The 55544-nt window shown below is 46.5% G+C and carries 63 protein-coding genes and 1 other RNA gene (2 of these 64 running past the window's edge); 26 read left to right on the forward strand and 38 right to left on the reverse strand.

Features of this window, described 5'->3' with window-relative positions:
• From C2747_RS06220 to dnaX, 8 genes are all read right to left on the reverse strand, one after another.
• On the reverse strand, positions 1–1040 hold the 5' portion of the coding sequence (locus C2747_RS06220) for a TolC family protein (protein ID WP_251374707.1). Its footprint begins 487 nt before the window's first position; only the first 1040 of its 1527 coding nucleotides appear in the window; the start codon lies at positions 1038–1040; its stop codon lies beyond the left edge, outside the window.
• Positions 1041–1214: 174 nt separating this feature from the next.
• A complete protein-coding gene (locus C2747_RS06225) occupies positions 1215–2633 on the reverse strand; it encodes a carbohydrate porin (RefSeq protein WP_215330759.1) in 1419 nt (472 codons plus the stop codon).
• A 177-nt stretch (positions 2634–2810) separates the two neighbouring features.
• Positions 2811–3008, reverse strand: a complete 198-nt coding sequence (locus C2747_RS06230; protein WP_285896667.1) for a TA system antitoxin ParD family protein — start codon at positions 3006–3008, stop codon at positions 2811–2813.
• A gap of 59 nt (positions 3009–3067) precedes the next feature.
• Positions 3068–3277, reverse strand: coding sequence for a type II toxin-antitoxin system RelE family toxin (locus C2747_RS06235; protein ID WP_215330761.1), 210 nt, complete (start codon positions 3275–3277; stop codon positions 3068–3070).
• A complete protein-coding gene (relB, locus tag C2747_RS06240; protein WP_215330762.1) occupies positions 3261–3485 on the reverse strand; it encodes a type II toxin-antitoxin system RelB family antitoxin in 225 nt (74 codons plus the stop codon). Before relB ends, C2747_RS06235 begins: the two co-directional genes overlap by 17 nt.
• 204 nt (positions 3486–3689) lie before the next feature.
• Entirely contained in the window at positions 3690–4304 is a 615-nt protein-coding gene (recR, locus tag C2747_RS06245) for a recombination mediator RecR (RefSeq protein ID WP_215330763.1), read from the reverse strand.
• A gap of 13 nt (positions 4305–4317) precedes the next feature.
• Entirely contained in the window at positions 4318–4641 is a 324-nt protein-coding gene (locus tag C2747_RS06250) for a YbaB/EbfC family nucleoid-associated protein (protein ID WP_046330302.1), read from the reverse strand.
• Between the two features lie 27 nt (positions 4642–4668).
• Entirely contained in the window at positions 4669–6312 is a 1644-nt protein-coding gene (dnaX, locus tag C2747_RS06255; protein ID WP_215330764.1) for a DNA polymerase III subunit gamma/tau, read from the reverse strand.
• Positions 6313–6344: 32 nt separating this feature from the next.
• On the opposite strand from dnaX, the gene ffs reads away from it, so the two are divergent.
• Positions 6345–6442, forward strand: an RNA gene (gene ffs, locus C2747_RS06260) — signal recognition particle sRNA small type.
• A 330-nt stretch (positions 6443–6772) separates the two neighbouring features.
• Entirely contained in the window at positions 6773–7429 is a 657-nt protein-coding gene (locus tag C2747_RS06265; protein ID WP_215330765.1) for a 3'-5' exonuclease, read from the forward strand.
• Positions 7430–7439: 10 nt separating this feature from the next.
• Here C2747_RS06265 and C2747_RS06270 read toward each other — a convergent pair whose 3' ends face one another.
• The 4 genes from C2747_RS06270 to C2747_RS06280 form a co-directional block, all read right to left on the reverse strand.
• A complete protein-coding gene (locus C2747_RS06270) occupies positions 7440–7976 on the reverse strand; it encodes a TIGR00645 family protein (protein WP_215330766.1) in 537 nt (178 codons plus the stop codon).
• Positions 7977–8129: 153 nt separating this feature from the next.
• On the reverse strand, positions 8130–8261 hold the full coding sequence (locus C2747_RS10605) for a hypothetical protein (RefSeq protein ID WP_285896668.1): 132 nt from the start codon (positions 8259–8261) through the stop codon (positions 8130–8132).
• Positions 8262–8317: 56 nt separating this feature from the next.
• A complete protein-coding gene (locus C2747_RS06275) occupies positions 8318–9619 on the reverse strand; it encodes a Y-family DNA polymerase (protein WP_215330767.1) in 1302 nt (433 codons plus the stop codon).
• A complete protein-coding gene (locus tag C2747_RS06280; RefSeq protein ID WP_215330768.1) occupies positions 9616–10104 on the reverse strand; it encodes a LexA family protein in 489 nt (162 codons plus the stop codon). The genes C2747_RS06275 and C2747_RS06280 overlap by 4 nt, the downstream gene beginning before the upstream one ends.
• A gap of 195 nt (positions 10105–10299) precedes the next feature.
• On the opposite strand from C2747_RS06280, the gene C2747_RS06285 reads away from it, so the two are divergent.
• Positions 10300–11367: a tartrate dehydrogenase gene (locus C2747_RS06285; protein ID WP_215330769.1), complete on the forward strand. Its 1068-nt coding sequence runs from the start codon at positions 10300–10302 to the stop codon at positions 11365–11367.
• Positions 11364–12314: a tripartite tricarboxylate transporter substrate binding protein gene (locus C2747_RS06290; RefSeq protein WP_215330770.1), complete on the forward strand. Its 951-nt coding sequence runs from the start codon at positions 11364–11366 to the stop codon at positions 12312–12314. The genes C2747_RS06285 and C2747_RS06290 overlap by 4 nt, the downstream gene beginning before the upstream one ends.
• Before the next feature lie 95 nt (positions 12315–12409).
• Here the strand turns inward: C2747_RS06290 and C2747_RS06295 are convergent, their stop codons facing one another.
• On the reverse strand, positions 12410–13231 hold the full coding sequence (locus tag C2747_RS06295; protein WP_215330771.1) for a tetratricopeptide repeat protein: 822 nt from the start codon (positions 13229–13231) through the stop codon (positions 12410–12412).
• A gap of 102 nt (positions 13232–13333) precedes the next feature.
• Between C2747_RS06295 and C2747_RS06300 the strand changes: the two genes are divergently transcribed.
• Positions 13334–13564, forward strand: a complete 231-nt coding sequence (locus tag C2747_RS06300; protein WP_215330772.1) for a hypothetical protein — start codon at positions 13334–13336, stop codon at positions 13562–13564.
• Here C2747_RS06300 and C2747_RS06305 read toward each other — a convergent pair.
• Together C2747_RS06305 and C2747_RS06310 are read right to left on the reverse strand one after the other, a co-directional pair.
• The gene (locus C2747_RS06305; protein WP_251374708.1) at positions 13526–17032 is read right to left on the reverse strand and encodes a UvrD-helicase domain-containing protein; all 3507 of its coding nucleotides are present in this window, start codon (positions 17030–17032) and stop codon (positions 13526–13528) included. The genes C2747_RS06300 and C2747_RS06305 overlap by 39 nt on opposite strands.
• On the reverse strand, positions 17029–20013 hold the full coding sequence (locus C2747_RS06310; protein ID WP_215330773.1) for a PD-(D/E)XK nuclease family protein: 2985 nt from the start codon (positions 20011–20013) through the stop codon (positions 17029–17031). The genes C2747_RS06305 and C2747_RS06310 overlap by 4 nt, the downstream gene beginning before the upstream one ends.
• Before the next feature lie 118 nt (positions 20014–20131).
• Between C2747_RS06310 and trxA the strand changes: the two genes are divergently transcribed.
• The 5 genes from trxA (at position 20132) to C2747_RS06335 (ending at position 25650) form a co-directional block, all read left to right on the forward strand.
• On the forward strand, positions 20132–20458 hold the full coding sequence (gene trxA, locus C2747_RS06315) for a thioredoxin TrxA (RefSeq protein WP_215330774.1): 327 nt from the start codon (positions 20132–20134) through the stop codon (positions 20456–20458).
• A 211-nt stretch (positions 20459–20669) separates the two neighbouring features.
• Positions 20670–21932 (forward strand): transcription termination factor Rho, encoded by a 1263-nt coding sequence (rho, locus tag C2747_RS06320; RefSeq protein ID WP_046330324.1) that lies wholly within the window; start codon positions 20670–20672, stop codon positions 21930–21932.
• 146 nt (positions 21933–22078) lie between these two features.
• A complete protein-coding gene (locus C2747_RS06325) occupies positions 22079–22423 on the forward strand; it encodes a type B 50S ribosomal protein L31 (protein WP_215307558.1) in 345 nt (114 codons plus the stop codon).
• A gap of 104 nt (positions 22424–22527) precedes the next feature.
• The gene (locus tag C2747_RS06330; protein ID WP_215330775.1) at positions 22528–24255 is read left to right on the forward strand and encodes an ArnT family glycosyltransferase; all 1728 of its coding nucleotides are present in this window, start codon (positions 22528–22530) and stop codon (positions 24253–24255) included.
• A gap of 3 nt (positions 24256–24258) precedes the next feature.
• On the forward strand, positions 24259–25650 hold the full coding sequence (locus C2747_RS06335; protein WP_215330776.1) for an MATE family efflux transporter: 1392 nt from the start codon (positions 24259–24261) through the stop codon (positions 25648–25650).
• Positions 25651–25665: 15 nt separating this feature from the next.
• Here the strand turns inward: C2747_RS06335 and C2747_RS06340 are convergent, their stop codons facing one another.
• From C2747_RS06340 to C2747_RS06360, 5 genes are all read right to left on the reverse strand, one after another.
• A complete protein-coding gene (locus tag C2747_RS06340) occupies positions 25666–26154 on the reverse strand; it encodes a glycine zipper family protein (RefSeq protein ID WP_215330777.1) in 489 nt (162 codons plus the stop codon).
• Between the two features lie 35 nt (positions 26155–26189).
• Positions 26190–26681 (reverse strand): hypothetical protein, encoded by a 492-nt coding sequence (locus tag C2747_RS06345; RefSeq protein WP_215330778.1) that lies wholly within the window; start codon positions 26679–26681, stop codon positions 26190–26192.
• A 112-nt stretch (positions 26682–26793) separates the two neighbouring features.
• Positions 26794–27822, reverse strand: coding sequence for a Bug family tripartite tricarboxylate transporter substrate binding protein (locus C2747_RS06350; RefSeq protein WP_215330779.1), 1029 nt, complete (start codon positions 27820–27822; stop codon positions 26794–26796).
• Positions 27782–28345, reverse strand: a complete 564-nt coding sequence (locus C2747_RS06355; RefSeq protein ID WP_215330780.1) for a disulfide bond formation protein B — start codon at positions 28343–28345, stop codon at positions 27782–27784. The genes C2747_RS06350 and C2747_RS06355 overlap by 41 nt, the downstream gene beginning before the upstream one ends.
• Positions 28346–28350: 5 nt before the next feature.
• Positions 28351–28509 carry a DUF5993 family protein gene (locus C2747_RS06360; RefSeq protein ID WP_170216999.1) on the reverse strand — a complete coding sequence of 53 codons (159 nt, stop codon included), beginning with the start codon at positions 28507–28509 and terminating at the stop codon, positions 28351–28353.
• Between the two features lie 74 nt (positions 28510–28583).
• Here C2747_RS06360 and C2747_RS06365 point away from each other — a divergent pair, with 74 nt between their 5' ends.
• Positions 28584–29357: an enoyl-CoA hydratase/isomerase family protein gene (locus tag C2747_RS06365; RefSeq protein ID WP_215330781.1), complete on the forward strand. Its 774-nt coding sequence runs from the start codon at positions 28584–28586 to the stop codon at positions 29355–29357.
• Positions 29358–29388: 31 nt separating this feature from the next.
• On the opposite strand, the gene C2747_RS06370 is transcribed toward C2747_RS06365, so the two are convergent.
• The 7 genes from C2747_RS06370 to C2747_RS06400 all read right to left on the reverse strand — a co-directional run bounded on the left by C2747_RS06370 (position 29389) and on the right by C2747_RS06400 (position 35681).
• Positions 29389–30435: an alpha/beta fold hydrolase gene (locus C2747_RS06370; protein ID WP_251374709.1), complete on the reverse strand. Its 1047-nt coding sequence runs from the start codon at positions 30433–30435 to the stop codon at positions 29389–29391.
• 35 nt (positions 30436–30470) lie between these two features.
• Positions 30471–31163, reverse strand: coding sequence for a fumarylacetoacetate hydrolase family protein (locus tag C2747_RS06375; RefSeq protein WP_215330782.1), 693 nt, complete (start codon positions 31161–31163; stop codon positions 30471–30473).
• Between the two features lie 75 nt (positions 31164–31238).
• A complete protein-coding gene (locus C2747_RS06380; protein ID WP_215330783.1) occupies positions 31239–31508 on the reverse strand; it encodes a SemiSWEET transporter in 270 nt (89 codons plus the stop codon).
• A gap of 21 nt (positions 31509–31529) precedes the next feature.
• The gene (locus C2747_RS06385) at positions 31530–32309 is read right to left on the reverse strand and encodes a hypothetical protein (protein ID WP_215330784.1); all 780 of its coding nucleotides are present in this window, start codon (positions 32307–32309) and stop codon (positions 31530–31532) included.
• A gap of 27 nt (positions 32310–32336) precedes the next feature.
• Positions 32337–34250 carry a ferrous iron transporter B gene (feoB, locus tag C2747_RS06390; protein WP_215330785.1) on the reverse strand — a complete coding sequence of 638 codons (1914 nt, stop codon included), beginning with the start codon at positions 34248–34250 and terminating at the stop codon, positions 32337–32339.
• Positions 34251–34252: 2 nt separating this feature from the next.
• On the reverse strand, positions 34253–34492 hold the full coding sequence (locus tag C2747_RS06395; protein ID WP_215330786.1) for a FeoA family protein: 240 nt from the start codon (positions 34490–34492) through the stop codon (positions 34253–34255).
• A gap of 163 nt (positions 34493–34655) precedes the next feature.
• Entirely contained in the window at positions 34656–35681 is a 1026-nt protein-coding gene (locus C2747_RS06400) for a substrate-binding domain-containing protein (RefSeq protein WP_215330787.1), read from the reverse strand.
• Positions 35682–35756: 75 nt separating this feature from the next.
• On the opposite strand from C2747_RS06400, the gene C2747_RS06405 reads away from it, so the two are divergent.
• Entirely contained in the window at positions 35757–36581 is an 825-nt protein-coding gene (locus tag C2747_RS06405; RefSeq protein WP_215330788.1) for an ABC transporter substrate-binding protein, read from the forward strand.
• A 99-nt stretch (positions 36582–36680) separates the two neighbouring features.
• On the opposite strand, the gene C2747_RS06410 is transcribed toward C2747_RS06405, so the two are convergent.
• On the reverse strand, positions 36681–37262 hold the full coding sequence (locus tag C2747_RS06410; protein ID WP_251374710.1) for a hypothetical protein: 582 nt from the start codon (positions 37260–37262) through the stop codon (positions 36681–36683).
• A gap of 142 nt (positions 37263–37404) precedes the next feature.
• On the opposite strand from C2747_RS06410, the gene C2747_RS06415 reads away from it, so the two are divergent.
• The 4 genes from C2747_RS06415 to C2747_RS06430 all read left to right on the forward strand — a co-directional run bounded on the left by C2747_RS06415 (position 37405) and on the right by C2747_RS06430 (position 40278).
• Positions 37405–37851: a GNAT family N-acetyltransferase gene (locus C2747_RS06415; RefSeq protein WP_251374711.1), complete on the forward strand. Its 447-nt coding sequence runs from the start codon at positions 37405–37407 to the stop codon at positions 37849–37851.
• A 16-nt stretch (positions 37852–37867) separates the two neighbouring features.
• Positions 37868–38287, forward strand: a complete 420-nt coding sequence (locus C2747_RS06420) for a YbgC/FadM family acyl-CoA thioesterase (protein WP_215330789.1) — start codon at positions 37868–37870, stop codon at positions 38285–38287.
• Between the two features lie 21 nt (positions 38288–38308).
• Entirely contained in the window at positions 38309–38890 is a 582-nt protein-coding gene (locus tag C2747_RS06425; RefSeq protein ID WP_215330790.1) for a cysteine dioxygenase family protein, read from the forward strand.
• A 104-nt stretch (positions 38891–38994) separates the two neighbouring features.
• Positions 38995–40278, forward strand: coding sequence for a DEAD/DEAH box helicase (locus C2747_RS06430; protein ID WP_215330791.1), 1284 nt, complete (start codon positions 38995–38997; stop codon positions 40276–40278).
• Positions 40279–40317: 39 nt separating this feature from the next.
• Here C2747_RS06430 and mmsB read toward each other — a convergent pair whose 3' ends face one another.
• Entirely contained in the window at positions 40318–41199 is an 882-nt protein-coding gene (gene mmsB / locus C2747_RS06435) for a 3-hydroxyisobutyrate dehydrogenase (protein ID WP_215330792.1), read from the reverse strand.
• Positions 41200–41283: 84 nt separating this feature from the next.
• Between mmsB and C2747_RS06440 the strand changes: the two genes are divergently transcribed.
• On the forward strand, positions 41284–41577 hold the full coding sequence (locus C2747_RS06440; RefSeq protein WP_215330793.1) for a DUF1330 domain-containing protein: 294 nt from the start codon (positions 41284–41286) through the stop codon (positions 41575–41577).
• Positions 41578–41634: 57 nt separating this feature from the next.
• On the opposite strand, the gene C2747_RS06445 is transcribed toward C2747_RS06440, so the two are convergent.
• Positions 41635–41823: a hypothetical protein gene (locus C2747_RS06445; protein WP_015421310.1), complete on the reverse strand. Its 189-nt coding sequence runs from the start codon at positions 41821–41823 to the stop codon at positions 41635–41637.
• Between the two features lie 337 nt (positions 41824–42160).
• Here C2747_RS06445 and C2747_RS06450 point away from each other — a divergent pair, with 337 nt between their 5' ends.
• From C2747_RS06450 to C2747_RS06460, 3 genes are read left to right on the forward strand one after another with little or no spacing between them, the layout of a single operon-like run.
• Positions 42161–43756: a rhodanese homology domain-containing protein gene (locus C2747_RS06450; RefSeq protein ID WP_215333109.1), complete on the forward strand. Its 1596-nt coding sequence runs from the start codon at positions 42161–42163 to the stop codon at positions 43754–43756.
• Positions 43753–44058: a hypothetical protein gene (locus C2747_RS06455; protein WP_215330794.1), complete on the forward strand. Its 306-nt coding sequence runs from the start codon at positions 43753–43755 to the stop codon at positions 44056–44058. Before C2747_RS06450 ends, C2747_RS06455 begins: the two co-directional genes overlap by 4 nt.
• Entirely contained in the window at positions 44048–44284 is a 237-nt protein-coding gene (locus C2747_RS06460; protein ID WP_215330795.1) for a TIGR02450 family Trp-rich protein, read from the forward strand. The genes C2747_RS06455 and C2747_RS06460 overlap by 11 nt, the downstream gene beginning before the upstream one ends.
• 46 nt (positions 44285–44330) lie before the next feature.
• Here C2747_RS06460 and C2747_RS06465 read toward each other — a convergent pair whose 3' ends face one another.
• Positions 44331–44858 (reverse strand): hypothetical protein, encoded by a 528-nt coding sequence (locus tag C2747_RS06465; RefSeq protein WP_215330796.1) that lies wholly within the window; start codon positions 44856–44858, stop codon positions 44331–44333.
• A 116-nt stretch (positions 44859–44974) separates the two neighbouring features.
• Here C2747_RS06465 and C2747_RS06470 point away from each other — a divergent pair, with 116 nt between their 5' ends.
• Positions 44975–45364, forward strand: a complete 390-nt coding sequence (locus C2747_RS06470; protein ID WP_215330797.1) for a group II truncated hemoglobin — start codon at positions 44975–44977, stop codon at positions 45362–45364.
• Here C2747_RS06470 and C2747_RS06475 read toward each other — a convergent pair.
• The 4 genes from C2747_RS06475 to C2747_RS06490 are packed head-to-tail and all read right to left on the reverse strand — an operon-like array spanning position 45361 to position 49014.
• Positions 45361–46338: a Bug family tripartite tricarboxylate transporter substrate binding protein gene (locus tag C2747_RS06475; RefSeq protein WP_215330798.1), complete on the reverse strand. Its 978-nt coding sequence runs from the start codon at positions 46336–46338 to the stop codon at positions 45361–45363. The two genes, C2747_RS06470 and C2747_RS06475, sit on opposite strands and share 4 nt — an antisense overlap.
• Positions 46339–46369: 31 nt before the next feature.
• Positions 46370–47587, reverse strand: a complete 1218-nt coding sequence (locus C2747_RS06480; protein ID WP_215330799.1) for a BaiN/RdsA family NAD(P)/FAD-dependent oxidoreductase — start codon at positions 47585–47587, stop codon at positions 46370–46372.
• 14 nt (positions 47588–47601) lie between these two features.
• Positions 47602–48117 (reverse strand): hypothetical protein, encoded by a 516-nt coding sequence (locus C2747_RS06485; protein ID WP_215330800.1) that lies wholly within the window; start codon positions 48115–48117, stop codon positions 47602–47604.
• Between the two features lie 39 nt (positions 48118–48156).
• Positions 48157–49014: an LOG family protein gene (locus tag C2747_RS06490; protein WP_215330801.1), complete on the reverse strand. Its 858-nt coding sequence runs from the start codon at positions 49012–49014 to the stop codon at positions 48157–48159.
• 197 nt (positions 49015–49211) lie between these two features.
• Here C2747_RS06490 and C2747_RS06495 point away from each other — a divergent pair, with 197 nt between their 5' ends.
• The 4 genes from C2747_RS06495 (at position 49212) to C2747_RS06510 (ending at position 52245) form a co-directional block, all read left to right on the forward strand.
• A complete protein-coding gene (locus C2747_RS06495) occupies positions 49212–49439 on the forward strand; it encodes a hypothetical protein (RefSeq protein ID WP_215330802.1) in 228 nt (75 codons plus the stop codon).
• A gap of 168 nt (positions 49440–49607) precedes the next feature.
• Positions 49608–50327, forward strand: a complete 720-nt coding sequence (locus tag C2747_RS06500) for an ABC transporter substrate-binding protein (RefSeq protein ID WP_251374712.1) — start codon at positions 49608–49610, stop codon at positions 50325–50327.
• Between the two features lie 49 nt (positions 50328–50376).
• Positions 50377–51258 carry an NAD(P)H-hydrate dehydratase gene (locus C2747_RS06505; RefSeq protein WP_215330804.1) on the forward strand — a complete coding sequence of 294 codons (882 nt, stop codon included), beginning with the start codon at positions 50377–50379 and terminating at the stop codon, positions 51256–51258.
• 6 nt (positions 51259–51264) lie between these two features.
• Positions 51265–52245: a DMT family transporter gene (locus C2747_RS06510; protein ID WP_215330805.1), complete on the forward strand. Its 981-nt coding sequence runs from the start codon at positions 51265–51267 to the stop codon at positions 52243–52245.
• 8 nt (positions 52246–52253) lie between these two features.
• Here C2747_RS06510 and C2747_RS06515 read toward each other — a convergent pair whose 3' ends face one another.
• The 3 genes from C2747_RS06515 to C2747_RS06525 all read right to left on the reverse strand — a co-directional run bounded on the left by C2747_RS06515 (position 52254) and on the right by C2747_RS06525 (position 54842).
• Complete coding sequence (locus C2747_RS06515; protein ID WP_251374713.1) at positions 52254–52553, reverse strand: protein tyrosine phosphatase; 300 nt, start codon at positions 52551–52553, stop codon at positions 52254–52256.
• Positions 52554–52680: 127 nt separating this feature from the next.
• Entirely contained in the window at positions 52681–53829 is a 1149-nt protein-coding gene (locus tag C2747_RS06520; protein ID WP_215330806.1) for an aminotransferase class V-fold PLP-dependent enzyme, read from the reverse strand.
• 104 nt (positions 53830–53933) lie between these two features.
• Entirely contained in the window at positions 53934–54842 is a 909-nt protein-coding gene (locus C2747_RS06525) for a DMT family transporter (RefSeq protein ID WP_215330807.1), read from the reverse strand.
• Between the two features lie 147 nt (positions 54843–54989).
• Here C2747_RS06525 and C2747_RS06530 point away from each other — a divergent pair, with 147 nt between their 5' ends.
• A protein-coding gene (locus tag C2747_RS06530) for an alpha-hydroxy acid oxidase (protein ID WP_215330808.1) crosses the window boundary here: on the forward strand, positions 54990–55544 show its 5' end (the start). 591 nt of this gene lie beyond the right edge of the window; 555 of the gene's 1146 nt are visible here — the first part of the coding sequence; it begins with the start codon at positions 54990–54992; the stop codon falls past the right edge of the window.

Raw genomic sequence — 55544 nt, forward strand, 5'->3', positions numbered from 1 at the left:
ACACCCTTACGAGCAGCATCTAATTGCAGAGCAGAACTCTTCAATGATGGATGACTGGTTTCAGCATAGTCTTCCAACTCAATCAAAGTGGGCATACTATTAATGGCACGGCGCACATCGCCGCGTAACACGAGCTTCTCTCTAGAGTGACGGCCAACCAAAGTATTGATATTGTTGAGCGCTACTTGTAGTTGACGTTCAACATTAAATTGATCTGCTTGCGCCGCGCTTTGCGATACCTGTGCGTTAAGGTATTCAACATAAGCAGCAGCATTATTAGAGTAACGCGCTTTTGCTACGTTCTTAATCATCTCCAAGCGCATGACAGATTCTTTTAAGACTTGCAATTGCTTTTGCGATGCTAATGCGCCGTAATACAGAGTTGATAGTTGAGCGCCTAGCTGTAAATAGGTAGCTTCACTTTGTGCAAGCAGAGCCTCAGCATTGGTATTAGCAATATCTGATGCCAAGCTCTTTTTGCCTGGGAACTGAAATGGCTGGGCAATAGAAATGGCGTTGTTGCTACTAATCCCATTGGGGTTCTGTGGCGTTGGTGTATTTGCCCCACCCAATGCAAATGGAGAGTTTACTGGCATGCCTGACCACACTAAACCGACCTGTGGATTGGCTGGCGCATTAATCTGCGGGACAGTCGCTTTCGCAGATAAGTAGGACTCACGCAGTGATGACAGTTGCGGGTTATTTAATTTCAACTCACTCCACAGCTGACGCAAATCCATCTCCGTTGGGCCGGATGGCGCACCCTTGGTATAAATCTTGGGGGAATTGCTCTTCGTTACCGGCGCAAACAGCGATGCGGCATTAGCAGCATTAGCAGTCTCATTACTAACAACTGGTGGCGCAGTTAATGCATCTTTAGATTCATTCGTTTGGACTGTGACGCTAGCCGGGATGGGGGCGTTGGTCTGGGCAAATACAGGAGTTACAAATAATAAGGAGGCGACTGCACAAGCAACCCGGTTTATGGGAGTTGTTCTGGTGTCAGCAAATTCGCTCGTTTCTGTCTGGCCGTGAATCAAATCGGCTACCTCTAAATCTGTACTAATGCTGTTTTTGAAGCCCTAAAGACAGGTTTGACTGTACTTATCAGGAATTAATCGATTATAGGTGAGAAACTCCAAAAGTCGAATTATTGGAGTTTTCTAACATATTGATTCTAAAGACAATAATGAATCTGGGGTGCCTTGATATGCTTAAAACTCAGCATGCACCCTGAACGACACGATTTTTACCGGTCCGCGGGCGGAGTTGTAAGCCGGATTAATGATGTGCTGGAAGTTCAAACCCGCTAGAACGTTCTTAATGACAGTGGCGTTGTAATAGACCTCACCAATCCGTTCAGGCGAATAGGAAATCGTCTGACTTGGGCTTGCATAGTCACCAATGAAATAAGAAACGCCCCCTGCTTTTAGATAGCCGCGGCGATAGCTTGATAAACCATTTTGCATGGCAGAGATGCCAATACTGTCATGCGGCCGCTTCCAACTTGTGCCATTCATACCCATGCCCACAGATATCGAATTGTCTGCCTCAGTGAAAGACATGGTCTCTGTATGACCATCTGATGTAAAGGCTCGACCATAGATACCAAGATCCTTTGTCAAAGCTTGCTCGCCATGCAAACCAATACCGGTTTTAATCTGCATATTGTTGCGAACGTTATTAATTGCTTGAGTGCCTTGGCGAGTATTTGGATCTTGATCAATGTAATTAGTAGCATCCGAGAATCGCGCCAATATCATTTTGTTGCGATAGGCCAGTACGCTCACCTTACCTGGTAGATCAGCAATATTATGTTGGCGCTCTACTTCTACTTGATCGCCATAAGTATTAAAGATTTGCCAATTGAGATCACGACCATTAGGTGATTTAGGGGCAAGCATACGTGAGGCGCGCATGACCCAGTTATCGAGATACCACTCACCCGCCAAGCCCCAGCTGTAGCCTCTGGCATCGGCTGTATAGTCATAAGCTAGATAGGTCATATTGCCCCAGTTCATGAACTGAACACGGGGGTCTTTGGCATAACGACTGTCATCAAAGATATCGAGCGTGGAGAACTGACCACCAGTCAGAACTACACGATTACTGCTAACAGTTTGGGTAATTTGATTGGCTTCATTCTCAAGAACAACTTGATCGCCCTCTTGATTAATCGTGTGGCGCGCAAAGGCACGAGCAGAATAAAACTTAGCTTGTGCGCCATTGGCTTTAGTTGCCTCACCGTTTGAAAAACCACCCAAACCATTTAAACCAGAGAAAGGAACTCCGGAAATTACCTCCGGATTGAAATAGACATCGGTGTTTGGCGCAACTCGCGCACCAAAGAATAAAGTACCGGACCAGGTGTAGCTCATCGCCTTATCGCTGGATAGGCTTCGCATACCGGAGTACGATGATGTGAAGTTGTTGTAACGCTGATTAATATACGTAGTTTGACCGTGCATGTTTACCGGCAAACCAAATAATTCCCCTTCAGTAGGAAGATCATTTATTGGTGCAGCAAATGTAGCGATTTGGTCTGAACCAGATCCCGCCTTCTGGGCGAGCGCAGTCGTGCTACCAAAGGCAGCAAGCAAACTCAACAGGAGAAGATAGGATTTGTGGGTCATTCACAATTTCACATACTTAGCGTCAATGACCAATGAATGACTAAAAATAAAAATGGTCAGATCTACCAGGGTAAAAACAAGACAACTCGGTTAGGCACGGCGTGAGATTGAAGCTCAACAGGGGTGCAGACCAAATTATCCCCAAAAAGGGCTAATTTACCTAGAATTTATGTCGAATTAGTGACCGTTGAGCTTTGAAGATTGTGTATTGAGGATATCAAGCAACATCTGGCCATTGAGTTTGGGATGGTCAGCAGCAGATTTTCCCAAACGAACCCAATGCTCAATTTGTTGAGATGGCGATCTTCCAGTGGCCCGACTAACTTCACTGGCTTGCATTACTAGACCCTCAGACAACCTAATCACTTTGAACATCACTTGTATATGTGCTTTCGATCACCAATACTCACGCCGTGAATACTGATCTCTTTATCCTAAATAAAAGCAATAATTCGATAATCGCCGACCCGATACCGCCAGTAGTCACCATACTCGCTACCTTTTAAAGCTTCGCCAAGAATTCTTGGGTCAGCCTGAACGGCAAGCCTCTCTCTGCAAAACTTAAAAATTCTTTTAGCTACTTTAGGATCAAATTTTCTTAATTGTTTTTCTGCTAATGGGGCAAACTCAATCAGCCAAACCAAGATTTCGCTCCACTTGGTCCAATGGGATAGCTTTTACTTTGCCACTTTTTAATGCTCTCATACTCTTATCAGCTAGATATAAGTCTTCCATATCCTCCACATAAGCCAGAATCGCTTCACGAGCATAAAAGGTTTTAGTTCGGCCAGTTGCCTTGGCTAAATTATCAAGTCTCAATTCAATTTCCTTGGGTAATCGTATTGCTAGCATATGACCTCCTTGTAATTGCTATACAAGTATAGCAATTATGACGAATTTCTAGGGGGCACAGCAATGACAGTTATTTATTTAAAAAAATTGGGCAAGAAAGATACCAAAGTAATTAAGCATCTCTCAAGCAAGATTGTTATTTTATTCGGGTAGCGCACGACATTCAACGCTATTAATAAAAGGGGTTTTGGGAGGCCACCCTACTTAGCGGCGATCCATCAGCGCTCTAGCCAAGGTGCCCGCATCTACATATTCCAGTTCACCACCTACCGGAATGCCTCTGGCAATTCTGGTGACTTTGATACCTTTGGATTTGAGTACTTCACCAATGTAGTGGGCTGTAGCCTCACCTTCACTGGTGAAATTCGTTGCTAGAACCACTTCTCTGACAGGCACTCCAGTGTCAGGAGCTTCAATGCGATTAAGCAATCGATCGAAATGGATTTCATTCGGGCCCATGCCATCGAGTGGTGAGATGCGCCCCATTAATACAAAGTAATTGCCTTTGAAGCTCAAGGTCTGCTCGACCATGACTTGGTCGGCGGGTGTTTCCACGATGCACAGTAAGGATGGATCACGACGATCATCAATACAAGTTACACAGATTTGGGTTTCGGAGAAGGTATTGCAACGAGCGCAGTGTCCTACAGTCTCTACTGCTTCACCCAATGACTGTGCAAGTACTGCAGCGCCATTACGATCATGCTGTAGTAGATAGAAAGCCATACGTTGCGCTGACTTTGGCCCTACTCCAGGCAATACGCGCAATGCCTCGATCAATCGACCAAGGGCATCTTGCGGAGCTTCTTGACGTGCCATTACGAATTAGCAATCAAAATGGTAATTTAAATCCAGGGGGCATTGGCATACCAGCAGTTGCACCAGACATCACCTGCGAACTAGCAGCCTCTACTTGTTTGAATGCTTCTGTATAGGCGGTAACTAATAAGTCTTCGAGCATTTCACGATCATCCATTGCGCCTGGATCAATCTGTACGCGTTTCATTTCGTGCTTGCCAGAGATGGTGACTTTAACTAAACCACCAGCAGCTTGGCCGGTGACTTCTAGCGCAGCCAATTGCTCTTGCGCTACCTTCATCTTCTCTTGCATCTGCTGGGCTTGTTTCATCAAACCAGCAAGGCCACCTTTCATCATCGCTTTATTTCCTTATGATTAATTCAATTACAGAGGTTTAACAGAGCCACCAACTACTTTGGCTCCAAACTCTTTTTCTAGCTGCTGAATAAATGGATCTTGAGCAATCATCTGCTCAGCGTTTTGTCTTTTCTCTTGATGAATCTGGGCATCGACTTTAGCGACTGTCTTGCCTTCCACTTCGCCCTTCTCTATTACAACTTTGATCGGTTTGCCAAAGTGCGCAGTGAGTGCATCCGCAAGGCGACCAACAGAAGCTTCTGAAGCGAGCTGGGGCATCGGAGTCACAACAGTGGCGCGCACGCCTGCTGGTGAATCTTCCCAATCTTGCAACTCTGTCTGAAACGCTAACTGCTGAACCATACCCTTAACAGGCAACTGACGCATTAAGGTGTGCCAGTCTGGGCGATCTGCGCTGGAGGCTATTGCAGCAGGCTTGGCTGCTGGCGCTGCAACTAGAGGTGCAGGCCTGACTGGAGCAGCTGTTTGATTAGCTGGTGCGGAAGGTCTTGGTGCTGATGCTACCGAAGCTACTGGCGGTGTTGAGTTCCCTGCTCTGCTGGGAGTTTCATTGCCGGGACGAAAGGCCAACATCCGCAGGAGCGTCATAGCAAAGCCAGTTTGCTCATCAGGCGCTAGTGATAAGTCAGGACGGCTGGTAATGCTGATTTGGTAGAAGAGCTGTGCTTCTTCTTTTGTCAGTGCGCTAGCTAAGCGTCGGATTTCTGCCGCTTCAGGCCAGTCTTCTAAAACAGATTCAGGAACGATTTGTGCAGCAGCAATCTTCTGAATAAGGCTAGATAAATCTGCCAGCGCTAATGAGAAAGACATGCTGCGCTCACCCATCTCGTTAGCAATGGCCAATAGTGTTGCGCCATCTTTTGCAATGAGTGCATCTAAAATTTTGATGAGGTAGGCATCATCCAAGGTGCCTAGCATGCCACGCACTGCTTCTTCAGATACTTTGCCAGCGGCATAGGCGATGGCTTGGTCAGTGAGCGATAAAGCATCGCGCATGGAGCCTTGTGCTGCTTTTGCTAAAACTCGCAGTGCATTGGTTTCGCAGTCGACTTTTTCTGAGGCAAGTACTTTTTCTAGATGCTCCACGATGAGCGGTACTGGCATTTGCTTGAGATTGAACTGCAAGCAACGGGACAAAATAGTGACTGGGATCTTTTGCGGATCCGTAGTTGCAAGTATGAACTTCACATGTTCAGGCGGTTCTTCGAGCGTTTTGAGCATGGCATTAAAGGCATGATTGGTGAGCATGTGCACCTCGTCAATCATATAGACCTTGTAACGCGCATTACTTGGAGCGTAGGCTGCCTTCTCTAATAGAGCGGCAATATCGTCTACCCCGCGATTACTTGCAGCATCCATCTCAATATAGTCTACAAAGCGACCAGCATCGATTTCTAGGCAAGCTGGGCATTTCCCACAGGGTTCTGAGGTCATGCGGCCTTGGCCATCTTCCCCTGTGCAATTGAGGGCTTTGGCCATAATTCGGGCAATGGTGGTCTTTCCGACCCCGCGAGTGCCTGTAAAGAGCCAAGCGTGGTGTAGTCGACCCTGGTCTAAAGCATGGGTTAATGCCTTAACCACATGGTCTTGTCCTACCAATTGGGAGAAAGTTTTAGGGCGCCACGAACGGGCTAAAGCCAATGCTGTCATGTATTACATTCTAACAAGCTAAAATGGAATTGGACGGGCCTCCCCGCATGGCGGTTTGGATAACCTGGTCAGGTCGGGAACGAAGCAGCCAAACCCAATTCTGTCAGTGCCGGGGGTCGGGCTCGTCCACCTCTCCCAAGGCTAGATTTAGCCCAATTACAGGATCTTTAAGATCCTGAAGATTCCCCAAATCATCCAAACAATCAGCAAAACTAGGACAACCCGGGAATCCATCACCAATCTGAATAATCGTTGTTGCCTATGCCTGCATTCAATAGCTAAGTGCATTCAAATCTCTCCCGGTAGTAAGAAGGATTCAGCGTAGAGGTTTGAGAATGCAAAGAACAGGTATTGAGGATGATTCGGGCGTAGGAATATCTGAATCAGTGCTCGCCGATTCCTCGATAGCGACACTTCAAGGCACAATAGCCACCTAACCAAACGTTACTTAAAGAAGCCCATGCCCCAAGCCATTATTTTTGATGTAGAAGCAACCGATAAGAACGATGCCGTCATTATTGAGGCAGCCTCTTTAGATGTCACCTCGATCAATCCTCTGGCCGTTGGCAATCCTTGGGTGCAGCGTTACAACCCTGGTAAACCGATTAGTTTGGGTGCTTTAGCTACTCACCACATCATGGACGAAGAGTTGGTGAATTGCCCTGCCAGCACTTCGTTTAGATTGCCTGCTGGCACTAAGTACATTATTGGTCATAGTGTGGATTTTGACTGGGAGGCTATTGGTAAGCCAGAGGTCAAGCGTATTTGCACGCTTGCTCTTTCTCGCAACCTTTGGCCTAATTTGGATAGCCACACTCAAAGTGCCCTGCTGTATTACTTTGAACGCGCTACTGCTCGTGAGCAGTTACGCGATGCACACAGTGCCTTGGCGGATGTGTGGATCTGCTCCAAGATTCTTGGGCAGATTATTGAAAAACTTCACCCTACTTCTCTAGATGCCTTATGGGAAATGTCTGAGAAAGCCCGCGTTCCAACAATCATGCCTTTTGGTAAACACAAAGGCGAACTGATTAGCCAAGTTTCATCTGACTACAAGCAATGGATGCTGCGTCAGGACAATGTCTCCGAGTACCTTCGCAAGGCCTTGCAAGGCTAATTTTTTAGTGCTACTTATGAGCTGAGGTCACGAGCTTTTCTGTATAGGCTATCGCTACGGCTGACAACACAAAGGTGATGTGGATTAAGGTTTGCCACATGAGGGTCTTTTCATCATAGGATGCTGCGTTGATGAAAGTCTTCAGCAGATGTATTGATGAGATGCCGATGATGGCGGTTGCTAGTTTTACCTTGAGTACGCCTGCATTGACATGAGATAACCACTCGGGTTGATCTGGATGATTTTCTAGCTCTAGACGGGAGACAAAGGTTTCCCATCCACCAACAATGACCATGACCAATAGGTTGGAGATCATCACTACGTCGATTAATCCCAGCACTACCAACATGAGGGCAGTTTCAGTCATGGACTTATCTGCCATCATGCTAATGAGATGCACCAGCTCTAACCAGAACTGCCAAACATAAACACCTTGAGCAACAATCAGGCCGATATAGAGCGGCGCCTGCAACCAGCGGGACATAAATATCCAGCGTGGCAGTGGACGTAATTTTTTATCTATAAACGTTTGCTTGTCATCGATCATTTATGGATTTTATCCATATTTATGACATTTTTATAATTTCATTACACCTATCTTGCGTAGGGTAATTCTGATGACTTTCGCCTTTACTAGGGAATAAGGAATCCGTGATTTCCTTATTCCCCTTCTAGGTAGCTGCTGCTTTTTCTTTTCTTCTTACTGGTACTTACGACCAAATACTTGAGTATTGCTACGCTCATAGCGCTTTGTGTTTTTTAATACTGCGCAATAAGACAAAACCACGATTACTGCGAATGAGATGCCGTTGAAGTTATTTAATAGTTCCATTTGTTTCTCCTTGTTTACTTTTTGCTTGATTTTTACTTGATTGGTTGATTAATTATTTATCGTGCTACGGGTAATTCATCCCACTGCGTGGTGTAGTTCGGTGATCTATTGCTTGATCTCATCTTCCAGTCTTGCTTGGTTCCGGATGCTGCGGTTTTGATGGCGGCATTACCAAAGCGACTATTGATCGAGTCCATGGCTTTCATGAGGCCAGCAGATTTGCCTTTAACTTCCATGTCATCAAATAGCGATTGCTGCATCGTGGGTTTATCAGCTAATAGATTCAGAATGACGCCCGCTTTCTTGTACTTAAAGCCTGCCTTGTAGATTTGCTTTAGCCCTTTTAATGCGGCGCTTGTGAGCGTTAAGGTGTTGTCGCTTGGATCACTCAGTACTACTGTGATGCTTTGATGGTGTTGTGGCTCAAACGGTTTATGGGGGTTGGTTTGCACAAAGATCGTGAGCGCGCCCGTAACGGACTTTTGGCTTCTGAGCTTCTCGGCGCCTCTTGCAGCATGGGTAGCGACAGACTCAGCCAACTCTTCCATTGAAGTGACTGGCTTACCAAAACTTCGTGAGGAAATAATCTGCTGTTTGGCTGGTGCCACTTCTTCGAGTTGCAAGCAAGATACGCCGCGCAACTCATAACAAATACGCTCAATCACAACGCCAAATTGTTGGCGCATCGCTTGTGGTGACACTTGCACTAAATCAAAGATGCTGTTGATCTTGAGTTCTTTGAGTTTCTTGGCAGTCTTACCACCAATGCCCCAGACCTCACCTACTGCTGTCTCTGCCATCCACTGATAGAGCATTGCTTTTGGCATGGAGCTAATATCACAGACGCCAGCAAACTGAGGATTCTTTTTAGCTAAGTGATTAGCCAGCTTAGCGAGTGTCTTGCTAGCACCAATACCTACGCATACAGGCAAGCCGGTAGTGTCTTTAACATCTTGCTTGATGATCTGACCTAAGCTCGTAGGGTCAGCATATTGCTTGAGTACTGTCTCGATTTGCAGGAAGCTCTCATCAATGCTGTAGACCTCTAAATTGGGTGTGAACTTTCTTAAGACTTCCACTACCCTGCCACTCATATCGCCATACAAGGTGTAGTTAGATGAATAGGCTTGAATACCATGCTGCTTAGCCAGGTCCTTCATCTGAAACCAGGGTGTGCCCATCTTCACGCCCAGCGCTTTGACTTCAGCACTACGCGCTACCGCACAGCCATCGTTATTCGATAGCACTACCATCGGCACATCTTCTAGCTTAGGAGCAAATACGCGCTCGCAAGAGACGTAGAAGTTGTTCACATCCACGAGTGCGAAGAGTTGATTGGTTTGGCCGGTTTGGTTCATGCGGACCTGCCGTTTCTGCTGCTAGCGTGGCTGTACTTGCGCACCACCCCAACCACTACGCCCCAAATTTGGAGCTGGCTGCTCTCGTTAAAGGTAATAGGTTCGTAATTGGGGTTTTCGGGCTGAAGCTCAGTTTTGCCGCGCAATTGATAGAGGCGCTTGATGGTGTACTCGTCATCCACTACGGCAACCACGATGTCTTTATGTTTTGGCTTGAGGGCTTTATCGACCACCACCTTGTCGCCGTCACAAATACCCGCGCCCATCATCGAATCGCCCTTGACGGTGAACATGAAGGTGGCTGGTTTGTTTTGAACGAGGTAGCTATTGAGATCGAGACCCTCCTCGGCATAATCAGCTGCCGGGCTCGGAAATCCTGCTGAAATACGGTGACTTAAGAGGGTGAACTCATAGGCAGAATGAACCGCCAAGACTTGCGGGGCCTGGCTTAGGGTTGCTGTCTGGGGAGTCATCTGAGTTGTCATAGGTATTAATATACTGTATATCCATACAGTATATGTAAAAACCTTAAAAATGACGCTCTTTTTGTTGTTTTGCTGCTGATCGCCCTTTTTTCTAGTCATAAACCCCAAGTTCTTTAGCCGGGGAAGCGCCACATAATGGCTCTGAGAGTGCATGTAAAAGCTCATGCACTAATAAAAAATAGTAGTGGGAGACGAATGAAGACTTACAAAATAGCCTCGATTCCGGGTGATGGCATCGGCAAAGAAGTAATCCCTGAATGCGAGAAAGTATTAAACGCTTTAAGTAAAAAACATCCTCAAGCAGCCTTTGCCTTTGAGCACTTTGATTGGGGTGGCGACTACTACCGCAAGCACGGCATCATGATGCCCAATGATGGTCTAGAGCCCCTGCGCTCTAAAGATGCTATCTTATTTGGTTCGGCTGGTGACCCTGATATTCCGGATCACATTACGCTGTGGGGTTTGCGTCTCAAGATTTGCCAAGGCTTTGATCAATACGCCAATGTGCGCCCCACTCGCATTCTTCCAGGTATCGAGACCCCTTTGCGTCATTGCAAGCCAGAACAATTGGACTGGGTGATTGTGCGGGAGAACTCAGAAGGTGAATATTCTGGGGTAGGCGGCAGAGCCCACCAAGGCCACCCAATTGAAGTGGCGTCCGATATGAGCATCATGACGCGCGTTGGCGTAGAGCGTGTACAGCGCTTTGCCTTTAAGCTCGCGCAGTCTCGACCCCGTAAACACCTCACCGTCATTACTAAGTCAAATGCCCAGCGACACGGCATGGTGATGTGGGATGAAATCGCTAAGCTAGTAGCCAAAGATTTTCCAGATGTGACTTGGGATAAAGAGCTGGTCGATGCTGCTACTGCTCGCATGGTCAATCGTCCTGAATCACTCGATACGATTGTGGCTACTAATTTGCACGCAGATGTCTTAAGTGACTTGGCGGCAGCTCTTGCCGGTAGCTTGGGTATTGCCCCTACCGCCAATCTTGATCCAGAAAGGCGATATCCATCGATGTTTGAACCGATTCATGGTTCAGCATTTGACATTATGGGTCAGGGCTTGGCAAATCCCATTGGTACATTTTGGTCCGCAGTCATGATGCTCGACTTCTTAGGAGAAAAGGAGCTTGGCAAAAAACTCATGCAAGCCATTGAAACCGTCACGGCTAACCCTCAATTACATACCCGGGATTTAGGAGGTTCTGCAATGATGAGTGATGTTACTAATGCAGTAATTCAGGAGATCTCAAAATGAATGTATTTTCACTAATAAAGTTTGCTGCACTCTCTTTAAGCTTTATCTCAGTGGTTAGTGCACAGCCATTCCCTGACAAAACTATCCAATACATCATCCCCTTTCCACCAGCTGGAGAATCGGATTTAGTAGCGCGCTATCAAGCGGATATCTCTGCCAAAAAGTTCAAGCAACCGATGGTGGTCCTGAATCGCGCAGGTGCCGGTGGTGCACTTGTCTGGAGCGCTCTCAATACCTACCCCGCTGATGGCACTACCGTAGTCGGCGTCAATATTCCCCATACGATCTTGCAGCCATTACAAGAAGGTATTCAGTACAAAACTGAGGACATCAGCGCAATCTACTACTACCACTTCACTCCAGATGCCCTCATGGTCTCTGCTGATAGCCCCTACAAAACCTATCAAGAGTTTATTGCCGCCGCTAAAAAAGAACCTGGCAAGATCAATCTTGCTGGCTCTGCACAATACTCTGCAAACCACATGGCAGTGGAGCGCTTAAATAAATTAGCAGGCGTAAAAATTAATTACGTTCCTTTTAAAGGTACGGGAGATTTAATTACTGCTTTAATTGGAATGCACGTGGATGGCGCTATGGGTTATCTACCCTTAGCGATTCAGCAAAAATCTAAGGTGCGTACGCTCGCAGTTGCTACTGAAAAACGGAACCCCGCCCTACCAGATGTGCCCACGTTTAAAGAATTGGGGCTGAACTGGGTGGATGGCGCTTACCGCGGCGTTGCAGTGCCTAAGGCTACGCCACTAGTATTGCAGCAAAAAATGTCTGATTATTTTGCACAGCTCAATGCCGATCCTGAAACGAAGAAGAAACTAGAAGATTCAGGCTTTGTGATTGTGGATGTCCCACTCTCAAAAATGCCTGCGTTTATGAAAGAGAAAATCCCTCAGGCAATGGAAGATGCAAAGAATGCTGGGATGATTAAGTAATTACTGAATCAGTTGATAAAGCAATACATTAATTTATCTTCATAAAAACAAAAGCTACCATGTCGGTAGCTTTTGTTTTGCGGGCAGAGTGAAAATTAAACGTCACTCATAAAGTCGCCACCACCACTGTCATCCCATGAACTAGCGCCACTATCATCCCAAGAGCTGGCATCATTCACACCAAAGTTTGGATCTAAAGATGCTGGGCCGCCCACTTGATTTAGATTGGGGTTAATACCGGCATTGGAATGGCCATTATCGTGACCACCCATGAGGTTGCTTGCTAGTGCTTGGCCAGCGTACATACCAGCACCTAATGCAGCACCAGTCGCAAGACTACCCATCAAGCCACTACCCATGCCGCCTGCAGCTGGGGCTCCAGGGTACCCAGGGCCACCAGGATAGCCAGCAGGGCCGCCTGGAGTACCAGGGTATCCAGCGCTTGGTGCGTTGTAGACCTGAACTGCTTCTGCCTTACGACGCTTCATCACAAGCACGATGCCGATGACCAGAATGGCAATTAAACCCCAAAAGAGTGGGTTACTGAAAATGGATGTCTGAGTGGCAGCAGGTGCAACTTGAGCGTTGGCTAATTGCACTTGGAGTTTTTGTACAGACTCCGCTTGCGCAAATGGCAAACCAGGGGCTAAGTTTTGCGCCGTGATGAAATGATTGCGCGCAACTTCTACCTTACCTTCTTTGGCATAAAGCTCGGCTGCCACATAGTGCGCCTTTGCACTATTAGGATGATTTTGCAGAACCTCTTTCATCATGGCATCGGCTTTAGCCATCTGCCCAGATTGCGCAGCCTTGTATACCTCTGGCAAAGTTGCCTCGGCAAACACAGTATTGCTAGTTAACAGTAGCGCTGCTGCGCATACGCCAACGAATAAATTGATTACCTTACGAATGTTCATCAAGACTCCTTGTAGGATGTTTCATGTGAATTTCATTATCCCTAGTTTGGGGATTTTTGCTATTCCCTACTTATATAGGGTCTTTAGGGTGGATTTCAAGGGGTGAAGCTTGGAATTGGCTATCCTAAGCGCACGAAAAAGCTAATTAAACCCACTGCGGAAGAAGATGCCGCGATCATAAAAGCAGCGATGGCAGATCCAGACTGCATTCCATTTACCGATGAAGAGTGGGAAGCAGTTAAACATACTGTAGTTCGCGGTCGAAACAAGCCCTTAGATCAAAAAGCCAGCAAATTAAGTAATTTCTCGAATCTCACCCTTGGCGGAGATTAAAAAGGCTTTGGCAGGCTTATCTGGACGTATTCTGGCCAGCTCTTGTTTGTAGTTGTTCAGCTGTGAGCGGTATTTATTGTGAGCTTCACTACCCACCTCGGGGATCGTGAGCTTGTAATCGAGGATGGCCAAGTGGCCATCAAACTCTACTAAGCGATCTAGGCGGAAGCTCTTGCCATCCAAGCTCACAACATCAATCTCATTCCAGGCTTGCACCCACTGATTTGACGTGAGGTATTGCTCAAGCTCCTGAGTGTTGAGAACAGTGCTTGCTTGGTCTAGCGCTTTGCTTGCTGATTCATTACTAATGCCAAGCCAGCGAGCGATTTGTTCTGTGCTCATGACTTCTGGTTCTGTTGCTCCAGTTTGCAGGGTGAGATGCTCTAGCAGTTGATGAAAGTGCACGCCCTCTTCCAATATTTTGGAGTTATCTGGTGTGTTGCTATCGTCTTGGAATATTTCCAAGGTCAAGCCACTCTCGATATCTTTAAGCTGCTGCTCATGACTCACCCTAGCCGCAACCCAGGAAACCTCAAAGTCATCCATCATGAAATTCTTTGGATTGCCTGGTTTCTGACTTGTTTGCGTTGGGCTTGTATTTTTTAATGGTGCGGGTTGATCTTCAAGAATGCTTAGTTGGCCTAGCATCGCTCTGCCATACCAAGACTTCTCATCTAAGCCTGAAGGATTCTTTGCGGTGGGCGCCTTTGCTACACCACTAATGCATAGCCCCTGCTTTGCTCTGGTCATTGCCACGTAGAGCAGATTCCAGTTCTCGTTCTTACCAATGAGTAGCTCGCGTTCGCGCACTTCGCTGCGAGGATTGGTTAAGGTGGCCGAGGTATACATCGACAAATGGCTTGGGCTCTCACTCTCGGGCGGCCAATCCAATAAGACACCACGATGATCCGCCTTACCTTCAGTATGGTTTGCGTCCAGCATGATCACAAACGGTGATTCCAAGCCTTTTGCCCCATGAATCGTCATCATGCGAACGCGTTTGTTTTTGTCTTCCTCAGATAACTCGCTCTCTTCATCGAGCTCTACCAAATCAGGCTCAGCATCCACATCACCTTCATCTGGAGTTTCATCATCATCGCCACGACGAATGGTGTTGATCTCTTCAATAAAGCGGCCCAGACTTGGATAGCGGCCGCCATCTTGATTGAGTGCCAGCTCTAGGAAGGCATCGAGGTTGGCCAAAACTTGCGCACGGGCAATTTCTTGAGAAACGCTTGCGTATTTAATCCGCAAATCACTCTCTTGATAGATGCGGTCCAGCAAGTCGTGCACTGGCAGACGCTCACCCAGCATGCGCCAATGCTCCAAATACCGCGCTGCCTGCATCAAGCTGGCATCTGGGCTGTCTTGCAAAGCATCCCACCAAGATCGATATTGATTAGATGCCAGCGCCTTAGCGAGGGTTTGCATTTGGCTTTCAGTAAATGCAAAGATCGGACTTCTCAATACCTGGGCCAGCGGCAAATCATGGCGCGGCGTGACTAGAACAGTTAGGAGTGCAATCAGGTCATCAATCTCTAAGGTATTGAGCAAACCACCGAGTCTGGAACTCTCGAACGCTAAACCTGCCTCACGTAGAGCACGCTCGAATTGCGGGAGGTACTTGCGGCGCTTCACCAATAATAAGAAATCACTCTCTCTTGCCTTGCGCCAAACCTCTTGACCGTTAACGCGATCAAGCACAGGACGCGTCTGAATCAGATGCTGTATCAATGCACTAACTTGCTGCCCCTCAACATAGCGCTGAGTCACATCAGCGGTTTGCCGCGCATCCACAATGGCTTGCTCAAAAGCATTGCCTGCTCTTTGCTCTAGCTCTTCGGCTTCGTGTTTCACGAGAGGCAATAAATAGGCTTCACCCTCGTTTGAATATGGCGCTTCTGCAGTATTTCCTACGGGCGCTTTCCATAAAGTGTTTTGCGCAGTAAACGGATATGACTCCGGCAATTGTTCAGTGCCGAAGATCTGATTTACTGCATCGTTGATTTTTGGTGCATTACGACGGGTAGTGTTTTGGTTTAATGAGGCTGCCTGCATCTCTTTTACTAAGAAAGCCTGCGCATCATTAAATAATCTCGGGTCGGCGCGGCGGAATCGGTAAATCGATTGTTTGGGATCGCCTACGATAAAAATAGAGGGCTTCGATTCATCCTGACCATAACCCTCTAACCATGCCCGCAGAATTTGCCACTGCAAGGGGTTGGTGTCCTGAAACTCATCCACCAAGATATGCCTGTACTTCGCATCTAGTCTCGACTGCAAGTAGGCTGCATTAGCAGAGTCCGCCATTAGCTGACTGACGCCGATCTCCAAGTCATCAAAGTCACGCACACGCATGGACTCTTTGGTCATGTTGACGTGATCCATCATTGCGGCGCTCATTGCAAACCAGGCTTCATTGAGCGCGAAGGCCTCTTGCTCTTTTTTCCAAGCAACAAATTCTAAGAACGCTGTTGCCCAAGCTTGTTTATAAGTCACATGCTCTTGCTCGCGATCTAGCTCACCCTCTTTTTTAAGGTATTTCTTAAGATCGCCGGCAGCTTTGTCATTCGAAGTGCGATTGGTGTCGTCTTGAGTCAAAAATATGGGCTGCAATATCGACGCCATCTCCATCACATCACCACCCTTGGCCTTGAGGTCGATTGCCATCTGAATGCTGGGTGCGTAAGCCATTTCTGTAGCGCTGCTATTAGTAAAGCAGCGATGTAAAAACTCTAAGTCTGCTTTGGCATTGATGTCATTCCAAACTCCATTGAGCGGATTATCAATTTTCAGTCTTGATAAATCCGTTTTGAGTTTTTCAATCGGGGTAGTGCCATGGGCTTTGCATGCTTGCGAGAAGAAGGTCCAAGCGCCTCTTTGCTTAAAAAGGCTGTAATTACTCATCAGGAACTTTTGGGTCTCACTTGCACCAAGCGCCTTTAATAGGGTGTCGTAATGCACTTGAATGCCTTCAGGCAAATTACCCCACCAGTCATCCAGGCACTCATCTTGCAAACGCTTTGCATCTTCTCGCAAACTAAAGCCAGGCTGAATACCGGTTGAGATTGGCGCCGCACCTAAGAGCCTGCCAAACCAACCATGGAAAGTATCAATCACAATGCCTTGCGGGCTTGACAGTACTTTGGCATACAAAGACTTGGCGGTAGGTAGTAGCGCCTTCGCCTCATCGGTAGTCAGACCCCGATCAGTTAAATGCTGGAATAGCTGCTCATCACTCGATTGTGAAAACTCCTCCAATAAACGATAGAGACGATCACGCATCTCTTGTGCGGCTTTTCTGGTGAACGTGAGTGCGAGGATTTCTTGAGGCTTTGCTCCAGCTAATAAGAGGCGCGCCATGCGGGTGACCAATAACCAAGTCTTGCCACTACCTGCGCAGGCGGATACGATTACAGAGCGATTGGGATCGCAAGCAATGTCAACTGGGAATGTAGAGTTACTCACCACATCCCCTTTCTGCAAATACCCCGAGCTTCGCAATACTGACAAACGCTATCGGGTGCAAACGCCTTGAGGGGTTTGCCGGACCAAAGCGATTGCACATCTTCAGTCATTTGCTCAGAAAATACTTGCATCAGGTCTGGCATTTCTGTGATGACTACTGAACGCTCCGCTTCATCGCCATCCTTTTTCACATCAGCCTTTAAAGCAACCCACTCAGCAGCATTGACTGCGCGCCCAGGGATCTTGTTGCTCTCATTAGAGGCTCTGGCATAGATTAATAACTGTGGGTCATCTAGCACCACTTCAGAGCGCTGCTCGACTCTAGTGAGGCTCTGATTCTTATAGTCAATGACTGATGCGGCTTGAGGATCTTGGATGCTGACATCAAAGCGATCTGCGTAACCCTCAATCCGGATATGGCGCTCATTGCCATCTACATCCGTAAACGGCAGATCAAAGCCAACCTTCACTTCGGCGTCGTGGAACTGCCAACCTTGAGCCTCACGATCTAACTGCCACTGAATAAAACTAGGGATTTGTTTTTGCCAATCCCTTAAGACACCCAAGACTCTGGCATCCCCTTCAATTAAACGCTTAAATACCTGTTCGGAGATCAGTGTGAGCTGATCTTGCATCCAAGCGCGGCGCAGCTCTGGTTCTGCAGTGATTGGTGTGGTGGATTTTTGCGCCTCGCTTTTCATGGCGTGATAGAAATTACGCAAAATCTTGTGGAGAGTTTGCCCAGCAAGAGAAGCATCAAAGCCCTCTTCAAAACCTTTGAGTCTGCGCAGGCCCAGTAGGCTACGTACATAGTATCGATAAGGACAGTCACGCAAGGCTTTGTAAGCACTTGGACTCATCGAGACTGGCATTGGCAAATCTGAATCTAGTTTTGCGATCGCCATTTTGGATGGTGTTGCTACGCCATTACGAGGGGCAAATAAGGCGCCGGCATTTTGTGCCTGCCAAGTCGGTAAATCCATTTGGAGGCGCTGGATCCAAGCCGATGGTCTTAATGGCTCCCCACTCTTACTTTTGCTTTGCCAAAGGAGATCAACACTTTGGAAAGAGATGAGTAATTGAGATAAATCTCGTGCCTGCTGAATAAACTGTGCCTCGATACTCGATCCACCCAAGAGACGATTCAAGGCATCAGAGAAAAATAATGGTGGCTCTGAAAATGCAGGGAGCTGCTGTTCATCACAGCCCACCATCACAACAGATTCAAATTCTCTGAAACGAGTGGAGCTGAGTGGCAGGATGCTCAGGGTAGCTGCAGCACTAACGCCCTTCTCCTCATAAGAAGACTCTTCAATGACGGTCTTTAATAAACTCAGCCATTCATTTAAGCGCATCGCAATTTGCTGATGCTCTTCATCAAAATCGAATGTTTCCAAAAGCTCTAGCAATTGTTTGCCAGCAGAATCTGTTTCCAAGCCTTGGGTCATACCCATTAGGGTTAGATCATCTATCAGATATTGATGGGCTAGAGCGCAATTGATTTTGATTCCACGCCAGCGATTGAGTCGGCCACGTATGGACTGCAGGAGCTCTAGTAAAAGCGGATTAGGCGCAGCTGAACCGTGGGAGACCGATCCCTCGATCGCCATGTGGAAAGTTTCCCAACCGGATTTAGCTTGGCTAGCAATCAAAATATCCTCAAACTGCGCAACTAATCCCTTTAAAGATTCTGCATCACGAGTAGCGTTGGAGTTAAGGCACTTTCCCAGATCTAAGAATGGATTTTGCAAGAACTCCAATAGGTCGGCGGCGCTAGGCCCTTCAGGTGGAGCACGTAACAACTCTAGCCAACTATTGAGCGCTGCTGCTGCTCTGGTAGTAGACAACTTCCAACCAGTTTCATCTTGGATCTTGAGGGATGGTCCAAGGCGTGCCAGTAATGCGCGCGCCCTTCTGGCAACAAGACGATCTTGCGCTACTAAGGCGATATTCGTTTTACCGTTGATTAACTGTTGCTCAATGGTTTTGGCTGTTGCCCACGCTAACTCTTCGAATCGCTTCGCGGCAATCAGATGCCAATGCCCTGGATACGCATTGTCGATATTTGTTTTGATGGTTTGTAGCTTTTGCTCTTCAGGAGTGGCGGGATCTAAGGCCTCTGCCCAGAGCGCAATCGACTCCCAATTCATAGTTACTTCAACCGCTGGGGCATATTGCGCATAGTCCGCTAAATATCCCTGAATGAGCTGCTTATCAATCGGAGTTGGATCTGCCGTCTCTACCCAAATTAAGGGTCTGACATTTGCTGGTGCAATTTTCTGGACAGCCTCGAGATGGGCGGCCATAGCAAATTGCTTTCTAAACGCTGGGTCGCTTGAGCTAGTGACATACCTCCAAAATGTCAGTAGTACTTGCGCTTCTTGATCAACTACTTTTTTGGCCAGGGCTGGGTATGCTTGACCAATGGCGCGATCCAATATTGGCTCTAGAATTTCGATCCAAGATTGCGTATTTTGGGTAATCGCCTGCTCTTGATTGGTAATCAGATTGCGTAGCTCTTGCTGAAGGCTAGGTGCTATTGAGTTAGATAAGGTATCGCAAGCTGCAATAATGGCCTGCGCCAATCCCCATGACCCTGCTTCAGTTTCTGCCTTAAACCATGCTTGCAGCTCTTTGTGCTTACGAAGCGTGGCGTATACAGACAACCAGCGCTCTAAATCGGTTTGCTTTTTAGGAAATTTCCATGCTCTCGGCGCTGCCTCTAGCCAGTCGTTAAAACTCATCACTTGAGGCAAGAAGGCAATATGGCTTGGTAGATCCTTGGGGCGATACTTCTCTAAAGCGGTTCTCATCCCCATTAATGGGCCTGCCGTGCTCAGCACCACTAAGGGGCGTTGTTTGGTTTGCACTGCACAATTCCAAATACCCTCAGCGAGTGATTTCAGAGCACTAGCATTGGGTGCTATTGCCCAAGCATGTGGCTGCTTTTGCTCAGATAGGGTTGGGAACGGGTGCGGCATTGAGGGTGGTTCTATGGCTTCTTTTGAGAATTTAGGCAGAAAGTGTGGCTTATTGCTAATATAAGCGTTGTAGTGCAATAACTATATAAAACTAAATAAGACTAATTAAGGAATTTTCATGAGTGCCGGCATCAAGTATGTAACTGACGCTTCTTTCGAGGAAGACGTTCTCAAGTCCGATAAACCTGTTCTCTTGGACTTCTGGGCTGAGTGGTGCGGTCCTTGCAAGATGATCGGCCCTATTTTGGAAGAGCTGGCTGGCGAATATGGTGACAAGATCCAAATCGCTAAGATGAACGTGGATGAGAACCAAGGCGTTCCTGCCCAGTTCAATATTCGCGGCATCCCTACATTGATCCTCTTTAAGAATGGCACCGTTACTGCTCAAAAAGTAGGCGCTTTGGCCAAATCTCAGTTGACCGCGTTTATTGATAGTCATCTGTAAATAGTCCCAGATCACAGGTTCACTGGGTGAGCCTGTGGTTTTAGTTGTTTTTAGTGTAGTATCTGTTTCATTAGTAGTTCAACGCACTTCAAGTGCACCTCTTTTCCTAGCAAACTCCCCCAAACATTTTGCTTTTCAATTCTGTCTGATGTCCATCTAGACAGCGATACCCCAAAACACATTTACACCCTTATTTACACCAGAGAACCACATGCAATTATCTGAACTCAAAGTACTCCACGTATCCGCCCTGCTTGAAATGGCAGCCAGCCTGGAGATTGAAAATACCCAACGTATGCGCAAACAAGAGTTGATGTTTGCCATTCTCAAGAAGCGCGCCAAGGAAGGTGAATCTGTTTTCGGTGACGGTACTTTGGAAGTGTTGCCTGATGGCTTTGGTTTCTTGCGCTCCCCAGATGCCTCTTATATGGCTTCTCCGGATGACATCTATATCTCCCCTGCGCAGATCCGCCGCTTTAACCTGCACACTGGTGACAGCGTTGAAGGCGAGGTTCGTACCCCTAAGGATGGTGAGCGCTACTTTGCCCTAGTCAAAGTAGACAAGATCAACGGTTTGGCTCCTGAGGCCCTGAAGAACCGCATCATGTTCGAAAACTTAACGCCTCTGCATCCCAATCGCGTGATTCAATTAGAGCGTGATATCAAGGCTGAAGAGAATTTAACAGGCCGCATCATCGATATGATCTCCCCGATTGGCTATGGCCAGCGTGGCTTGATCGTGTCTTCACCTAAATCCGGTAAGACTGTGATGATGCAGCACATTGCTCATGCGATCTCCGCAAACAATCCCGATGCAATCTTGATCGTATTGTTAGTTGATGAGCGTCCTGAGGAAGTTACTGAAATGCAGCGCTCTGTTCGTGGAGAAGTGGTTGCCTCAACATTTGATGAGCCAGCCGTGCGTCACGTTCAAGTTGCCGAGATGGTGATTGAAAAGGCTAAGCGTTTAGTTGAGATGAAAAAAGATGTGATCATCTTGCTTGACTCAATTACCCGTCTGGCTCGCGCTTACAACACTGTTATTCCCTCATCTGGAAAAGTACTCTCTGGTGGTGTGGATGCTAACGCATTGCAACGTCCAAAGCGCTTCTTCGGGGCGGCGCGTAACGTGGAAGAAGGTGGTTCCCTCACCATCATTGCCACTGCCTTGATTGAAACGGGTAGCCGTATGGACGACCTTATCTACGAGGAGTTCAAAGGTACCGGCAATATGGAAGTGCACCTTGAGCGTCGTTTGGCTGAGCGTCGTGTTTACCCATCAATTAACCTCAACAAGTCTGGCACCCGTCGTGAAGAGTTGCTAGTTAAAGCTGAAAACCTCCAGAAAATCTGGGTATTGCGTAAATTATTGGCTGATATGGACGATATTGAGGCGATGAACTTTATTGTTGATAAGCTCAAATCCACCAAAAATAACGGTGAATTCTTCGATTTAATGCGTAAGGGTGGTTAATTTAGGCTCTCTGAGTCGGTAAAAGTGCGCTTTGTTGTTGATTTCATGGCATAATTTCGCTTTTACCGCTTTAATAATTTGCATTTAACTTGGGTAAGTATTTAGGTCTTTGGACCAAAACGGCTGCCCGCTAATAGGACTCAATAATGAAACCTGGCATTCACCCCGAATATCGTGAAATCGTCTTTGTAGACGTTTCTAACAACTTCAGCTTCAAGACTCGCTCCACTATGTCTACTAAAGAGACAATCAAGTGGGAAGATGGCAAAGAATATCCTTTGTCCAAGATCGAGACTTCATCTGAATCACACCCCTTCTACACTGGTACCCAGAAGATTATGGATACTGCCGGTCGTGTTGAGAAATTCCGTCAGAAGTTCGGCACTAAAGCTGTTGCTAAGGCAACTGGTGATGGCGCTGCAAAAACAGCTGAGAAAAAAGCTGCTGCTGCAGAAGCTAAAGCTGCTGAAAAGCCAGCTAAGAAGAAGTAATAGGCTTACTCCACAAAGGGGCTGGGGTTTGGATATTCACTATTCACCCTCCCCTGCGAGATAATTAAGGCAGCGTTTGCTGCCTTTTTTATTGCTAGTTTTTTATGGTTAAACTCACCGCCGCCGCCACCACCTCCATTCCACGCATCATTATTTTTGCGTTGACTTTGGTCTATGGTTTTGCCGGCCTCTTTCTGCGTGACCCCTGGAAGAACGAAGATGCCATCGGATTTGGTGGCATGTGGGCTTTGCAACACGGCAAAGCACTGGATTGGATTGTTCCGCACCTTGCGGGGCGTGATGTCTCTCTTGGCGCACCCTTTCCCTACTGGCTAGGTGCCACCCTAATGGATCTATTTGGCCCATTGATTGGGATGGCCAATGCGGCACGCCTCTATGCGGCAGTTTGCTTCTTTGCTGCTGCTCTAGCCATTTGGTATGCGACTTATCTATTGGGACGTCGCCCAGAAGTTCAGCCGATGGTGCTGGCAGTTGGTGGTCAACCGGGTCGCAAAAACTATGGCATGACTTTGGCTGATGGCGCTCTATTGATTTTCTTAGCTTGCGTTGGACTTGCGCAACGTGCGCATGAGACAACGCCGATGATGGCGCAACTCATGGGAATTAGCATTGTTCTGTACGGCACCGTCCGTGGTTTAGATAAACCTTGGCAAGGTGGCTTTTGGACTGGTCTTGGTATCGCGATCGTTGCCCTCTCAAGCAATCTCACGCTGAGCCTCATCATCGTGAGCTCCACCATCATTGCGGTCATTGCGAGCAATGCAAAGTTACGCTTTCGCTGGACCTTAACTAGTACTGTTTTGGGTCTGATTGGCTTTGCGATTTGGCCTGCGCTTTGGTATTTAGGCAATCTCAGTCCTGAGTGGCGTCATATCGCCGAAGAAGGCTGGCGCAATATGCCAGAGATGCGCGCAACGCCTTCTATTGAATCCCTAGGATTTCTCAGTATCAACTTCTGGGCTTACGCTTGGCCAGTTTGGCCATTAGCCATCATCTCCCTCGCGCACTGGGGTCGGGTGAAAGAAGCAGGTCAATGGCGCGCTCCTCATCTATGCATTCCGCTAAGTTTATTTATTGGCTGCTTGATTTATGTTCTGTTCCGCTTAGAAGCAAACGAACATGACCTCATCATTTTGATTCCGAGTTTGTCGGTCATTGCTGCATTTAGCTTGCCGATTCTTAAACGTGGCCTGATAAGTTTTATTGATTGGTTTGCGATGTTTAGCTTCACCATGATTGCTTTGGCCATTTGGATTATTTGGCTCGCAAAAGTGACCGGCTTCCCAGAATCCACCGCCGCAAATATAGCGCGACTTTTACCAGGCTTTCAGGCACAGTTTGATTACATTGGTTTTCTTATTGCTCTTCTCATTACCGGCATCTGGTTAGCAATTGTGCGCTGGAGAACTTCTCGCGCCCCTAAAGAAATCTGGCGCTGTCTCATCATCTCCGCCTCTGGTACTACTTTGATGTGGGTTCTCCTGATGACCTTGTGGTTACCAACGATTAATTACGCCAAGACCTATCGTTATGTTTCTGATCGTCTGGAAAGCATTATTGCCAATACGCCGGGATGCATTGACACCACCAATCTAGGTCCAGCTCAACTAGCTTCATTTAGCTATTTCACAAAACTGCCTTTGCGTGATGATTCCAGCTGCAATCTGATGTTGACTCACAGTTCTCTAGAGGCTAAAGCTTATGCCAGCCTCAATAAAAAGAAAATTGAATTACTATGGGAAGATCGCCGTGCGTCTGACCGTGATGAGCGCCTGCGCCTGTATCAAATTACTTCTGCAGGTAATGAATAAAACGTGTTGCACTTTAAATTATCGCATTTGCGCGAGGATATCCCCTCCCTTCTAAAACTCGCTGGCCCACTACTGATTGGTCAGCTAGCAGTGATTACCTTTGGTGTTTTAGATACTGCTATGACTGCGCGCTATTCTGCCAATGACTTAGCTGCTTTGGCGATGGCTTCAGCTATCTTTATCAGCATCTACGTTGGCCTGACTGGCGTGATCTCTGCCCTCGCCCCAATTGCTGGACAACTCTTTGGCGCTAAGCGTTTTGGTGAGATTGGTGAAGAGGTACGTCAAGCCACCTGGCTCGCTCTTGGCCTCACCTTATTGGGTACTACAATCTTGCTCAATGCAGATCACTTTCTGAAAATCTCTCAGGTAACCCCAGACATTGAGGGCAAAGCTAGGCTCTATCTGAACATCCTGGCAATTGGTTTGCCTGCCAGCATGGCAATGCGCGTACTGATGGCACTTCACAATGCTGTTTCAAGACCAACCGTCATTACCGTAGTGCAACTGATTGGTTTGGGCTTAAAGTTACCACTCAATCTCTTATTTATTTATGGCGGCTTTGGTATTGAAGGTATGGGTGGTCCAGGTTGCGCAGTAGCCACTGTCATCATCAACTGGTTTTGGCTCATCATCACTCTGAGCTTTGTACTGTTTGATAGCTTCTATAAGCCATTCAAAATCTTTGTACGCTTTAGTTGGCCTGACTGGCATCGTATTTGGACTCTTCTAAAATTGGGCGCACCCATTGGCTTTAGCTATTTAATTGAGGTGACCTCCTTCACCTTTATGTCGCTCTTTATTGCGCGCCTTGGCACGACTGCTTTAGCTGGTCATCAAATTGTGGCCAATATGGGAACGGTGATTTATATGGTGCCTTTGTCCCTGTCGATCGCCACCATGACCTTAGTATCCCAATCGATTGGTGCAAATAAACAAGAACGTGCAGAAGAAATTGGCTGGTCGTCGGTTTTCTTCACAACGACCTTGTGTGTTTTTATTGGTGTGATGGTGTGGATTTTTAGAGTGCAATTGCTAGATCTTTACGACCCACCGGAAGAGGTGAAGGCATTCTCGATTCCGCTCTTTTTGTTTATTGCTTTTTACCAACTCTTTGATGCTCTGCAAGTGACTGCGGCTTTTATTCTACGTGCCTATCGTATTGCCTTTTGGCCTATGCTGATTTATGCAGGCTCACTTTGGGGTGTAGGCTTAGGCGGTGGATATTTAATGGGCTTTAATGTATTTGGCAATACTCCGGAGTTTTTACGGGGCGCTAGTGGCTTTTGGGCTGGTAATAGTATGAGCTTAGGATTAGCTGCGCTCTTATTGCTCTACCTCTTTAGAAGAACGGCGGCACGCTTTGAGAAAACGCATCCGCCGGTTGAGGTTTAATTACAGTAAATTGTTTTACTGAATGGGTTTAAATCCACTGCTTGGAGGTTTGTAGTTAGTACCACCTCCCTGCGATGGATAACTTGGCACCTGATTACCTTTGGAGTACATGCACTGCTGATAAGCGATGTTGTATTGCGCCTGTGCCTGATTTTGTTTGCCTGAAGAATTCATGGCACCCATAGCTGCACCACCGAGCAAGCCGATGCCAGCACCAGTGCCAATGTTCTGACTACTGCCACCCTGAATCACGGCACCCGCTGCCGCGCCGATAGCAGCGCCAATCGCAGCACTAGTTGCACCTTCTTTTAAGGCAGCATTGCTAGTATCTTTAATCGCATTTGCGGCAAACTCACGACACTGCTGATCGTCCTGCTGAAACACGTCAAAAGGTTTGCCTTCACGCGGCATGATCGCGATGGTTGGGCCAGTGGGCGCAGAGACACAAGCAGCTAAAGAGGCTAAAGAGCTAATGATGACCAAAGTCAGTACAGCACGCTTCATATTTATTTCCTAAATTGAGTCAATTAGTTAATTGGTTAATTTTGTCTGTACTGCCTGGTAGATGCGTTGCCAGATGGCGGCATCGCAGGCTGAGTCTGCCAACCTGACGCACAACTTTGCACGTATGGGAAATATTGCTCACTCGCCTCACAGTAATACCAAACTGGCGCTTGAGGCTGGGAAGCTAAAACCATAGGCTGCTGAGGAGCCGCATAGCTCACTACTGGAGGCGCTGCATAAACTACGGGTGGCGCATAGTAAGCACCAGCATAAGGGTAACCATAGCCAGGGCCGTAATATCCGCCACGCCAGCCTGGACCCCATCCGCCACCATAACCAGGTCCATATGCTGCTGGACGCCAACCGCCACCATGGCCACCGCCATAACCACCACCAACAGAGACCGCCCAACCGACATTACCTGCCTGAGCCGGTAGTGGTGCAAGCGCTAATAATCCCGCTGCCGTGAGGAGCGCTAGCATCATCTTCGAGATGCTAAATGGGTGTTGCAGTTGAGCTGTTTTCATAGTGGACCCTTTGAATTGCTTGCCTTCTACTATCTTTAACGCTTCATCCAAATCTAGGCTGACAGGAATTGGGCTTTTATTAAGATATTTATTACTTTGTCGTATTGAGCTACTACTCTAATTTTGCGCCTGATTTGTAAATAACCCTACCCCATTTATTAGTCTCGGACTGAATCAGCTTATTGAGCTCTTGGGGACCTCCTGGCGCTGGTTCCAAACCACTAGCGCGAAGCTTATTTTTAACTTCGGTCTGATTGAGGGTTTGGCGAGTCAAGGTATTTAAACGCTTTTGCAGGGCTGGGGGTAGATTTGCGGGAGCCATGAGTGAGAACCACGATGTAGCCTCAAATCCCGGTAAACCTTGCTCTGCCATGGTCGGAATCTCTGGAGCTGCTGGTGAGCGTTTTAGGGTAGTTACCGCTAAAGCCTGAACCTCTCCTGCCTTAATTAAAGGCAGAGATGAAGACAGATTGTCAAACAGCATAGAAATACGTCCACTGAGGAGATCGGGTAAGGATTGAGCTCGACCTTTGTAGGGAATGTGACGAATCTGCACGCCAGTCACTTCTTTAAAGAGTTCACCAGACATATGCAATGAAGTGCCGACACCAGAGGAGCCAAAAGTAAGCTCATTCGGTTTAGCTTTGGCAAGCTCAATGAGTTCATGAAGATTGTTGACGCCCAACTTCTTATTCACTACCAACACATTGGGTGTGCTCGCCAAAAAACTGATGGGCGTGAAATCATTGATCGGATGAAAAGACAGCTTGTCGTAAAGGGCGTTGTTGATCGCATGGATGCCCACCGTGCCGATCAGGAGTGTGTAGCCATCTGGCTCACTCTTTGCAACGAGGTCAGCACCAATATTACCGCCATAACCAGGTCGATTTTCCACGAGCACTGGTACACCTAGACTTTTCTGCCAACTCTCAGCCAGTACCCGCGCCAAAATGTCGGGCGCCCCGCCGGGAGTAAAGGTCACTACAATTTTGATAGCTTGTTTTGGCCAAGCAGTATCGGTTTTGATTGTTTGGGATTTGGCAGGGCTAGTAAGGCCTAAGCAAAGCAGCAGAGCTGCAAGATACTTCACGTAAGCCGACTTAAAAACCAAAACGCGTGCGTAACCAAATCCATCCCTCATATTTAAGGGGATCATCAACGCAAGGGCCAATGCCGCATTCCAACAGAGTGGAAGCTAAGTTAGCAAAGACTAAAACAATAAATAGAATGATTAATGTATTGGCAAACAGCGAACGCGAGCGCACGTCTCGGTTAGGTAACATTAATAGAATCGCGAGTCCCGCAATGAGGCCAAGATAAGCCACAAAGGCCCAGGTGTAGAAGTGCAACTCTAGAAAGGTTGCGCCAAATCCTTTATCTCCTGGCAACACATGCAAGAGCACTTGACGCAATGAAACCGTCATGCCCACCAAGCCACCGATGATGCCCCAGCCATAGTGAGCAGAATGTGCTCCACAACGAATATTCAGCACTAGTACAAAACCGATAATCACAAAACCCATACGCTGCATAAGACAGAGTGGGCATGGCAACTCACCGAAATACAGTTGGTCGACAAAGGCATAAGACAACATGCCAATAATCGCAGCTAAAGCCAGCTGATTACCAAGACCTGCCAAAGAAGAAAAAGATTGCTTACTCATTTTCTTTAGAAGTTGAGATTGAGATGATTGTTGGCATGAATACGAAACCAGAACATCAAAATGCCGACGGTAATAGCAAGTACAAATAGGCCTGCCAGACGTTTCTCAAACCACACAAGGACAAGACCGATAAAGGCTGTCAGGAAAGGTAGAAACATATACATGAATGAATTCTATCTCAGGTCGACCCAGACTCAAAAACAAACGCCTCAAAGGGTCTTTTGTATAGAATGGGCTTATGAAATCCACCCCACCTTGTATTGACCTAGAGCTGGATGGGTCTATTGCCCGTATCACCTTCAATAATCCTGCTGTACGCAATGCCTTGACGTGGCCCATGTATGAAGAACTCCAGCGAATTTGTGATGCGATAACCAATACGCCACAGATCAGGGTAGCTATTTTTAGAGGTGTCGGTGATAAAGCCTTTGTATCGGGCAGCGATATACAGCAATTTGTAGATCTCAAAAAAGATGAGGCCTATGAAGTTGCGGTAGATGCTATTTTTCAGTCTCTTCAGCATTTACCTATTCCGACTATTGCACTCATCGAGGGATTGGCGGTGGGTAGTGGGCTACTGATTGCCACTGCATGTGATTTCAGAATATCGACCGATGATGCGCGCTTTGGTATTCCAATCGCAAAGACATTGGGTAACTGCCTATCGCCCGGCAATCTATCTTGGATTGCTTATCACTTAGGCGTACCAATGGTTAAACGCATGTTACTAAGTGCAGAGCTGATTAAAGCGCCCGAGTTACTCAACTCAAGCTACCTCTATCAAACCACCACCCCTGATGCCATTACAGATCTCACTGAAGTCTTGGCTAGTAAATTAGTAGCACTCGCACCCATTACACAAAAGGCGAGCAAAGTCACTTTGGCGCGCTTGATGGAGAGCAACTTACCGGATTGCACTGAACTTATGCGGGAGACTTACAACAGCGTCGACTTCAAAGAAGGAGTCAATGCCTTCCTTGAAGGACGCCCGCCTCAGTGGCTTGGTAAGTAAGGATCAGTCACCCTATCGATGACCGCCTGATTTAGGATTTTGTGTTTAAGAAATCCACTACTGTCTGAACAAAAATATCCGGCGTTTCAATGTGGGGGATATGTCCGACATTGTCCAAAGGCACTAACTTAGCATTCGGAATCGCCTGCGCCGCTTTGCGACCTAGCTCAGGATAATTACCCAAAGACTTGACTGCTTCAGGCGGAGCAAAGCGTCGACCAAATACGGTTCTGTCTTTCTGGCCAATGACTAACAATACCGGCATCTTCAATTGAGGCAAGTCACCGACTACTGGCTTTTCAGCAATCATCTGATAAGTTAACACTGAGGTCTTTGCATAGGCTGGGTAGTCAGGCCCTTTTTGAATCCGGACATATACCTCTACAAACTGCTCAAAGCTCGGCTGCCATACTGGAAAATAAGACTGCAAGAAACGGCGATAACTGGTTTCTGTTTGTGCCATTTCTAACTTGAGTAGATTGTCATTTGTTTGTGGCGGAATGTCTTTACTGTAGTCCTCAAGACCCAATGGGTTTTCTAGGACTAGTTTCTGGACAGTTTTGGGATAAAGGCGCGCATACCGAATACCCACCATGCCACCCATCGAATTGGCGATCACTGAGGTCTTAGTTATACCAAGCGATTTCAACAGGGCTTGTGTGTTCTGGGCAAGATCATCGGAGTGATATGCAACATCTGGCTTGGAAGATTTACCAAAGCCAATCTGATCCGGAGCAATGACTCGATAGCCTGCCGCAGTCAATCCTTTGATCGTAGGCGCCCAATAATCGCTTGAGAAATTCTTCCCATGAAATAAAACCACTACACCCTTCTGCGCACCAACTGCAGACACATCCATATAAACCATGGTGGCAGGTTGACCCTGAAGGGAGGTTTTAAATTCTTTAGTGGGATAGGGATAAGGCCAAGCACTGAGGCGCAAATCTAAGGAGCTTGCGTTGGCATAGCGACTAGGTGGTGGAGCCTCCGCTTTAGGCTGATCAACCGATGTACAGCCCGAGAGGAAGACTCCGCTCACACACATCACCAAAGCGATTGCCAGTGTCTTTATTTTCATCTCCATCCCTTTGTCTCTTGTAGCTATTAAGCTATTTAAACGATCTTGATTTTCAGAGGGCTTAAACCTTCAACTGATCCCTCAAGTACATCACCTTTTTTCACAGGGCCCACGCCTGCAGGTGTGCCGGACATAATCAAATCGCCTGGCTCCAGCGTAAATAAAGTAGAGAGATACGCGATGGTGTCGGGAATATTCCAAATCAATTGGTTCAAGTCACCCTCTTGGCGCACTTCACCATTCACCAAGAGCTTGACTGTGCCTTTGGTAGGATGACCAAACTGAGTTGCAGGTGTCAGCGCCGCACAGGGAGCGGATTGATTAAATGCTTTACCGGTGTCCCAAGGGCGACCCATTTTTTTGGCTTCGCCTTGTAAGTCACGGCGAGTCATATCCAAACCAACTCCGTAACCATAAACATGTTCTAGTGCTGTATCCGCAGAAATGTTAGCACCGCCCTTACCAATTGCGACAACCATCTCAATCTCATGATGAACATCATTTGATAGGTTTGGATATTGCATATCTTTGCCATCGGTAACGATCGAGTTAGCTGGCTTCATAAAAAAGAATGGCGGCTCACGATCAGGATCATGGCCCATCTCACGAGCATGATCAGCATAGTTACGCCCAACGCAATAGATGCGATTTACAGCAAAACGGCGGGTATCGCCCACTACAGGTAGTGATGGAACGATGGGTGGATCAATAACGTATGTAGTGCTCATGAATGACCTTTGTGATGAATATCTAATTTTTAATAACTCTGATTTGAATAAATTATGACATTACTTACATCAATGTCATTGCTGCCCCTTACTGCGGAGCTTGAGCACCAGAATGCTCAGGGCCAAGGCAAAGGTCAAGGCATTGGCCAGAATCAAAGGCCACTTCTCAATAATGAGTCCATAGATAAGCCACAAACCTACCCCAGCAGTAAACAAGCTATACATCCCTACCGAGATCCCAGAGAGATCTCGGGTGCGCCAAGATTGAATAGCCTGAGGCAGAAAGGCAATCGTGGTTAAAAATGCAGCGCAGTAGCCGATGAATTCAGACGAGAAAATATTCATACAGGATTGAGAAATGGCAATTTATGGCAAAGGAATTGAAAAGATGGCCTTTAATGTCAGCGAGTCTGTGCTGTTTGAAAACCCCTTTCCTACCCCCGCCTGAAAGGCAATTGGCTTGCCGTCGTAATACATCATCAAAAAACCCATCTGTTCAGTATTTTGATATTTAATAGGTTGATTGATCTGATTCAGGTTTGAGTAGTACTCAACACCCAACGCAAGGTCTTGACTAACCTCTCTAGAAATACGGGTTGCAGTAGAAAAATACGGCGCCTGATGAACGTAGGGCTGAGAGAGTGGCATGCCAAAGATAGGATTGAATGAAATCAGCCACTCATCAAAATGCTTGCCGACAATAAAACGAGCCTCACTGTTGTATCTCGACTGATCAAACTGGGGCTGTACATTGGAGATCTCAACATTAACACCAGCAAACAGAGCATCTCCATGCTCTTCTTGATAAGGCAACCATTTCATGCGAAGTTTAGTAGCCGCATATTGGAATTTACTATCGTAGTTCACATACGAGATATATAAGCCGGCTTCTAAATTATTGCCTAGGCCATAAGCAAACTCTGGAGTAACACGCACTCCGTTATTACTCATGACTTCACCAGGATAAGATGATGTTTGAATACCTCGAGGCGTACTGTTTACGTGAAGCTCTAGGCTGGACTCCCCTTTTGCATTAATTGCATCGTCATACACCTGAATCTCATCTTGTAACGCTGCATGAGAAAGTAAGGGCAGAAGACTTGATACAGCAAGAAGGGTAAATAATCGCAAAGATCGGATAAGCATAGGTATTGGGCTGGAATATCTAAGGCATCAAGCGAGACTAAAGTAGCTTGCGACTTTATACGTAATGAATGCTGCTAAATAGGCTAAACCAAAGAGATAGCTTAGCATAATGACTGGAATCTTCCAGCCGCCTGTCTCTCTCTTGACAGCAGCGATTGTTGAAAGGCATTGTGGAGCAAAAACAAACCAAGCCAAAAGAGACAGGGCGGTAGCTAAACTCCAACCCTTAGAGATGAGGGGTGCTAAGGCATCTGCAGCGTCAACCCCAGAGCTTGATAGCGCATATACGGTGGCCAAGGAGCTCACTACCACCTCACGTGCAGCCATCCCTGGGACTAAAGCAATACTGATCTGCCAATTAAAACCAATTGGCTCGAATACCACCGCCAAAGCCTGCCCCATCATTCCAGCAATGCTGTATTGAATAGGTGAGCCTGTCGCATTTTCTGGTGGCAGAGGAAAGCTTGAGAGTGCCCAGAGGCAGATGGTCATCATCATAATAATTCCACCAACGCGACGTAAGAAAATCTCTGCGCGCTGCCATAAGCCAATTAATAAATTACTTAGGCGTGGCAAGTGATAACTTGGCAACTCCATCATCAATGCGTTGAGCTTAAACTTTTCGCTAGTAAAGCGCTTCAAAATCCATGCTACAGCCATAGCACCAGCAATACCAGCAACATAAAGTAAAAATAGGACTAGACCCTGCAAATCCATACCTGCCCATAATTTACGCTCTGGAATGAAGGCAGAAATTAATAAAGCGTAAACAGGCAGGCGTGCTGAACAAGTCATCATCGGCGCAATCAAGATTGTCACCAGGCGATCACGTGCATTTGAAATACTGCGCGTCGCCATAATTCCAGGAATCGCACAAGCAAAACTAGACAATAGGGGAATAAAAGATCTGCCTGATAGACCAACCCGCCCCATCAAGCGATCCAATAAGTAGGCCGCCCGAGGTAAATAACCTGACTCTTCCAGAACCAGAATAAAAAAATACAGAATCAAAATCTGCGGCAAGAAAATCAGCACACCGCCGGCACCAGCCAGAATGCCATCTACCAATAAGCTGCGTAGCCAATTATTCGGCAACACTTGAGTCAATAAGGCGGAAATCAAATCAACGCCAGCCTCAATAGCTTGCATAGGCAAGATTGCCCAGCTAAATACAGCTTGGAAGATAAAGAATAGTACCGTCGCTAAAATAATTGGGCCAAATACCGGATGAAGCAGAACGGAATCGAGGTGATCACTCAAACGATCAGGAGTAATTTGATCCAAGCCTAGATTTTGTAAAATATGTTGGACTTGTTCGTTGTCGGACTCAGTATGGATTGAGTGATCAACAGCAGTTTGTACACCCTCATCAATATTGCTCGCGCTGAATGCAGATGAGTTTTTCCAATCAAGTTCACTCAAATATTGTTTGAGCTCATCGGCGCCATTTGACTGAATGCCAACCGTAGCGACAACAGGAAGACCTAACTCCAAAGACAGAGCTCTTGTATCTACCACCAGGCCTTGCCGTTTTGCGACGTCCACCATATTTAGTACAACAACACAGGGCAGACCCAATCGTTTTGCAGACAACACTAAACGCAAGTTACGCCGGAGATTCATGGCATTCAAAATGCATAGCACCAGGTCAGGACGCTTCTCTCCCTCAGCATTGCCATGAAGAACATTACAAGTAATTCGCTCATCCAAAGAGCGTGGATACAAACTGTAGGCTCCCGGAAGATCCAAAATCCGGATCACTTTGTCAGACTCAAGGGTTAAGCGACCCTCTTTTCTCTCAACAGTCACACCTGAGTAATTGGCAACCTTTTGGCGACTACCTGTAAGTAAATTGAATAATGCTGTCTTTCCACAATTTGGGTTGCCCAATAATGCGACTAAGGGCTCTTTTGGAAAGAAATGAATCCGCGCCTCAAACATGATTAAAGAGTTTTGACCTCAACCATTCGAGCTTCAGATTCTCTTAAGGCAAATATCGATGATCCAACTCTAATTAAGATAGGGCCTTGCCCTAACAATCCTTTGCGCAAAACCTCTACCTGCTCTCCTGGCAAGAAACCAATATCCTCTAATTGGCCACGAACATCCTCCTGCTGATCGCCTATAGAGGCGATGCTGCAAACGCGAGCTCTTACGCCCGGAAGGATTTGCTCAAGATTCATGGCTGGATTAGGTATTAATGTAAATTGATTATATCCCTACATGAGAATGAATATCATTCTCTTGAAAAGGCATTAGCGCCTCATAATCAACGATTTAAACTACTTCAACACTGATTTAAGCATATTTACTTACTACAAGTATGAGCTAAATCAAGGGGGTTACTTATATCCAACCGGAAATCTGCCTCAACAGGCCAATCGACTTATGGCCAGGACTAACGCTAGATAGAGACCGAATTTTCCGAATCAGTTTTGCGAAATCGGTATTCAGGCTCAGGTCCTTGTTCATGGCAAGAAAGAAGATTTCGTCTTTCAATTGAATGAAATCTAGCCCATTCTCCAATGCAATACTTTTGACACCCATGCCAGCATCTGCTTTTTTAGCCAATATCGCTGTAGCAATTGCGGAGTGGGTGAACTCTTCATTTTCGTAGCCCCTAATGCCCTGCGCATCAATGCCTTCCTTAGCCAAAATGGTATCTAGAAGCAAACGTGTGCCAGATCCTTTTTGGCGGTTAATAAAGCGAATTTTCGGTCTTAGTAAATCTTTAGGAGAAATAATATTGAGTGGATTTCCTTTAGCCACTAACAGTCCTTGTACGCGCTTCATTACGGGGAATATTTGCATCCCCTCTTTTTGCAGTCGCTTAGAAATAATCAAGGAACTTTGTGAATCTGAAATATGGAAGCCAGCAATATCGACTTCATAATTCAATAGACGCTCCACAGCCTCACCCGATCCAGCAGTGATGAGTTCGAAGCCGCCAATATTTAAAACCGCTTTTTGAATCATCGGATCACTGCTACTAGCAATGCGCCATTGTTTTTTGGCCTTCACTCTAAACTGAGCAAAACCTTCTTCTAGGTGAGAGAGGCTAGATTGCCCCAATCGTATGGTCTTTTGATCGAAGTCTTCGGTAAATTGAATCAAGTATCTTGCGTATTCCGATAGTTGAGAGCCATGCCCCCTCACGCGGTCCATCAGCTTAAATCCCAAAGCCAACTCAACATCATTCAGTTTTTGCCAAACATTTCTGTAAGAAAGCCCCATTTTTTTACAGGCAGACATCAGCGTTTTGCCGTGATCAATATCCTTTAATAAGGCGGTTAACCATACCAAATCGACTACAGCTGGATCTTTAGCATTTTTACTTCCAAAAACTAGGGTTGGCCGGATCTGAATTCTCATATGTAATTTTTTGCATATTGATGTTTTGTAATATAGCAAATCTTAACCGAACCCATCCAATGGAGCTCTATTTAAATGACATTCTTATTAAAGCAATTACTGGCAAGCACAATTGCTGCTCTGATGCTTATAGGCAGCTCAGCTTATGCACAAGAAAAAAATATTGTCCTTTCCTCAACCACCTCCACAGAGCAATCTGGTCTTTTTGGCTATATTTTGCCAATCTTCAAAATGAAGACAGGTATTGATGTCAAGGTGGTTGCCGTTGGAACTGGTCAAGCTCTAGACATTGGACGTCGTGGTGATGCTGATGTGGTGTTTGTTCATGACAAGCCTGCTGAAGAAAAGTTTGTTGCTGAGGGCTTTGCCACAAAACGTATTGAGGTCATGTACAACGACTTTGTTTTAATTGGACCTAAATCAGATCCCGCCAAAATCGGTGGTGGCAAGGACATCAAAGTCGCATTTCAAAAGATCGCTACAGCACAGGCACCATTCGTATCGCGTGGTGACAAGAGTGGTACACATGCGGCTGAATTGCGCTACTGGAAAGATGTCGCTATCACGGTGGCTCCGAGTGCTTGGTACAAAGAAACTGGCTCAGGTATGGGTCCAGCATTAAATACGGCTTCAGCCATGAATGGCTATATCCTGGCTGATCGCGCTACCTGGCTTTCATTTAAGAACCGTGGCGATTTAACAATCCTAGTTCAAGGTGATCCAAAGCTATTTAATCAATATGGCGTGATGTTAGTCAACCCAGCTAAATTCCCACATGTAAAAAAAGCTGAAGGCCAAGAATTCATTGATTGGATTACATCTAAAAATGGTCAAGACGTGATTGCCAGCTATCAAATTGGTGGCGAACAACTCTTCTTTCCGAATGCCAAGAAACAGTAGAGCCAAATACATTACTTCAGTTAAGACACAAGGCCCGCATTGCGGGCCTTGTACTTTAGTTCTTCAGCATTTACTAATGCTGAAGTGAATATTGAACACTTACTTCTTTGGCGTTACGAAACCAATTGCTGTGTCGTCAACGAACTCAACTAATACGTCATCACCAGCCTTAAATTTCTCAAGACCTAAAACGCTTTGATCTACTTTCACTTTTTGCTTCTCGCCTGATGGCAATGTGAAAGTCACAATACGAGTCTTTGCATCGATCGTGGTAATTTTGACGGTAGCATAAACAGTGTCAGTTGTCTCTTCAAATGGCTTAGCTGAACCTTTGCCAGCGATCACAACAGAACGCACGCCTGACACACCAGGTTTTGCATCTTTAGGGGCGGCAACTAAACCAACCGCAATCGCTTGAGCGTGTTCAACCACAAACACATCACCCTTCTTTACTTTATCCAAATCATTGACTTGCTTGGCTACGTTCATTTGAGCCAAGTTACCGTTAGCGTCTTTCAGCACTACGATGCGTTTCTTCACATCTACGGAATCCACAGTGGCTGTCAATACAGCTGCTTCAGCTGCCAAAGGCAACATCTTTGCGGGGGCCTGAGCAAATACAGAGCTTGCAGCAAACAAACCGAGTGAGGCAACTAATGTAGTTAGTAAAGATTTCTTCAAGATAACTCCTAGATAAAGGGTTTTAAGGGATGTCGGTCTCTGACACCACCGATTCATTCTAACCATGAAGTGAGTTACTTTTAAGTCTTAAAGATCATATTTACACCTTAAATGGGTGTAATTTGCTACATTAGAAGCGTTTATGGCTCATTCGCAGACCCCTATCGTAATCCTGATGAAAACCTGGCAGGATGCCAAGCTAGATGCTTACTCTATTCGAAGCCGGGTCTTTATTGAGGAACAAGGCGTTCCAGAAGAGATGGAGCTCGATGAATTCGACCTCGATGCCAGGCATGCGCTTGCCTATGCAGATTCAGAATGTATTGGTACAGCTCGCCTAGTTACTCTAGCTGGGAATATTGGAAGAATTGGACGTATGGCAGTATTGCTAGGGTATCGAGGCCAAGGCGTTGCCAAACAATTACTGGGGGCTCTACTCAAAGCCTCCCAATCTCAGGGCATTAAAGAAATAGAGTTACACGCCCAAGTGACAGTGATCCCGTTTTACGAGCAATTTGGGTTTATTGCACAAGGTGATGTGTACGATGAAGCGGGCATCCCACATCGCGATATGATTCTACGTATCTAACAGCATTGAAATGATCATGACTCAGACCAATCACCCGCCCTTCCTTTTTCGCGTTTGCTACTCCGATACCGATGCAGCAGGCTTTGTATATCACGCGCGTTATCTGGAGATCTTTGAGCGTAGTCGCTCAGAATGGCTTCAGCAAAGGGGTTTAAGTCCAACAAAACTGGTGAATGAATTTGGCATTCTTCTGCCTGTTCGAGAACTCACGATGAACTTTCATAAGCCAGGACGCTTGGATGATCTTTTAAGGATTGATCAAGTTATTGAACATCGTGGTCGCACTCAAATTGCAGTCAAGCAAACTGCGCAGCGGATTGTTGTAGGCAGTGAGCCAGAGCTGATTGCCAGCGCCGTTCTTCATATTGTTTGTGTTGATACCACCTCCCTTAAACCTAAAGGCCTTCCCGATTGGCTTTTTGCAGCCGATCAATAAGACCTCAATTTAGGAGCACGTATGCAAGAAGGAAAATTACTGAGCTTTGTGAAAGGTCTCGCGACACTACTGGAAACTCATCCTAGTGAAGAGATCATTTTTTCCAAGGGTAAGCAACTTTTAGAAAACTTAATCCAGTCTGATGACTGGCTGCTAGAGGAATTTTGTAAACCACATCCACAGTATTACCAGCAATACTTGCTATATGCAGATCCCTTGGATCGCTTTTCAGTGGTGAGCTTTGTATGGGGTCCCGGTCAAAAGACGCCACTGCATAACCATACCGTCTGGGGAATGATTGGGCAGTTACGCGGGCAAGAACGTGGCGCCAACCATTACCGCCAGCCTGATGGCAGCTATCAAGCCGGTGAATCTTGTATTTGCGAGCCCGGTCAAGTGGCTACCGTATCTCCCAATACACATGACATCCATGTAGTTGAGAACGCCTTGAGTGACCAAACTTCCATCAGCATCCATGTTTATGGTGGAAATATTGGCCGTATCGAACGAGCTGTATTTGACCCGATTACAGGTTCAGAAAAATTATTTATCTCGGGATATGCCAACTCTGTAACACCAAACCTCTGGAATGCTGTCCGATAGCTTAAAATAGCGATTCTTTCTGCAAACACTGCAAGTGTGGCAGCTCACCCCATTGGCCGGGATAGTCGTTTAATTGAATACGGGCCAATATTTATTTGGCTCCTATGTTATTTACAGATCTTGGTTTATCAGAACCCATTCTTCGCGCGATTAGCGAGGAAGGCTATACCAGCCCTACCCCCATTCAAGCAAAATCAATTCCCGCTGTATTGAAGGGCGGAGATTTACTCGCCGCTGCTCAAACCGGCACCGGTAAAACTGCCGGCTTTACCCTACCGATTCTGCAGCGCTTAAGCAGTACAGCTCAGACTGGTGGCAAGCGTCAATTACGTGTCTTGATTTTGACCCCCACCCGCGAACTCGCTGCGCAGGTTCAAGAATCCGTCGTGACCTACGGCAAATATACTGGCCTCAAATCGACTGTTATTTTTGGCGGCGTCGGTGCTAATCCCCAAATCAAAGCCATTGCTGCAGGGCTCGATATCTTGGTAGCAACACCGGGTCGTTTGCTCGACTTGATGTCACAGAACTGTGTCTCACTTGCCAATATTGAAATTCTGGTTCTGGATGAAGCAGATCGCATGTTGGATATGGGCTTCTTGCGCGATATTAAAAAGATCCTGGCAGCATTGCCAAAGCAACGCCAGAACTTACTGTTTTCAGCGACCTTCTCTACCGAGATCAAGGCCTTAGCAGATGGTTTACTGAATTCACCAGCATTAATTGAAGTGGCGCGTAGCAATAGTACTAATGACGCTATTGCCCAGCTCATCCACCCGGTGGATAGAAACCAGAAACATCCTTTATTGGCGCATCTGATTAAAAAAAATCAGTGGCAGCAGGTCCTGGTATTTACTCGCACAAAACATGGTGCTAATAAATTAGTGACTCAGCTTGAGAAAGATGGCATTACCGCCATGGCTATTCATGGCAATAAGAGTCAAAGTGCCCGTACCAAAGCCTTAGCAGAATTTAAGGATGGGAAAATCACCGTCTTAGTCGCTACTGATATTGCAGCAAGAGGTATCGACATTGATCAACTACCCCACGTTGTGAACTACGACCTACCAAACGTCTCCGAGGATTATGTTCACCGGATTGGCAGAACTGGTAGAGCTGGCTCAAACGGAGTTGCGGTTTCTTTAGTCTGCGTTGACGAACATGAGATGCTTCGAGATATCGAAAAACTGATCAAGCAAAAGCTGCCGCAAGAGGTTATTGCCGGATTTGAGCCAGATCCGAATGCCGTGGCACAACCAATCCAATTACGAAGCCAGCAACACCAACAATCCAGAAAGCCTCGACCGGGCAATGCTGGCGGTGGCAATGGCGGAGCTAGGCCTGCAGCTAAGCGTAGTGGCCCGCCCAAACGTAGCTTTAATCGATAAATGTAGAGTTTGAGATGAGCTGCAGTTAACGGCTCAATCTCAATCTACTTTTAGATTAAACACGCTGGAGAAGTCGAGCTGCCCATTGCCGGCTTGACTATGGGCTTCGTAGAGTCTATGAGCCAACTCTCCAAGTGGAACGCTCGCATCTAAATCACTTGCATTCTCAGTGGCCAAGCCTAGATCCTTCAACATCAGATCTACGCCAAAGCCACCCGCATAGCCTTTTGAGGATGGCACATTCTCCATTACCCCGGGACAGGGGTTGTAGAGCTCTAAGGCCCAGTTTCGCCCAGAACTCTTAGACATGATGTCGGAGAGCACCTTCGGGTCCATGCCATTAGCTATGCCCAGGCGTAATGCCTCGCTCGTGCCAAGCATCTGAATGCCCAAGAGCATGTTGTTGCAGACCTTCACGGTTTGGCCACTGCCGCTCGTACCTGCATGGAAAATATTCTTACCCATCTTCTCTAACAATGGTCGAGCCCGATCAACATCAACACTATCTCCGCCCACCATGAAGGTTAAGGTTGCCGCTTGAGCCCCTGCAGTTCCACCGGATACTGGCGCATCAATCATGGCAAAGCCCTTGGCTTTTGCTTGGGCAGCTACAGCTTGCGCTACCTTAGGAGAGATCGTGGAGCAGTCAATGAGTAAGGCCTTGGGATTAGCAACAGTAAGCAAGTCAGAATTACCTAGGTACAAAGCCTCGACATGTCGTGAAGCCGGCAGCATGCTAATAATCACATCTGCATCAGGAACCGCGTCGGACACACTAAGTGCAGGCACTCCTCCACCAGCCTTAAACGCATCTAGTTGAGTCTGAACAAGATCAAATCCCTGAACTTGGTGACCCGCTTTAACTAAATTGAGGGCCATAGGCAGACCCATATTGCCCAAACCTAAAAATGCAACTTTCATATGCGCTCCGTATGCAATAGTAAAGTTCTAATATCTCACTATAGCTTGCTAATAAACTAGCTTGATCAATTTTTGGAGAATGAAATGGCTATTAAGGTAATTGGTCTTATTCAGCTAAATGATCCTGAGGCATTTGAGGAGTACCGATCGCAAGTAGGAGATACGGTAGGCCTCCATCAGGGCAAGATTATCTCTCGTGGATCATTTAATACATTTTTATGGAATGAATTGCAATGTGATTCCTTTAGCGCGGTTGTAGAGCTGGAGTTCCCAGATCTGGAGCACTCAGAATCATGGGCCAATAGCCCTGAGTATCAAAGCTTACTAGCGATTCGCAGTAAAGCGATGAAGCTCACTTTATTTTCTGTCAGCCTATAAAAATAAAGCCTGGCTCCTTGTGGGGGCCAGGCTGAATTGAATTCAGAGTAAGAAGAGTTACTTCTTAGCTTCCATAGCTTCTTTGGTAGCAGTAATTTCTTTGCGACGCTCTTTGCATGCACCAGCAATTTCTTGCAAAGCTTTACGAGCACGAGCAGCGGATGCCTTGACACCCTTTTCAATAAACTTTTCGTTTTCTGCTTTATAAGTTTCAAACGCAGCCAACAATGTATCGTGTTGTGACATCTTGTCTCCTAGATCTTTAATTAAAGTTTGAGTATTGAGCTCGAAAATAGTATATCCCCATAAAAAGCAGGGAATTACAGGTAAAGCCCTAGGGATAACTCTTAGATTGCCCAAATCCTCGAAAATGGAAAAAACCATTAAAAATGAGGGAGATACAGGTGAAAAGCAGCAATATCTCGTTTATGGGCTGGCGCCTTAAATGAGCAAGCTTGGGCTCTCCGGGCCCGTTTAGCCGGCCATCATAAAGAATATAGATACCCCAATGTCATGTGAGAATTACACACCTCCATTGGATTTACGCCCAAATTAACCGTCCCAATTAATACAGAAAAGAATGATGTCCATCAAAAATCAAGACTATGCATTTGTGCGCAACAAGCTACTTAACAAAGAAGAAATCGCTCTATTAGATGTTCGCGAAGAAGATCCTCATGCACAAGAGCATCCTTTATTTGCAGCCAATCTTCCACTGTCACGTATCGAGGTTGATGCATTTAGCAAGCTCCCCAGAAAAGATGTGCCAATTGTCACGCTAGATGATGGCGAAGGGCTTGCGCAATTAGCCGCGGAAAGACTCTCCAAGCTTGGTTATGTAGATGTTTCAGTATTTAAAGGCGGCGTTACAGCATGGAAAGCTGCTGGCGGAGAGGTCTTTAAAGACGTGAATGTTCCGAGTAAATCTTTTGGTGAATTTGTGGAATCAAAAAGGCATACCCCTTCCCTATCTGCGCAAGAGGTAAAGAAGTTAATTGACGATAAGGAAGATGTAGTCGTTGTAGACGTGCGTCGCTTTGATGAATATCAAACCATGAGCATCCCGACCGGCATTAGTGTCCCAGGCGCCGAATTGGTTTTACGCCTCCCAGAATTAGCGCCAAACCCTAAGACGAAGATCATCGTCAATTGCGCAGGAAGAACACGTAGCATCATTGGCACTCAATCGCTCATTAATGCCGGCATTCCAAACGAAGTGAATGCATTACGTAATGGCACGATTGGTTGGACCTTGGCTGGTCAGGAATTAGATAAAGGTCAAAGTCGTAAATTTAAAGAGGTAAGCGAAAGTACTGCTGCCACAGCTGCTGAGCGTGCACGAAGCGTTGCTGATCAGGCTGGGGTGAAGCGAGTGAAGCTCGCTGATATCGCGCAATGGAAATCTCAAGCCGAGCGAACTACTTATTTCTTTGACCCAAGGACTCCTGAAGAATATGAAGCTGGTCACCTACCTGGATTTCGGTCGACACCAGGCGGACAATTAGTTCAAGAAACAGAAATGGTGGCGCCTGTTCGTGGTGCACGCATCGTGTTATCCGATCCGGGTGGTGTGAGAGCAAATATGCCAGCCTCATGGCTTGCTCAGATGGCTTGGGATGTCTATGTGATTGATGACATCAAAACAAGTGATCTGACAGAGAAAGGCGCTTGGATTGCACCTCAGCCGCAAACACCACCTATTCAGATGGTCGATGCGGATACTGCCTCATCATGGTTAAAAGAGGATGCCAAGACAATTTGCATCGATCTCAGCACCCACGCAAATTATGTCAAAGGCCACATTACTGGTAGTTGGTTTGCACTACGTTCTCAGTTTGCCAATGCATTGAAGAACCTTCCCGCAGCAAATCGCTACGTACTCACTAGTACTACGGGTGACTTAGCTGTATTTGCTGCACAAGAAATTCAATCTCTTGCTCGATCTCTCAATCAGGCGGAAGTATTTGCATTGACTGGAGGCAATGCAGCATGGATCAAGGCTGGCTTTGATCTTGAAAAAGGGGCTACTCATTTAGCATCACCCCCAATGGATCGCTACAAGCGGCCATATGAAGGTACCAGCGTTGATCCCGCCGCAATGCAGGCCTACCTAGATTGGGAATTTGGCTTAGTCGAGCAGCTTGGAAAAGACGGAACTCATCACTTCTGGGTTCTATGAGAATAGTGAATTGCAAAACGATCGCCCTACTGCTATTGGCTTTAGGACTCTCGGCCTGTGGTCGAGAAACCTACACTACCTGGTCGTGCACAGATGCTGCTGGAAATAAATCTCCTCTGATTCTTAAAAAAGCGCAGATGCAGTTTCAGGATCGTCAATATGACTACTGTGGAAGCCTTGGACCACTGAGTTATTTTGATCTGAAATGTCCTGCTCAAATACAGGACTCCAGCAATATTTTTACGACCAGTTCTGGCAAGCTCATCAGCAAGACAAATGAATTTCGATGCAATGAACTCTAAAGAGAAAAACTCCCTTAGCCCCAAAAAACTACTGCTGAGCAAGTGGACGGCAGTAAACCCAAGCCATAAGCGAAAACACTTTTTAGTCAGTAAAGTCATCCTGCCAGACTTACCAGAAGCAGCCATTGAGTTTGTAGAGCTAGAGGCGGTTTTTGATCAGCATTCTCAAATCATTCCTTGGCGTGAACTGAAAGATTCTGAGATCTGGCTTCAGGGCTGGGTGTAAAAAAAGCCACCCATCTGGGTGGCTACCAATCTTGCGTAGTATCTGGCTATTTAGAATTCTCCTTGGAACCCGAAGATTTTCTCAGATGCTCTTCAATATTCTTCTCTGCAGTATCAGCAACTTGATTCACAATTTTTCGCCCTTCTTTGAACATCTTCTGCCCAGCAGTTGACATGTCATGAACCACTTTAGATAACTTGTCTGCATGTCCTGGCAATTTACCTTCGACATCCTCCAGCCAAGCCACCAAAGAGCTACGAACTTTCTCTAAATGCTTTTCAGTTCCATCAGCCGCGTCATCGCCAATGTCCTTGAGAACAGATTTCACTTTCTTTTGGTAAACAGTAGCGCGTTTCGCAGCTTCCTTGGTGGCTAACTCCTGAAGTTCTTTAAGCTTTGCAAGGTCATTTTTAGCGGCAGACTTAGCGCTCTCCATGGCATTTTTCATGCCCCACTGAATTTCTTCGAGATGATGCTCACTCAGATCTTTGGCGGCATCTAGTAATTTATGTGAGTAGGCAAATAACTCCTTCGCCTTCTCTTGTTGCCATGCTTGAATGTCTTTCTTGTCCATTACAACCTCCCTTTAAGTTAAAAAACATAACAGTGAAATTAAAAACTGACAGTTCCACTCTATACCCAATTTAAAGACTTGCCAATTGCTTGCTTTAATAGCATTAAAATTAAGCTATGAGTGACAGAAAAAACCTATACGAGACGATTGGCGGTGCTGCTAAGCTTGAAGAATTGGTGGATCGTTTCTATGATTTGATGGCCCTAGAAGAGGCCTTTATTGACTTGCGCGCATTACATTCGGAAGATCTATCAAACTCAAGAGATAAGCTCAAACTCTTTTTATCAGGCTGGATAGGCGGCCCGGACGTCTACTCTCCAAAGCATGGCCACCCCATGCTGCGCGCACGGCACTTGCCATTCAAGATTGGCCTCAAAGAACGTAATCAATGGTTAGCCTGCATGTATCGCGCGATGGAAGATTGCGGAATTGACAGTCAGATTGGCGCCCAGCTAGAAGAGTCTTTTTTTAATACAGCCGACTGGATGAGAAACCAAGCAAACTAATCTAACTTAGCTCCAGCTTGCTTTACGGCTTTAGCCCAGCGCGGCATCTCTACTGCTAGAAATTTAGTAAATTGATCTGCATTTAGATAAGCTGGATCGGCACCTTGCTCAAGCATCCTTTTTTGAATATCAGCAGACTCCAAAGTCTCCTTAAAAGCCTGGCTCAGCTTATTAACCACTTCTGTTGTAGTTCCCTTGGGCGCTAAGACTCCATAAAAGCCAACAACCTCTAAGTTTGCAGTGCCGGTCTCGATCACTGTTGGTGTATTTGGCAGTGCCGGGTTTCTCTTTGCGCTCGTAACGGCAAGCGCCCTCACCTTCCCTAACTTGGCATAGTTGGCTGCCTGTGGAACTGACTCAGCCATAAATTGCACATGGCCTGCTATGAGATCAGTGAAGGCTGGAGCACTGCCCTTAAAAGGAATATGCACCATAAAAATACCGGTTTCGTTTTTTAACATTTCCGGGACTAAATGGGAGATGCCGCCATTACCAGCCGAGCCGTAATTTAATTTCCCAGGGTTGGCTTTGGCGTAGGCTATAAATTCTTTGAGTGTTTGTGCTGGCACATCCTTATTCACTATCAAGGCTAAGGGCTGTTGTGCGGTCCTTGCGATCGGCTGAAACTCTTTTAAAGTCTCATAAGAGGTTTTGGTGTAAACCGCAGGATTAATGACCATCGTACCGGTATTGGCCAATAGCAAGGTGTATCCATCTGCAGGTGATTGAGCCACAAATTGCGCCCCCACCGTACCACCTGCCCCTGCTTTGTAATCCACGATTACAGGTTGACCTAAGATGGCTTGTAGTTTTTCAACCAGCAAGCGCATATGGGCATCAAGCGGTCCACCCGCCGGAAAACCAATAATCACTTTAATTGGCTTATCTGGATATGCAGCTTGGGCACTAAGAGAGAACCAGAAGCCAAATAAGGCGATTGAGAAGATTGCTGCCTTATGAAATGATTTGCGCATAATTTTGAGAGTTAAATTAAAAAGCAATAGCCTAGAGATCATTGCCACAAGCAAAACCGCTAGCCCAAGCCCACTGGAAATTATGACCACCAAGATGTCCCGTGACATCAACACACTCGCCAATAAAATATAAACCCGGATGATTTCGGGCCATCATCGTTTGACCATCGAGCTCTTTGGTATCTACGCCACCCAACATCACTTCAGCCTTTTTCCAACCCAGCGTTCCAGCTGGCTTTACCGACCAATTGGTAATGAGCTCTTTAAGTGACTGACGGTCCTTTTTAGAAACTTCAGCCCACTTTTTGCCTAGGAGGTTTTTCTGCTCAGCGAATGCTTTTGCTAGGCGCAATGGCATTACTGAAGCTAAGATATTTTCCGTTAACTTGAGGCGGTTATCCTCGTGATTAAATAATTCATCGCAAGTAAATTGACCGTGGGCCTCTACTGCACCCAACCAATCAACATGAATTTCCTCACCTTCCACCCAGTAACTACTGGCCTGCAACACTGCAGGTCCGGAGAGGCCTTTATGCGTTAAGAGTAGATCCTCGTTAAAGCGACACGCACCATAGCGCTTTCCCTTAGATCCTGCTGCAATACGCACCGGCAAGCTTAGGCCAGACAATTCAATCAAGTTATCAAACTCACCAGATGTAAACGAGAGCGGCACTAATGCAGGACGTGGATCAACAATCTTCAATCCAAATTGCTTCGCGATATCGAGAGAGTATGCGGTTGCGCCAATTGCCGGGACTGGCAGACCGCCGGTTGCCATTACCAATGATTTGGCTCGTTCTTCACCAGCATTGGTTTTAACAATCCATCTCTCTGCCACATTTGAAATCGATTGCACTGAAACTGGATGACGGATATCGACATGACCTTTAGCGCATTCCGCAAGTAACATCTCGATAATTTGCTTTGCTGAATCATCGCAAAATAACTGACCCTGATGTTTCTCGTGATATGCAATACGATAAGACTGCACTAGCTTGATAAATTCTTTTGCGGGATAGCGCGCTAAGGCGCTTTTTGCAAAATGGGGGTTCTGGGATAGAAAATTAGCTGGACTGCTATGCAAGTTAGTGAAATTACATCTTCCCCCACCGCTAATCCGAATTTTCTCGCACAAGACATCAGCATGGTCGAGTACCAAGACCTTCTTACCTAACTGACCAGCAACACCAGCACAAAAGAGCCCAGCAGCTCCACCGCCAATAATGATGGCATCCCATGTCTTACTCATATTTTGCCCATGCCTTACTTAAAGCGCTCAATGACTTCAGGTGCCATCTTCAGTTTTTGCATGTGCAAACGGGTATAAGCCTGACGGAAATTCTTGGTCATAGAGATCATGACGGATGCGGTCCAGGCAAAGGCAAACATTCCTGAAAAAGCAATGATGATTGCCAACATCTTCCAGCCACTTGGCAGGAGATCATCCATAAAACCCATTGCTGTGTAGGTACTGCCACTGAACAAGATACTCTCACCCAAATTCGGCAGAAGATTAAATACTCGAAGTGAGATGCCCCAGAGAATAATCTCAAAGATATGGGTCAGAAATAAACATAGCACACTGACATAAAACACAAAAGTCACTGAAGAGTACTTATGTTCTGACAAATATAAAAATGACTTGACTTCATAGCGCTTTGCAATTTGGAGCAAAGCAAATCCATGCACCAACATCACAATGAGGAGCATGGCGATGCCAAACAAGTAGGCCGGTAAATCTAGCTCGGAACTAAGGGTAACGGTATTAGTAATGGACATGATCTTTAACAGGCTATTTTACAGTTCTTGTAGGTCATCTTAGGCTAATTGATGCCAGTCTCGAATGACTTCCCAAGCCTCCTCAGCAGTCTCAACAAAATGGATTAGCTCCATATCTGCCTGATCTATTACTCCATGGTCCAGCATCTGCTTGAAATTGATCACTTCTTGCCAGAATGATTTCCCCACCAGAACGATTGGAAAACGCTCGACCTTTTTTGTTTGCATTAAGGTAAGCACTTCGAAAAGCTCATCAAATGAACCAAAGCCGCCTGGATAGGCCACAATCGCTCTTGCCCTGAGCATGAAATGCATCTTACGAATAGCGAAGTAATGAAAGCGAAAGCTCAAGCCTGGTGTAATGTAAGGATTAGGATGCTGCTCTCTTGGTAGGCTGATATTAAAACCAATGGTTTTATCCCCGGCATCAAATGCACCACGGTTAACGGCCTCCATGATTCCGGGGCCGCCACCAGTAGCGATATATAACTTATTGCGACCTTCAGATTGAGTGGCGTTATAGCCCGCAACAATTGATCCAAACTCCCTAGCTGAGTCATAGTACTTACAGTGTAGTAAAGCCCGTTTTGCCTCTACTTGGGCATCCGGTGTTTTGGCGTTCTTTTCTAATTCCTGGGCCGTTTGACAGCTTACAAATCGGGTTGAACCAAATACGGTGATGGTGTGTTCAATACCGTGCTCATGCAACAAGATCTCTGGCTTGAGTAACTCCAGCTGAAAGCGTAGGCCTAGAGTTTCACGACGCGCCAAAAAGGCTGGATCGTCAAATGCGAATCTATAAGAATCATCAGAATCGCTTTCTGATAACTGGCTTTTCTGAAGCTTTAAAAAATCAGTAATAGTTTGGGAGTTATTCAGAGGAAGTCTTGGGCTCATATTTATACCTTTATTTCAACCTTTAAAAAATGGCTTATCTGCAGTTCGGTAGACAGACAAGCCCTAGGATACAAAGTCAGAATTAGTATTACTACCTAGAATATTGCATTAATTTCATATCTAGGGCCTATTCGGATTTACCGTCTACGTTTCAAGCGTTAATATAAGGAAATATTAACTAACCCGAAGGAAAAGCAATGAGCAACCGTTCAATCATCATCATGGTACTAGTATTAATCTCTGCTACAGCCTATTTACTCATCAAAGGCGACGGCGATATTGACATGGGTGGTGAGAAGCATGGTGCTGAGGCAGCTCATATGGAAGAAGCCAAGAAAGATGCTCCTGCTGCTCCTGCTGCTCCTGCTGCTCCTGCTGCTCCTGCCGCACCCGCAGCAGCTCCTGCAGCTGACGCTAAGAAATAATCTCTTCTTGAGAAAAATAAGCCGCGGTTCGCCGCGGTTTTTTTATACCGATTTATTTGCCCTTACTCTTTTATGAAAAAAATACTTGGATGTAGTCTGCTGTTCATATGCCAGTTAGTTTTGGCTCAAACACAGAATACAGTACTGAGTAAATTTATCGATAAGGCCATGCTTACATCTTTCGCACCGACCGGCACTCTTCGTGTTGGCATTAATCTCGGAAATCCAGTTCTAGCAGGCTCAATTGATAAAAGTGAACCTCAGCCTAAGGGCGTGACGATAGATATTGCCCAAGAAATTGGCAGGCGATCCGGCATACCGGTTGAGCTGATCTCTTTTAAAAGCGCTGGTGCAATAGTAGAGGCCCTTAAAGCCGATCAGCTTGACCTCATCTTCGTAGCCATCGATCCAGTTCGTGGAGCAGATATCAGCTATACGCCCGCCTATATCCAAATTGAGGGCGCCTACATGGTCAAAGCCTCCTCTCCCATACAGAGCAATGAAGAGGTTGATGCTACTGGTAATGAGATTGTGGTTGGCAATGCTAGTGCTTATGACCTGTATCTAAAACGTGAAATTAAAAAAGCCACCCTACTTCGATCAATCAACTCTCAATCAGTCGTAGATGACTTTATGAGTGGAAAAGGCAATGTCGCTGCAGGAGTGAAACAGCAACTAGAGGCAGATTCCAAACGATATGACAATGTACGCATGCTACCGGGTAGATTTATGGTGATTCATCAGGCAATGGGAGTACCAAAATCACGCGCTGACTTTGAAAAGATAACTCTGTATTTGAGTGATCTCGTTACAGAATTAAAGACTTCGGGTTTTATTGCCAACTCCATGCAAAAGCACGGTATCGAAGGTGCCAAGGTAGCGGAGTAAAAGCTAGCAAATTCCTTGTTAAGCCACATATAAGAGCGATACTACGTAGATGAACTCCCCTACCGAACTGAGATCACTCGAGCTCATTACCCGCCTCAAACGAGCGTCCTCAGAACATAAGGGGAATGCAGGTAAAGTTTTGCTCATTGGTGGTGCACCTGGAATGGCTGGCGCCCTCATCCTGGCTGGCAGTGCCGCGCTGCACTTGGGGGCAGGTTGGACTATGCTGGAGATGCTGGATCCGACTGCTGCCCACGCAATGCCGGAACAAGCCGAGCTGATGGTTCGCCTGGCCAGCTTTAATGCCCAAGAACAATTAGAAACTACGGCACCGGATGTGATTGCGATCGGGCCGGGCCTTGGTTTTTCTGCACTGGCCAGAGATTGGTTAACAGCTTCCCTATGCTATCCAAAAGTGCCGCTCGTGATTGATGCCGATGCACTCAGCCTGATTGCCGATAATCCTGAATTTTTAGATCTTCTCAAACAACGTAATCAAGCATTCCCCAGAATGACTGTACTCACCCCACACCCTGGAGAGGCAGCCCATCTTCTCAATACGATCGCTTCAGTCATTCAGGCGGATCGCATAGCCGCTGTATTAGACTTGGTCAAGCTCACCGATTGCATCGTTGTGCTTAAAGGTCAACATACGCTCATTGCCTCGCCTCTTCATCCGGTAGTGCAGTGCGCTCAAGGCAATCCCGGTATGGCTGTTGGCGGAATGGGTGATGTCTTAACTGGCACTATCGCAGCCATCGCAGCCCAAGGCGTCCGCCACAATCTCAGTTTATGGGAGTCAAGTTGCATTGGGGTACAACTACACGCCACGGCAGCCGATAGCTTGGTTGCACAGCAAATTGGTCCCATTGGACTTACTCCAACAGAGGTCATTGTGGAGATGCGGAGTCTACTCAACAAACTGTTATAAAGCATCATGCAATTAGTTAGCGGAACACTTCATCATCGCCGTTATATCTACGGCCTCTTAATGGCCGGACTCGGCTCCATACTATTCTCCGGCAAAGCGATTCTAGTCAAACTCGCTTTTGGCTACGGTGCAAATGCTGAGACGCTGATTGCCTTAAGAATGCTGATGGCGCTTCCCCTCTTCTGGGGAATTTATTGGTGGCAAGCGCATAGGCAAGCCATGAGTCCGCTCACATTGCAAGATCAAATAAAGATATTTTCCCTGGGATTTATGGGTTACTTTCTTTCCAGCTATCTTGACTTTTTAGGACTGCAATATATTTCCGTTGGACTAGAACGTATCGTGCTTTACCTGACACCTACCATCGTGTTGTTGATTTCTTATTTTGTATTGAATAAATCCATTAGTCGCTTGCAATGGTATGCACTCGCGGTGGGATATCTTGGCGTGATCGTTGTATTCATTCAAGATGCCAGCTCGACCGGATCAATGGCTCTGCTCGGCATGTTATTGGTCTTTGCTAGCGCGTGCTCGTATGCAATCTACATGATTGGATCCGGAGAAATGGTCAGGCGCGTGGGTAGCGTACGCTTAGTTGTCTATGCTAGCTCTGCATCAGCTTTCATGAGTGTCATTCAAATTCTGATTTACGATCCTGCAGCTGTATTTGTGCAGGCACCGCAAATTTATTGGCTCAGTCTGCTCAATGCAAGTCTATGCACAGTCATTCCGATGTTGTTAATCATGATTGCCATTAATCGTATTGGCTCACCGCTAGTTGCTCAAGCCGGAATACTTGGCCCCGTCTCTACCCTCTTTATGGGCTGGATCGCATTGTCTGAACCGATTACCTGGATTCAGATGGGCGGAATGAGCTTGGTGATGGGTGCAATGTGGTTGCTGGTGCGTAACGATGCACCAAACAAACAACAGGGTCAGAACTCTATAAAGCCTTTAGACCCCGAGGGATCTGATCCTCTCAGTTAGTTATTAATTTATTGCTGAGCAGTAGGCTCTTGAGCTGCTTTTGCTTTCTTCTTCGATTTTTTCTTAGCCTTCTTCTCTGCTTTTTTATCTTTCTTGGATTTCTTCGCAGTCTTCTTAGCGGCTTTTTCTGGCTGTGCATCAGGCGTTGTTACAGGAGCGGCTGTAGGTGCTCCTGCTGGAGCTGGGTCAGCAGCCATTACCGCAAAAGGAGATACACCGATGGAGGCAGAAATCAGCGCAGCCAAAGTGAGTTTTATAAAGCGAGCGTTCATTTGGGACTCCAAGAGATTGGTGGATGATTTAATCATACCCAATAAATTACTTTTAATACTTTATTTTCGAAAAGTGCCCAGATGAACTCCGATCCTGCCCAAGCTCGAGAAAATGAAAAAGCCGTCCTAAGACGGCCCTTTCAGACTAGAGAGTCATCGCCATTTAGGCTGGCTGAGCTTCAGTCTCTGTAATTTTTTCTAATGCTGTAGCAAGGTGGTCCACTGTGCGGTCAACATGGGCCAATTTCTCTAGGCCAAATAAACCGAGGCGGAAGGTGCGGAAGTCTGGACGTTCATCGCACTGCAATGGCACGCCAGCTGCTGTCTGCATTCCAAGAGCAATAAACTTTTTGCCTGACTGAATATCTGGATCCTTGGTATAGCTCACCACAACACCAGGAGACTGAAAGCCCTTTGCTGCAACTGAGTGGTAACCGTTGGATACCAATAAGGCGCGAACCTTGTCACCTAACTCTTGTTGCTTTGCTTTGAGTGCAGCAAAACCTAAGGACTGAGTTTCTTTCATCACGTTGCGCAAGATTTTGAGCGCATCGGTAGGCATAGTAGTGTGATACACGTGACCACCCTTTTCATAGGCTTCCATGATTTGGAGCCACTTCTTCAGATCCATTGAGAAGCTACTGCTTTGAGTTGACTCAATACGCTCGCGTGCTCTCTCACCCATGGCCACCATCGCGCAGCAAGGTGAACTGCTCCAACCTTTTTGAGGGGCAGTGATCAATACATCTACATTGCAAGCCTTCATGTCTACCCAGGTTGCACCTGATGCGATGCAATCGAGCACAAACAAACCATTGACTGAACGCACCGCTTCACCCACTGCCTTGAGATAGCCATCTGGCAAGATGATGCCTGCAGAAGTTTCTACGTGCGGAGCGAAGACAACCGCTGGCTTTTCTTTTTTAATAAGAGCTACTACTTCTTCGATCGGTGCAGGGGCAAATACACCTTGCGTCGCATCTTCTAATTGCTTACCTTTAATAACGGTAATGTCCTTAGTGATATTGGCTAAATCAAAAATCTGAGTCCAGCGGTAGCTAAACCAACCGTTGCGCAAAATAAGACATTTTTCATTATTGGCAAATTGACGAGCAACAGCTTCCATGCCAAAAGTGCCGCTACCAGGAACGATCACTGCAGAACTGGCGTTGTAAGCATCTTTCAGGACGCTAGAAATATCCACAATGACTTTTTTGAATTCTTCAGACATGTGATTAAGCGAGCGATCGGTGTAAACAACCGAGAACTCTAAGAGACCATCTGGATCAACATTCGGGAGTAAGCCTGGCATAGTAATTTCCTAGTGAAACGTGTGATTAGCCCTAAATGATACTGATTTGGCGCTGTTTTGGTACTTAGCCTTTAAAAACAGACTTTTTGAGCAAATAAAGGGGCTTAGGCACTTCTCTGCCTTACGGAAGAAACCAGTATTCCAGCCACAATCAGGACAAAAGCGAGGCCATGAAAAAGCTGGGGTGGATCCCCCAAAATGGCAGCAGAGAGAAGCGCCGTAAATAAGGGAATGAGATTAGCAAAGAATGCTGCCACCGTAGGCCCTGCACCATTCACCCCCAAACCCCAGCACCGATAAGCAATCAGGGACGGGCCAATGGCGACAAATAAGATCAATGCCCCGGTCCAGTAATTCAGGTCAAGAAAGGCGTGCCCTGTGGCAATTTCCGCACCCTCAAACAGCATCGTCCACAAAAATCCAATTAAGACCTGTGCCATCAAAAATTCAGCCCATGGCCACTGCCGCTCAGTACTCGCTCCCGGGCGGCTAATCATCCAGCTATAAAAGGCCCAGAGAATCGTGGCCAACATAATGAGCAAATCACCCATGACTACTTCCATACTCAAGAGACTGGCAGGCTCACCTCGCGTGAGGACTACAGTCACACCCACCAAAGAGACGACTGCCCCTAAGAGCTCAAGAAGCGTTGGCCTCACTTGATAAAAGATGGCGCCGATGAGGAGCATCCAGATCGGCATGCTCGCCCCAATGAGGGTGACATTAATTGCCGTCGAGGTTTGTAAGGCAAGATACAAGAGCACGTTATAGCTACCCACCCCCAATAATCCCAAGACGAGGAAGCGACTCTTGTTTTGCCACAGGGCGCTACCTGGCTTGAGGATTCGCCAGCCAAGAGGGAGTAGTAACAAGGCTGCTAAGCCCCAGCGGACAGCGCTGAGGGTGATCGGTGAAACACTGCCCACTAAGACTCTTCCTACTATTGCATTACCCGCCCAGAGGAGGGTCGCAAGCGTTAAATACAAGACGGTCGACAGGGGTATTTGAGGCATTCGGAGGTATGTGGGTAAATGGGTGGCTGTTTTGAGCCTCAAGAAGGGCTTTGCCTACGCATTGTAGAAACAAATGCTCGGTATTGCTAAGATAGAGCTTAAATTAGCTCTTGCTCTCAGGCATTTGCAATATACAAAGGGGTTTTAGTGGCCATCATTACCAATATTGAAGATTTACGAGTTCTGCATCAGAAGCGCACCCCTAAGATGTTTTATGACTATGCAGACTCCGGGTCATGGACTGAATCAACCTACCGCGCCAATGAGTCGGATTTTCAGAAAATTAAACTGCGTCAGCGTGTCGCTGTCAATATGATTAACCGCACCACCAAAACAACGATGGTCGGAGAAGAAGTTGCCATGCCAGTCGCATTGGCACCTACTGGACTAACCGGAATGCAACATGCTGATGGTGAAATTCTGGCGGCTCGAGCTGCAGAAAAATTTGGCGTCCCTTTCTGTCTTTCTACGATGAGTATTTGCTCGATTGAAGATGTGGCAGAACGCACTACTAAACCCTTTTGGTTTCAGCTCTATGTCATGAAAGACCGCGGCTTTATTGAGCGCCTCATTGAGCGAGCCAAAGCAGCTAAGTGCTCCGCCTTAGTTCTTACTCTAGATTTACAGATACTGGGACAGCGCCACAAGGATTTAAAAAACGGTTTGTCTGCACCACCAAAGCTGACGATCGCCAACATCATC

Source organism: Polynucleobacter corsicus (assembly GCF_018688255.1).
In the GTDB taxonomy this organism is placed as follows: Bacteria; Pseudomonadota; Gammaproteobacteria; order Burkholderiales; family Burkholderiaceae; genus Polynucleobacter; species Polynucleobacter corsicus.

Bases quoted from the DNA above. Each gene is read 5' to 3' on its own strand.
- C2747_RS06225 (WP_215330759.1), bottom strand. From the start codon at position 2,633: ATGACCCACAAATCCTATCTTCTCCTGTTGAGTTTGCTTGCTGCCTTT.
- C2747_RS06230 (WP_285896667.1), bottom strand. From the start codon at position 3,008: ATGTTCAAAGTGATTAGGTTGTCTGAGGGTCTAGTAATGCAAGCCAGT.
- relB (WP_215330762.1), bottom strand. From the start codon at position 3,485: ATGCTAGCAATACGATTACCCAAGGAAATTGAATTGAGACTTGATAAT.
- recR (WP_215330763.1), bottom strand. From the start codon at position 4,304: ATGGCACGTCAAGAAGCTCCGCAAGATGCCCTTGGTCGATTGATCGAG.
- C2747_RS06250 (WP_046330302.1), bottom strand. From the start codon at position 4,641: ATGATGAAAGGTGGCCTTGCTGGTTTGATGAAACAAGCCCAGCAGATG.
- dnaX (WP_215330764.1), bottom strand. From the start codon at position 6,312: ATGACAGCATTGGCTTTAGCCCGTTCGTGGCGCCCTAAAACTTTCTCC.
- C2747_RS06265 (WP_215330765.1), top strand. From the start codon at position 6,773: ATGCCCCAAGCCATTATTTTTGATGTAGAAGCAACCGATAAGAACGAT.
- C2747_RS06270 (WP_215330766.1), bottom strand. From the start codon at position 7,976: ATGATCGATGACAAGCAAACGTTTATAGATAAAAAATTACGTCCACTG.
- C2747_RS10605 (WP_285896668.1), bottom strand. From the start codon at position 8,261: ATGGAACTATTAAATAACTTCAACGGCATCTCATTCGCAGTAATCGTG.
- C2747_RS06275 (WP_215330767.1), bottom strand. From the start codon at position 9,619: ATGAACCAAACCGGCCAAACCAATCAACTCTTCGCACTCGTGGATGTG.
- C2747_RS06280 (WP_215330768.1), bottom strand. From the start codon at position 10,104: ATGACAACTCAGATGACTCCCCAGACAGCAACCCTAAGCCAGGCCCCG.
- C2747_RS06285 (WP_215330769.1), top strand. From the start codon at position 10,300: ATGAAGACTTACAAAATAGCCTCGATTCCGGGTGATGGCATCGGCAAA.
- C2747_RS06290 (WP_215330770.1), top strand. From the start codon at position 11,364: ATGAATGTATTTTCACTAATAAAGTTTGCTGCACTCTCTTTAAGCTTT.
- C2747_RS06295 (WP_215330771.1), bottom strand. From the start codon at position 13,231: ATGAACATTCGTAAGGTAATCAATTTATTCGTTGGCGTATGCGCAGCA.
- C2747_RS06310 (WP_215330773.1), bottom strand. From the start codon at position 20,013: ATGCCGCACCCGTTCCCAACCCTATCTGAGCAAAAGCAGCCACATGCT.
- trxA (WP_215330774.1), top strand. From the start codon at position 20,132: ATGAGTGCCGGCATCAAGTATGTAACTGACGCTTCTTTCGAGGAAGAC.
- rho (WP_046330324.1), top strand. From the start codon at position 20,670: ATGCAATTATCTGAACTCAAAGTACTCCACGTATCCGCCCTGCTTGAA.
- C2747_RS06325 (WP_215307558.1), top strand. From the start codon at position 22,079: ATGAAACCTGGCATTCACCCCGAATATCGTGAAATCGTCTTTGTAGAC.
- C2747_RS06330 (WP_215330775.1), top strand. From the start codon at position 22,528: ATGGTTAAACTCACCGCCGCCGCCACCACCTCCATTCCACGCATCATT.
- C2747_RS06340 (WP_215330777.1), bottom strand. From the start codon at position 26,154: ATGAAGCGTGCTGTACTGACTTTGGTCATCATTAGCTCTTTAGCCTCT.
- C2747_RS06345 (WP_215330778.1), bottom strand. From the start codon at position 26,681: ATGAAAACAGCTCAACTGCAACACCCATTTAGCATCTCGAAGATGATG.
- C2747_RS06350 (WP_215330779.1), bottom strand. From the start codon at position 27,822: ATGAGGGATGGATTTGGTTACGCACGCGTTTTGGTTTTTAAGTCGGCT.
- C2747_RS06355 (WP_215330780.1), bottom strand. From the start codon at position 28,345: ATGAGTAAGCAATCTTTTTCTTCTTTGGCAGGTCTTGGTAATCAGCTG.
- C2747_RS06360 (WP_170216999.1), bottom strand. From the start codon at position 28,509: ATGTATATGTTTCTACCTTTCCTGACAGCCTTTATCGGTCTTGTCCTT.
- C2747_RS06365 (WP_215330781.1), top strand. From the start codon at position 28,584: ATGAAATCCACCCCACCTTGTATTGACCTAGAGCTGGATGGGTCTATT.
- C2747_RS06370 (WP_251374709.1), bottom strand. From the start codon at position 30,435: ATGAAAATAAAGACACTGGCAATCGCTTTGGTGATGTGTGTGAGCGGA.
- C2747_RS06375 (WP_215330782.1), bottom strand. From the start codon at position 31,163: ATGAGCACTACATACGTTATTGATCCACCCATCGTTCCATCACTACCT.
- C2747_RS06380 (WP_215330783.1), bottom strand. From the start codon at position 31,508: ATGAATATTTTCTCGTCTGAATTCATCGGCTACTGCGCTGCATTTTTA.
- C2747_RS06385 (WP_215330784.1), bottom strand. From the start codon at position 32,309: ATGCTTATCCGATCTTTGCGATTATTTACCCTTCTTGCTGTATCAAGT.
- feoB (WP_215330785.1), bottom strand. From the start codon at position 34,250: ATGTTTGAGGCGCGGATTCATTTCTTTCCAAAAGAGCCCTTAGTCGCA.
- C2747_RS06395 (WP_215330786.1), bottom strand. From the start codon at position 34,492: ATGAATCTTGAGCAAATCCTTCCGGGCGTAAGAGCTCGCGTTTGCAGC.
- C2747_RS06400 (WP_215330787.1), bottom strand. From the start codon at position 35,681: ATGAGAATTCAGATCCGGCCAACCCTAGTTTTTGGAAGTAAAAATGCT.
- C2747_RS06405 (WP_215330788.1), top strand. From the start codon at position 35,757: ATGACATTCTTATTAAAGCAATTACTGGCAAGCACAATTGCTGCTCTG.
- C2747_RS06415 (WP_251374711.1), top strand. From the start codon at position 37,405: ATGGCTCATTCGCAGACCCCTATCGTAATCCTGATGAAAACCTGGCAG.
- C2747_RS06420 (WP_215330789.1), top strand. From the start codon at position 37,868: ATGACTCAGACCAATCACCCGCCCTTCCTTTTTCGCGTTTGCTACTCC.
- C2747_RS06425 (WP_215330790.1), top strand. From the start codon at position 38,309: ATGCAAGAAGGAAAATTACTGAGCTTTGTGAAAGGTCTCGCGACACTA.
- C2747_RS06430 (WP_215330791.1), top strand. From the start codon at position 38,995: ATGTTATTTACAGATCTTGGTTTATCAGAACCCATTCTTCGCGCGATT.
- mmsB (WP_215330792.1), bottom strand. From the start codon at position 41,199: ATGAAAGTTGCATTTTTAGGTTTGGGCAATATGGGTCTGCCTATGGCC.
- C2747_RS06440 (WP_215330793.1), top strand. From the start codon at position 41,284: ATGGCTATTAAGGTAATTGGTCTTATTCAGCTAAATGATCCTGAGGCA.
- C2747_RS06445 (WP_015421310.1), bottom strand. From the start codon at position 41,823: ATGTCACAACACGATACATTGTTGGCTGCGTTTGAAACTTATAAAGCA.
- C2747_RS06450 (WP_215333109.1), top strand. From the start codon at position 42,161: ATGTCCATCAAAAATCAAGACTATGCATTTGTGCGCAACAAGCTACTT.
- C2747_RS06455 (WP_215330794.1), top strand. From the start codon at position 43,753: ATGAGAATAGTGAATTGCAAAACGATCGCCCTACTGCTATTGGCTTTA.
- C2747_RS06460 (WP_215330795.1), top strand. From the start codon at position 44,048: ATGAACTCTAAAGAGAAAAACTCCCTTAGCCCCAAAAAACTACTGCTG.
- C2747_RS06465 (WP_215330796.1), bottom strand. From the start codon at position 44,858: ATGGACAAGAAAGACATTCAAGCATGGCAACAAGAGAAGGCGAAGGAG.
- C2747_RS06470 (WP_215330797.1), top strand. From the start codon at position 44,975: ATGAGTGACAGAAAAAACCTATACGAGACGATTGGCGGTGCTGCTAAG.
- C2747_RS06475 (WP_215330798.1), bottom strand. From the start codon at position 46,338: ATGCGCAAATCATTTCATAAGGCAGCAATCTTCTCAATCGCCTTATTT.
- C2747_RS06480 (WP_215330799.1), bottom strand. From the start codon at position 47,587: ATGAGTAAGACATGGGATGCCATCATTATTGGCGGTGGAGCTGCTGGG.
- C2747_RS06485 (WP_215330800.1), bottom strand. From the start codon at position 48,117: ATGTCCATTACTAATACCGTTACCCTTAGTTCCGAGCTAGATTTACCG.
- C2747_RS06490 (WP_215330801.1), bottom strand. From the start codon at position 49,014: ATGAGCCCAAGACTTCCTCTGAATAACTCCCAAACTATTACTGATTTT.
- C2747_RS06495 (WP_215330802.1), top strand. From the start codon at position 49,212: ATGAGCAACCGTTCAATCATCATCATGGTACTAGTATTAATCTCTGCT.
- C2747_RS06500 (WP_251374712.1), top strand. From the start codon at position 49,608: ATGCTTACATCTTTCGCACCGACCGGCACTCTTCGTGTTGGCATTAAT.
- C2747_RS06505 (WP_215330804.1), top strand. From the start codon at position 50,377: ATGAACTCCCCTACCGAACTGAGATCACTCGAGCTCATTACCCGCCTC.
- C2747_RS06510 (WP_215330805.1), top strand. From the start codon at position 51,265: ATGCAATTAGTTAGCGGAACACTTCATCATCGCCGTTATATCTACGGC.
- C2747_RS06515 (WP_251374713.1), bottom strand. From the start codon at position 52,553: ATGATTAAATCATCCACCAATCTCTTGGAGTCCCAAATGAACGCTCGC.
- C2747_RS06520 (WP_215330806.1), bottom strand. From the start codon at position 53,829: ATGCCAGGCTTACTCCCGAATGTTGATCCAGATGGTCTCTTAGAGTTC.
- C2747_RS06525 (WP_215330807.1), bottom strand. From the start codon at position 54,842: ATGCCTCAAATACCCCTGTCGACCGTCTTGTATTTAACGCTTGCGACC.